The 57,671-nt window shown below is 67.9% G+C and carries 47 protein-coding genes (2 of these 47 only partly in view); 11 read left to right on the top strand and 36 right to left on the bottom strand.

The features are described 5' to 3' along the window. A protein-coding gene (locus tag G7043_RS43885) for an ATP-binding cassette domain-containing protein (protein ID WP_166054997.1) crosses the window boundary here: on the top strand, window positions 1–2,189 show its 3' portion. 190 nt of this gene lie to the left of the window's left edge; only the last 2,189 of its 2,379 coding nucleotides appear in the window; its start codon lies off the left edge, out of view; the stop codon is at window positions 2,187–2,189. Between the two features lie 17 nt (window positions 2,190–2,206). After that, the gene (locus G7043_RS43890) at window positions 2,207–2,764 is read left to right on the top strand and encodes an EF-hand domain-containing protein (RefSeq protein ID WP_166054999.1); all 558 of its coding nucleotides are present in this window, start codon (window positions 2,207–2,209) and stop codon (window positions 2,762–2,764) included. On the opposite strand, the gene G7043_RS43895 is transcribed toward G7043_RS43890, so the two are convergent. Together G7043_RS43895 and G7043_RS43900 are read right to left on the bottom strand one after the other, a co-directional pair. Beyond that, window positions 2,765–3,187 (bottom strand): SRPBCC family protein, encoded by a 423-nt coding sequence (locus G7043_RS43895; protein WP_166055001.1) that lies wholly within the window; start codon window positions 3,185–3,187, stop codon window positions 2,765–2,767. Window positions 3,188–3,196: 9 nt separating this feature from the next. Further along, window positions 3,197–4,327, bottom strand: coding sequence for a Glu/Leu/Phe/Val dehydrogenase dimerization domain-containing protein (locus G7043_RS43900; RefSeq protein WP_207312543.1), 1,131 nt, complete (start codon window positions 4,325–4,327; stop codon window positions 3,197–3,199). 91 nt (window positions 4,328–4,418) lie between these two features. On the opposite strand from G7043_RS43900, the gene G7043_RS43905 reads away from it, so the two are divergent. Beyond that, window positions 4,419–5,903 carry an APC family permease gene (locus G7043_RS43905; protein ID WP_207312544.1) on the top strand — a complete coding sequence of 495 codons (1,485 nt, stop codon included), beginning with the start codon at window positions 4,419–4,421 and terminating at the stop codon, window positions 5,901–5,903. On the opposite strand, the gene rho is transcribed toward G7043_RS43905, so the two are convergent. From rho to G7043_RS43995, 18 genes are all read right to left on the bottom strand, one after another. Continuing rightward, window positions 5,884–6,909 carry a transcription termination factor Rho gene (rho, locus tag G7043_RS43910; protein WP_313888390.1) on the bottom strand — a complete coding sequence of 342 codons (1,026 nt, stop codon included), beginning with the start codon at window positions 6,907–6,909 and terminating at the stop codon, window positions 5,884–5,886. The genes G7043_RS43905 and rho overlap by 20 nt on opposite strands. 257 nt (window positions 6,910–7,166) lie before the next feature. Beyond that, a complete protein-coding gene (locus tag G7043_RS43915) occupies window positions 7,167–7,721 on the bottom strand; it encodes a DUF4360 domain-containing protein (protein ID WP_166055007.1) in 555 nt (184 codons plus the stop codon). A 30-nt stretch (window positions 7,722–7,751) separates the two neighbouring features. Then, window positions 7,752–12,827, bottom strand: coding sequence for an NACHT domain-containing protein (locus G7043_RS43920; protein ID WP_166055009.1), 5,076 nt, complete (start codon window positions 12,825–12,827; stop codon window positions 7,752–7,754). Between the two features lie 52 nt (window positions 12,828–12,879). Continuing rightward, a complete protein-coding gene (locus G7043_RS43925; RefSeq protein ID WP_166055011.1) occupies window positions 12,880–14,481 on the bottom strand; it encodes a thiamine pyrophosphate-binding protein in 1,602 nt (533 codons plus the stop codon). 2 nt (window positions 14,482–14,483) lie between these two features. After that, a complete protein-coding gene (locus tag G7043_RS43930; protein ID WP_166055013.1) occupies window positions 14,484–16,448 on the bottom strand; it encodes an acetate--CoA ligase family protein in 1,965 nt (654 codons plus the stop codon). Beyond that, on the bottom strand, window positions 16,445–17,611 hold the full coding sequence (locus G7043_RS43935) for an acyl-CoA dehydrogenase family protein (protein WP_166055015.1): 1,167 nt from the start codon (window positions 17,609–17,611) through the stop codon (window positions 16,445–16,447). The genes G7043_RS43930 and G7043_RS43935 overlap by 4 nt, the downstream gene beginning before the upstream one ends. 307 nt (window positions 17,612–17,918) lie before the next feature. Beyond that, window positions 17,919–18,245, bottom strand: a complete 327-nt coding sequence (locus G7043_RS43940) for a GntR family transcriptional regulator (protein ID WP_166055224.1) — start codon at window positions 18,243–18,245, stop codon at window positions 17,919–17,921. 99 nt (window positions 18,246–18,344) lie between these two features. Further along, window positions 18,345–18,662, bottom strand: a complete 318-nt coding sequence (locus G7043_RS43945) for a hypothetical protein (RefSeq protein ID WP_166055017.1) — start codon at window positions 18,660–18,662, stop codon at window positions 18,345–18,347. A 15-nt stretch (window positions 18,663–18,677) separates the two neighbouring features. After that, window positions 18,678–20,033 carry a nickel/cobalt transporter gene (locus tag G7043_RS43950; protein ID WP_207312545.1) on the bottom strand — a complete coding sequence of 452 codons (1,356 nt, stop codon included), beginning with the start codon at window positions 20,031–20,033 and terminating at the stop codon, window positions 18,678–18,680. Beyond that, window positions 20,030–21,061, bottom strand: coding sequence for a tetratricopeptide repeat protein (locus tag G7043_RS43955; protein WP_166055019.1), 1,032 nt, complete (start codon window positions 21,059–21,061; stop codon window positions 20,030–20,032). Before G7043_RS43955 ends, G7043_RS43950 begins: the two co-directional genes overlap by 4 nt. Before the next feature lie 15 nt (window positions 21,062–21,076). Next, window positions 21,077–22,492 carry a DUF4331 domain-containing protein gene (locus tag G7043_RS43960; RefSeq protein WP_166055021.1) on the bottom strand — a complete coding sequence of 472 codons (1,416 nt, stop codon included), beginning with the start codon at window positions 22,490–22,492 and terminating at the stop codon, window positions 21,077–21,079. A gap of 69 nt (window positions 22,493–22,561) precedes the next feature. Continuing rightward, window positions 22,562–22,930: a 3-aminobutyryl-CoA ammonia lyase gene (gene kal, locus G7043_RS43965; protein WP_313888391.1), complete on the bottom strand. Its 369-nt coding sequence runs from the start codon at window positions 22,928–22,930 to the stop codon at window positions 22,562–22,564. 26 nt (window positions 22,931–22,956) lie between these two features. Continuing rightward, complete coding sequence (gene kamE / locus G7043_RS43970) at window positions 22,957–23,706, bottom strand: lysine 5,6-aminomutase subunit beta (RefSeq protein WP_166055025.1); 750 nt, start codon at window positions 23,704–23,706, stop codon at window positions 22,957–22,959. Then, the gene (gene kamD / locus G7043_RS43975; RefSeq protein ID WP_166055027.1) at window positions 23,703–25,271 is read right to left on the bottom strand and encodes a lysine 5,6-aminomutase subunit alpha; all 1,569 of its coding nucleotides are present in this window, start codon (window positions 25,269–25,271) and stop codon (window positions 23,703–23,705) included. The genes kamE and kamD overlap by 4 nt, the downstream gene beginning before the upstream one ends. Before the next feature lie 3 nt (window positions 25,272–25,274). Beyond that, window positions 25,275–26,822, bottom strand: a complete 1,548-nt coding sequence (locus G7043_RS43980) for an amidohydrolase (RefSeq protein WP_242643354.1) — start codon at window positions 26,820–26,822, stop codon at window positions 25,275–25,277. After that, entirely contained in the window at window positions 26,815–27,825 is a 1,011-nt protein-coding gene (gene kdd, locus G7043_RS43985; RefSeq protein ID WP_166055031.1) for an L-erythro-3,5-diaminohexanoate dehydrogenase, read from the bottom strand. The genes G7043_RS43980 and kdd overlap by 8 nt, the downstream gene beginning before the upstream one ends. 70 nt (window positions 27,826–27,895) lie before the next feature. Further along, a complete protein-coding gene (locus tag G7043_RS43990) occupies window positions 27,896–29,404 on the bottom strand; it encodes an alpha-amylase family protein (RefSeq protein WP_313888392.1) in 1,509 nt (502 codons plus the stop codon). Beyond that, window positions 29,401–30,360, bottom strand: coding sequence for a TIGR03885 family FMN-dependent LLM class oxidoreductase (locus G7043_RS43995; protein ID WP_166055033.1), 960 nt, complete (start codon window positions 30,358–30,360; stop codon window positions 29,401–29,403). Before G7043_RS43995 ends, G7043_RS43990 begins: the two co-directional genes overlap by 4 nt. A 101-nt stretch (window positions 30,361–30,461) precedes the next feature. On the opposite strand from G7043_RS43995, the gene G7043_RS44000 reads away from it, so the two are divergent. After that, a complete protein-coding gene (locus G7043_RS44000; protein ID WP_166055035.1) occupies window positions 30,462–30,857 on the top strand; it encodes an SsgA family sporulation/cell division regulator in 396 nt (131 codons plus the stop codon). Window positions 30,858–30,860: 3 nt separating this feature from the next. On the opposite strand, the gene G7043_RS50250 is transcribed toward G7043_RS44000, so the two are convergent. After that, entirely contained in the window at window positions 30,861–31,421 is a 561-nt protein-coding gene (locus G7043_RS50250) for a GNAT family N-acetyltransferase (protein WP_166055037.1), read from the bottom strand. Beyond that, complete coding sequence (locus tag G7043_RS44010; RefSeq protein ID WP_166055039.1) at window positions 31,418–31,882, bottom strand: FxsA family protein; 465 nt, start codon at window positions 31,880–31,882, stop codon at window positions 31,418–31,420. The genes G7043_RS50250 and G7043_RS44010 overlap by 4 nt, the downstream gene beginning before the upstream one ends. Window positions 31,883–32,012: 130 nt before the next feature. Between G7043_RS44010 and G7043_RS44015 the strand changes: the two genes are divergently transcribed. Further along, window positions 32,013–33,401: a KamA family radical SAM protein gene (locus G7043_RS44015; protein ID WP_166055041.1), complete on the top strand. Its 1,389-nt coding sequence runs from the start codon at window positions 32,013–32,015 to the stop codon at window positions 33,399–33,401. Between the two features lie 457 nt (window positions 33,402–33,858). Here G7043_RS44015 and G7043_RS44020 read toward each other — a convergent pair whose 3' ends face one another. Together G7043_RS44020 and G7043_RS44025 are read right to left on the bottom strand one after the other, a co-directional pair. Next, window positions 33,859–34,242 (bottom strand): hypothetical protein, encoded by a 384-nt coding sequence (locus tag G7043_RS44020; RefSeq protein ID WP_166055043.1) that lies wholly within the window; start codon window positions 34,240–34,242, stop codon window positions 33,859–33,861. 105 nt (window positions 34,243–34,347) lie between these two features. Beyond that, on the bottom strand, window positions 34,348–34,926 hold the full coding sequence (locus tag G7043_RS44025; RefSeq protein WP_166055045.1) for a peptidoglycan-binding domain-containing protein: 579 nt from the start codon (window positions 34,924–34,926) through the stop codon (window positions 34,348–34,350). A gap of 314 nt (window positions 34,927–35,240) precedes the next feature. Between G7043_RS44025 and G7043_RS44030 the strand changes: the two genes are divergently transcribed. Next, entirely contained in the window at window positions 35,241–35,894 is a 654-nt protein-coding gene (locus tag G7043_RS44030; protein WP_166055047.1) for an AfsR/SARP family transcriptional regulator, read from the top strand. A gap of 987 nt (window positions 35,895–36,881) precedes the next feature. Next, window positions 36,882–37,172: a hypothetical protein gene (locus G7043_RS44035; RefSeq protein WP_166055049.1), complete on the top strand. Its 291-nt coding sequence runs from the start codon at window positions 36,882–36,884 to the stop codon at window positions 37,170–37,172. 460 nt (window positions 37,173–37,632) lie between these two features. Here G7043_RS44035 and G7043_RS44040 read toward each other — a convergent pair whose 3' ends face one another. The 8 genes from G7043_RS44040 to G7043_RS44075 form a co-directional block, all read right to left on the bottom strand. Then, window positions 37,633–38,346, bottom strand: a complete 714-nt coding sequence (locus G7043_RS44040; protein WP_166055051.1) for an NPCBM/NEW2 domain-containing protein — start codon at window positions 38,344–38,346, stop codon at window positions 37,633–37,635. A 145-nt stretch (window positions 38,347–38,491) separates the two neighbouring features. Beyond that, entirely contained in the window at window positions 38,492–40,738 is a 2,247-nt protein-coding gene (locus G7043_RS44045) for an autotransporter-associated beta strand repeat-containing protein (protein WP_313888393.1), read from the bottom strand. Window positions 40,739–40,930: 192 nt separating this feature from the next. Then, window positions 40,931–41,704, bottom strand: a complete 774-nt coding sequence (locus G7043_RS44050) for a maleylpyruvate isomerase family mycothiol-dependent enzyme (RefSeq protein ID WP_166055053.1) — start codon at window positions 41,702–41,704, stop codon at window positions 40,931–40,933. A gap of 138 nt (window positions 41,705–41,842) precedes the next feature. Next, entirely contained in the window at window positions 41,843–45,418 is a 3,576-nt protein-coding gene (locus tag G7043_RS44055) for a hypothetical protein (protein WP_166055055.1), read from the bottom strand. A 69-nt stretch (window positions 45,419–45,487) separates the two neighbouring features. Then, window positions 45,488–46,135 (bottom strand): response regulator, encoded by a 648-nt coding sequence (locus tag G7043_RS44060; protein WP_166055057.1) that lies wholly within the window; start codon window positions 46,133–46,135, stop codon window positions 45,488–45,490. After that, window positions 46,132–47,304, bottom strand: a complete 1,173-nt coding sequence (locus tag G7043_RS44065; protein WP_166055059.1) for a sensor histidine kinase — start codon at window positions 47,302–47,304, stop codon at window positions 46,132–46,134. The genes G7043_RS44060 and G7043_RS44065 overlap by 4 nt, the downstream gene beginning before the upstream one ends. A gap of 165 nt (window positions 47,305–47,469) precedes the next feature. Continuing rightward, window positions 47,470–48,600 carry an ABC transporter substrate-binding protein gene (locus G7043_RS44070; RefSeq protein ID WP_166055061.1) on the bottom strand — a complete coding sequence of 377 codons (1,131 nt, stop codon included), beginning with the start codon at window positions 48,598–48,600 and terminating at the stop codon, window positions 47,470–47,472. Between the two features lie 152 nt (window positions 48,601–48,752). After that, window positions 48,753–49,724: a S1 family peptidase gene (locus tag G7043_RS44075; RefSeq protein WP_207312547.1), complete on the bottom strand. Its 972-nt coding sequence runs from the start codon at window positions 49,722–49,724 to the stop codon at window positions 48,753–48,755. Window positions 49,725–50,011: 287 nt separating this feature from the next. Between G7043_RS44075 and G7043_RS44080 the strand changes: the two genes are divergently transcribed. Then, window positions 50,012–52,534, top strand: a complete 2,523-nt coding sequence (locus G7043_RS44080) for a M12 family metallo-peptidase (protein WP_166055063.1) — start codon at window positions 50,012–50,014, stop codon at window positions 52,532–52,534. Between the two features lie 22 nt (window positions 52,535–52,556). Here the strand turns inward: G7043_RS44080 and G7043_RS44085 are convergent, their stop codons facing one another. From G7043_RS44085 to G7043_RS44100, 4 genes are all read right to left on the bottom strand, one after another. After that, a complete protein-coding gene (locus G7043_RS44085) occupies window positions 52,557–53,414 on the bottom strand; it encodes an alpha/beta fold hydrolase (protein ID WP_166055065.1) in 858 nt (285 codons plus the stop codon). 80 nt (window positions 53,415–53,494) lie between these two features. Next, window positions 53,495–54,004 (bottom strand): winged helix-turn-helix transcriptional regulator, encoded by a 510-nt coding sequence (locus G7043_RS44090; RefSeq protein WP_166055067.1) that lies wholly within the window; start codon window positions 54,002–54,004, stop codon window positions 53,495–53,497. Window positions 54,005–54,154: 150 nt separating this feature from the next. Next, window positions 54,155–55,168, bottom strand: coding sequence for an NADP-dependent oxidoreductase (locus G7043_RS44095; RefSeq protein ID WP_166055069.1), 1,014 nt, complete (start codon window positions 55,166–55,168; stop codon window positions 54,155–54,157). A 102-nt stretch (window positions 55,169–55,270) separates the two neighbouring features. Beyond that, window positions 55,271–55,894 (bottom strand): TetR/AcrR family transcriptional regulator, encoded by a 624-nt coding sequence (locus tag G7043_RS44100; protein ID WP_313888394.1) that lies wholly within the window; start codon window positions 55,892–55,894, stop codon window positions 55,271–55,273. A gap of 167 nt (window positions 55,895–56,061) precedes the next feature. Between G7043_RS44100 and G7043_RS44105 the strand changes: the two genes are divergently transcribed. From G7043_RS44105 to G7043_RS44115, 3 genes are all read left to right on the top strand, one after another. Next, a complete protein-coding gene (locus tag G7043_RS44105) occupies window positions 56,062–56,895 on the top strand; it encodes a toll/interleukin-1 receptor domain-containing protein (protein WP_166055071.1) in 834 nt (277 codons plus the stop codon). A gap of 75 nt (window positions 56,896–56,970) precedes the next feature. Further along, on the top strand, window positions 56,971–57,624 hold the full coding sequence (locus tag G7043_RS44110) for a TetR/AcrR family transcriptional regulator (RefSeq protein WP_166055073.1): 654 nt from the start codon (window positions 56,971–56,973) through the stop codon (window positions 57,622–57,624). Then, window positions 57,621–57,671: the 5' portion of an FAD-binding dehydrogenase gene (locus G7043_RS44115; RefSeq protein ID WP_166055075.1), read on the top strand. Its footprint extends 1,614 nt past the window's final position; 51 of the gene's 1,665 nt are visible here — the first part of the coding sequence; it begins with the start codon at window positions 57,621–57,623; its stop codon lies off the right edge, out of view. The genes G7043_RS44110 and G7043_RS44115 overlap by 4 nt, the downstream gene beginning before the upstream one ends.

Raw genomic sequence — 57,671 nt, forward strand, 5'->3', positions numbered from 1 at the left:
ACAGCGCGTTCGTCCAGGGCTTCATGCCGACGCTGCCGCGCCCCGAGGTGTACCTGCTGGAGGGCATCACCACGGCGATCCTGGTCGACCAGCAGCGGATGGGCGCGGACCCACGTTCGACCGTCGGCACCGCGACCGACGTGAACGCCATGCTGCGCATCCTGTTCAGCCGTCTCGGCGCCCCGCACATCGGCGGCCCGCAGGCGTTCTCGTTCAACGTCGCCTCGATCTCCGGTGCGGGTGCGGTCGTGATCGAGAAGGCCGGCCAGAAGGTCAAGGAGAGACGCGAGTTCTCGATCACGGGCGGCATGTGTCCTCGTTGTGAGGGTCGTGGCAAGGTCTCCGACATCGACATGACCGAGGTCTACGACGAGTCGAAGTCGATCCTCGAGGGCGCGATCAAGGTGCCCGGCTACAACGTCGACAACCAATGGACCGTGCAGACGTTCGCGCAGTCCGGTTTCCTCGACCCGGCCAAGCCGATCCGCAAGTACACCAAGAAGGAACTGCACGACTTCCTGTACAAGGACCCGGTCAAGATCAAGGTCAACGGCATCAACCTGACCTACGAGGGCCTGATCCCCAAGCTGCAGAAGTCCATGCTGTCCAAGGACCGCGAGGCGCTGCAGCCGCACATCCGGGCGTTCGTGGACCGCGCGGCGACGTTCGGCACCTGCCCCGACTGCGGTGGCACGCGGCTCACCGAGGCCGCCCGGTCGTCCAAGATCAAGGGCGTGTCGATCGCGGACCTGTGCGACATGCAGATCACCGATCTCGCCGACTGGATCCGCGGCCTGAAGGACAAGTCCGTCGCGCCGTTGCTGGACAAGCTCGCGCACACCCTGGACTCGTTCGTCGAGATCGGCCTCGGCTACCTGTCGCTGAACCGGCCCGCGGGCACGTTGTCCGGCGGTGAGGCGCAGCGCGTGAAGATGATCCGGCACCTCGGGTCCGCGCTGACCGACGTGACCTACGTGTTCGACGAGCCCACGATCGGGCTGCACCCGCACGACATCGAGCGGATGAACAACCTGCTGCTCCGGTTGCGGGACAAGGGGAACACCGTCCTCGTCGTCGAGCACAAGCCGGAGACGATCGCGATCGCGGACCACGTCGTCGACCTCGGTCCCGGCGCCGGCCGCAACGGCGGCACGATCTGCTTCGAGGGCACTCTGGAGGGGTTGCGCAAGAGCGACACCGTGACCGGGCGGCACCTCGACGACCGCGCGTCGCTGAAGTCCGAGGTCCGCAAGTCCACCGGGGCGCTGGAGATCCGCGGCGCTTCGACGAACAACCTGCGTGACGTCGACGTCGACATCCCGCTCGGCGTGCTGACCGTCGTCACGGGTGTGGCCGGCTCGGGCAAGTCCTCGTTGATCCACCAGTCGATGCCGCGCGACGCCGGCGCGATCGTCGTGGACCAGACGCCGATCAAGGGCTCGCGGCGGTCGAACCCCGCGACCTACACCGGGTTGCTGGAGCCAATCCGCAAGGCGTTCGCCAAGGCCAACGGCGTGAAGCCCGCCCTGTTCAGCGCGAACTCCGAGGGCGCGTGCCCGAACTGCAACGGCGCGGGCGTGGTGTTCACCGACCTCGGCATCATGGCGACGATCGAGTCGCCGTGCGACGTCTGCGAGGGCAAGCGGTTCGACCAGGCCGTGCTGGAGTTCAAGTTCGGCGGGCGTGACATCTCCGAGGTGCTGGCGATGCCGGTGTCCGAGGCCGTCGAGTTCTTCGGTGCTGGCGAGGCGAAGACCCCTGCCGCACACGCGATCCTGGCGCGGCTGGCGGACGTCGGTCTCGGGTACCTGTCGTTGGGACAGCCGCTGACCACGTTGTCCGGTGGCGAGCGGCAGCGGTTGAAGCTGGCGACGCACATGGCAGACAAGGGCGGCATCTACGTCCTGGACGAGCCCACGACCGGTCTGCACCTGGCGGACGTCGAACAGCTGCTCGGCCTGCTGGACCGCCTGGTCGACTCGGGCAAGTCCGTGATCGTGATCGAGCACCACCAGGCCGTGATGGCGCACGCCGACTGGATCATCGACCTCGGTCCCGGCGCCGGTCACGACGGCGGCAAGATCGTGTTCGAGGGCACGCCCGCCGACCTGGTGGCCGACCGGTCGACGCTCACCGGCGAGCACCTGGCGGACTACGTGGGTGCCCCGGCGCGTCGCAAGAAGCGCTGAGCGGGTACCAAGGGGGCATGGAGATCCCGGCGTTCCTGGACCGCAAGCTCACCCGCAGGTTCGAGACCTACGACAGTGACCAGGACGGGTTCATCGAGCGCTCGGACTTCGAACAGGCAGGTTCCCGGACCACCGCCGCGTTCGGCCTGAGCGACGACGATCTTCGCGCGAGGCGGTTCCACGAGCACCTCTTGGGCGTGTGGGACCACCTCTCCGCCGTGACGGACACCAACGACGACGACCGGATCAGCCTCACCGAGTACAAGAGGGCGTTCGCGCTGCGCCTGCTGGGGCGGCCGGAGTCGTTCGACGACAGCTACCTGCCGTTCCTCGACGCGTTGGTGGCCGTCGCCGATCACGACGGCGACGGCCACCTCGGCGTGGACGAGTACGTGCGGTGGAGCGAGGCGTTGATGAACCTGCGCTCCGCCGACGCCCGCGCCGTGCACGCCCGGCTCGACCACGACGGCGACGGTCTGGTGAGCACCGACGACCTGTTGGCCGCGATCAGGGCGTACTACTTCTCGGAGGACCCGGACGGGCCGGGCGCCTGGTTGTTCGGTCCGCTGGACTGATCAGCCGCGCTCGGCGAACTTCCTGATCGTCTCGGCCTCGGTCTCGACGTACTGCTTGGCCAGCTTCTTCGTGAACAGCCAGCCGATCCCGCCCAGCGGACCGGAGATGTCCAGCGCGAGGGTGAGCCGGGTGCCGTCCGGGTGCGGTTCGACGAGGTGCGAGGCGACCCCGGTGACGCCGGGCGACTTCTGCTCCCAGGTGTAGGACTTCCCCTCGGTCAGCTCGGTGACCGTCCACACCGCCTCGGGCAGCTTGGGCTGGCGCAACCGGGTGCGGGAGCCGACCTTCAGCGGTCCGTCGTCGAGACGCTCCACCTCGTCGACCGTCGGGATCCGCTCCGGCCACCGCTCGACGTCGATCAGCACCGCCCAGACTCGTTCGGGCGGGGCCGCGATCGTGATGACGTGCTGCAAACCGGGCATTCCCCGAGTCTAGAACCGTTTCTCGATCTCCTGCACCGCCGCGGCCGCGATCTCGGTGGCGGCTTTGCGCGGCGAGGGTGCGTCGACGATCTTGGCCACGAGGCGGCGCATGTTCGTGCCGATCTGGTCGAACGCCGACTCGGCCGTGGCCTCGATGTCGCCGAACAGCGTCCACCACCACCAGGAGTTCGTCGCCGAGTTCGCGACGACGTCCGGGATGACCAGCGCGTCGATCTGGTCCTCGGCCTCCGGGGTGACCGGCATGTTGGCCGCTTCCACGATCAGCTTGGCCCGGACCGATTTCGCGTTGTCCGCGTTGATCGCGTAACTCGTGGCGGCCGGGACGAGGACGTCCGCCTCGACGTCGAGCCACCTGTCGCGGTCGAGTTGGAGGTCTGTCTCGCGGAGTTTCGTCCTGTTGATACCGCCGTGCGAATCCCGGGACAACAAAAGGGTTTCCACGTCGAGCCCGGCAGGGTTGGCTACCACACCGTGGACATCCGCGAGCCCGACGATCCTGACGCCCGCCTGCGCGAGATAGCGGGCCGTCGCGCCGCCCATCGAGCCGAAGCCCTGCACGAACGCGGTGGGGTTCGGCAGGTTCAGGTGCTCGATGCCGGCCAGCGCGGCCTGCGCGACGCCGTAACCGCCGACCAGTTCGTCGAGGCTGACGCCGTCGACTGTGACCGCGAAGGCGTCCGCGAGACGTTGACGGGCCTTCTGCTCGTCGTCCAGCAACGGGTAGACGGCCTGGATCGACGACTGCAGGCCGATCTTCTCGATGGCCCTGTCGATCGTGGACTGCCGAAGCCCGAGGTCCTCCCCCATCGCCCAGAACCGCTCGATGTAGGGCGACATGGCGAACAGGTAGGCCGTGAGGACCTCTTCGGCCCTCGGGTCGTAGGGGTCGAAGTCGATGCCGCCCTTGGCGCCCCCGAGCGGCACGTAGCGCGCTTGGGGGTCGTAGTTGAGGGCCTCCTTGGCGGTCATCCCCTCGGCCAGCCCGCGCACCTCGTCGAGCGTGCAGCCCGCGCGCATGCGCAGTCCTCCGCTGCTCACCCCGCGCACGAGCCGGTCGATGACGAGGTAGCCGCGCGCCTGCGTGGCCGGGTCGGACCAGGTGACCTGGAGAAAACTCATCGAAAGCACCTCTTGACTTCAGCGTATGACCGCGGTCACATGGTCCGTCCAAATAACTGACTGACGGATCAGTTAACCATCTGGAGGACCCGTGAGCGAGGTACAGCCTCTCAGCGGCAACTGGCTGCGCGAACGCACCCACCTGCGCAAGTCACTGCGCCGGACGGACGTGACGTTCTACCTGCTCTGCACCCTCGTCGGCCTGGACACGATCGGCAGCGTCGCCGCCAACGGACCCCAGGGCCTCGTCTGGATGGTGATCCTGGCGGTGGTGTTCTTCCTGCCGTACGGGTTCCTGACCACCGAGCTCGGCACGGCGTTCCCGGTCGAGGGCGGCCCCTACGTGTGGACCAAGCTCGCGTTCGGACGCCTCGCCGCCGGGGTGAACCAGGTCCTGTACTGGCTGTCCAATCCACTGTGGATGGGCGGCACACTGGCGATCATCGCGGTGACGACGTTCGAGAGGTTCTTCCTGCCGCTGGGTCTCTTCGGCAAGCACGTCGCGGGTCTTCTGTTCATCTGGATCGGCGTTCTGGCGGTCGCCGCCTCGTTGCGAATCGGCAAGTGGGTGCCGATCGCGGGAGCATTCGCCCGGATCGTGCTGCTGGGCTTCTTCACGCTGTCGGTCGTGGTGTACGCGGTGAGAAACGGCGTGCAACCGTTGTCCGGCGGGGATTTCGTGCCCACCTGGGCCGGGTTCGTGGCGCTGGTGCCGGTGCTGATCTTCAACTACGTCGGCTTCGAGCTGCCGTCGGCCGCGACCGAGGAGATGACGGACCCGCAGAAGACCGTGCCGTTCGCGATCCTGCGGGCGGGCATCGCGTCGTTCCTGTTGTACGGCGGGCCCATCCTGGGAATTCTGCTGGTGGTGCCGGCTTCCCAGATCCACGGCCTGGGCGGTTTCATCGACGCCGCCAAACAGGTGCTGACCGTCTACGGCGGTTCGGTGGCTCCCGACGGAACCGTGACGCTGACCGGAGCGGGTGCGATGCTCGGGACCGTCTGCGCGGCCGGTTTGATCATCGGCGTGCTGACCTCCGGCGTCTCGTGGGCGATCGGCGCTCATCGGGCCCAGGCGGTGGCGTGCGCGGACGGCGCCGGACCTGCTTACCTGGGGCGGCTTTCCTCCCGTTACGGCACGCCCCTGCGCGTGAACGTCCTTTCCGGACTGCTGGCTTCCGTCGTGCTGGTGACGGCGTTGAACCTGACGGGCGGCGATTCGGAGAAGTATTTCACCGCCGGGCTCGCGCTGGTGATCTCGACGACGTTCATCAGCTACCTGCTGACGTTCCCGTCGATGCTGGTGCTGCGCCGGCGCCTGCCCTTGGTGGCGCGCCCGTTCCGAGCACCTTTTGCTTTGCTGACAACGATTCTGACCACTGGCCTGGTGGCGTTCACCGTCGTGGTGCTGATCTGGCCGCTGGAGCTGCCCGCGGCGTTCGCCGGAGAGCGTTCCGCTTACACGTTGTCGCAGGTGGTTCCGCTGCTGATCGTGATCGGCATCGGTTTCCTGTTCTACGCGCTGGGTTCCCCTACCCGCGCGCTGGACCGGGACTTCACTTCGACATCTGCATGAGGAACTCCGCGTTGCTCCCGGTCTTGCGCAGCCCTTCGAGCAGCACGTCGATGTCGCGATCGACCATGGCCCGGCGCATCGCGTCCGTGATGGCGAGTTCCTGTTGGGAGACCAACAGTTCCGCCTTGCGGGTGCTGGACTGCTGCAGGTCGACCGCCGGGTAGATCCTCTTCTGCGCGGCCTTGCGATCGAGCTTCAACTCGGCGTTGCCAGTGCTCTTCAACTCTTCGAAGATCGCCGTGTCAGCCAACGATCCCGTCTCGACCAGCGCGGTCGCGAAGATCGTGAGGCTGCCGCCGTCCTCGATGTTGCGCGCAGCACCGAGGAACTGCTTCGGCGGCGTCAACGCCCTGGCGTCGATACCACCGCTGAGAATGCGCCCGCCGTTGGGCTGCGCGAGGTTGTACGCGCGGCCGAGGCGCGTGAGCGAGTCGAGCAGGATCACCACGTCCTGTCCGTCCTCGACCAGCCGCTTGGCCCGCTCGACCGCGAGCTCCGCGACCCGGATGTGCTCGTTGGGATGCTCGTCGAAGGTCGAGGTGAACATCTCGCCGGGGATGGTGCCGCGCATGTCCGTCACCTCTTCGGGCCGTTCGCCGACCAGCGCGACGATCAGGTGAACGTCGGGGTCGTTCTTGGCGATGGCCTGCGCGATCTGCTGCAGCACAATGGTCTTACCTGCCTTGGGTGGCGCCACGATCAGCGCCCGCTGCCCCTTGCCGACCGGCATGACCAGGTCGATCGTGCGGCTGGTCAGCTCGTCCGGGTCGTGCTCCAACCGCAGTCGCTGGTTGGGGTAGAGCGGCGTCAGGTCCGCGAACTTCGGCCGCGGGTGCGGCTTGCGCCCGTTGACCGTGTCCACGCTGATGAGCTTGTCGCTCTCGGCTTCGCCGCTGATCTGGTCGCCGCGGCGCAGGTCGTGTTGCCTCACAAGACTCTGCGGCACCTGCGGCCCGTCAACGAGAAAAGCCTTGTTGTTGCGTATGTCGAGTACACCGATGTGCATCGGGTCTGTCCTTTCAGGAGGGTTGGTTGAGACGCGCTTCATCGACTCCGCGCCTGAGCTCGTGCTCTCGTCGGAGGAGTGCGCTCGCAGATGCGTTCTGACCGCATCTGATGTGGGTCCACCAGCGTGTGAAGCTGGGGGTGTCGGCTGCGGATCGGAGAACGTCCAGCAGCTGGTCGGAACTTACGTGCGCCTCGTGGCGCACCGCCGGTTACAACGGACTGTAGCAGACAACGCTCGACGCGCGCTTGTTATTCCTAGCACTTCTTCCAGGCCAGCCGGAACGTGGTGCTCACGCTGGAGTCGGTCGAGTCCATGGTCATGAAGCTGGTGTTCCCCTTGCCGGTGACCTTGAGCTCGGCCTCGATGGTCAACGGCTTGCGGTCCTTGCACGGCCCGTGCGCGACCCCGCTCGGCGTGTCGGTGACCTGCCAGTTGTCACTCATCGGCCCCTGATACGTGTGCATGCTGTGCCGCGTCGGAAACCCCGGGAAGTGGTAGTCGTTGCGCACGACACCCTTGGTCTTGTCGACCAGATGCGCGAACCCGCGGTAGTCCGTCGCCGCGATGCCGTACGTGTACCCGGCGGCGTGGTTGAGCCGCAGCGCGATCGTGCAACTCTTCTTGGCCTCACTGCCGTTGCCCTGCACCAGGAAGTCGCTGTACGTCACCGTGAACGCCTCGTTGTCCTGCGACATGCCCACACTCACCGTGCCGGCCGGGCACCCCGAGCCGCTGACGCTCACCACGTCGATGGTGACGGGGCCGGGCGGCGGCACGAGGGTCGCCAGCAGTGCCACCACAGCCAACATCGAGGCCTCCTCACGTCACTGCAGGAGAACCTATCGAGCCCCGCAATCACGCAATCGGACCAGCAAGGCCCGCGCATCCTCCCGCATCAGCTCACTCCACCGGGCGAGATCACGCGCCGCACCGCACCGCACATGCCTCGGCACCGTCTCGTCCCACGCCACCGCCCTGGCGATCACCGACGCGGCCTCCCGCTGGTCCCGCCGCATCTCGACCAGCGCCCGCGCACACCGCATCCGCACCACTGGGCTGGGCTCGCTCCTCCCCATCGCCCGCAACGGCGCCACCGCCCGCGCCGAGTCGATCTCACCGACCCAGCTCAGCACCCGCACGCGCCGCAACGGATCCACTTGCTCAATCAGTCCTTTGAGGACGGTCAACGCCTCGCGTCGGGCAGACTGCTCGACCTGGCGGAGGATCATGGCCGCCTCCGCCCGCGCCAGCACCGGAAGTCCCGAATCGGCGATCATCGCGCGAGCCACGTCCGCGGCCCGTTTCCTCCCGGCCACGCCGAAGTCGTCGAGGCACCAAGCCGTCCATACGCGCAACGCGGACCTTTCGCGATCGTCAGCAGCGATCTTCTCGATCACCTCGACCCCGGCGGCACGATCATCGGCCGAGTACGGCGCTAGCTTCCAGGCCGCTCGTACTCGTGCGGCGGTTACTTCGCCGGCGTCGTCGCGGGTTTTGCGGAGCGCTTCCAGGTCCGTGGCCACCAGCTGTCCGTCGATGCGGCGTCGCCGTGACTGCGCGGCGCACAACACGTCCAGCACGGCGGTGCCGAGTTCCGCGCCGAGGTCTTGCAGCAGGAGGGCTGCGGCGTGCCGGACGCGGAACAGCAGTCCTTCGTCCGCGACCTGTCCAAGCGCGTTGTCGTGCACGCGCCACCAGTGCGTCTCGCTGAGACTTGCGAGAGCTGACAAGGCCTTGTGCCCCCGCAGTTGCTCGAGAACCGCAACCGCCTCGGCCTGGAAGGTCGACGACAGCCCGGCGAGGATTGCGGCGGCTTTCGCTCGTTGCCGGGGAGGAGTTTCCGGTGCCGTCAAAACGTCACGAATCTCCGCCACGGTCTCGTCGCGCAACGGCAGGTCATCCCACTGATCCGGGGACGGCACCCGGTCCTCGATCGGAAGCGAGCGGTCGTGCAGCAGCGTTCGTTCCAGATCGGTGCGCACCGGACGAGGCACCGTGGTGATCAGCGACCGCCAGGCCTTCCTGGTCACGTCCGGGTCGCGCAGGATCTCGACCGCCGCCCGCTCGTAGCGCGGCGCTACCGGACGCATCAGCACGTACAGCCACCGCAACGCTCTCGCCCGATCGTCCACGGGAACGCTCGCGTCCTCCGCGAACCGCCACTGGACGGGAATGGACGACGCCGTGGTCGTCCGGTCGAGCTGGGTGAGGGACCACACCGCCAGGCTGCGCTCGTCGACCGGGACGTCGTTGTCGTCGATCACGGACTGCAGGAAGGCGGTTGCCTCCTCCAGCGCGGCCGGCTCCACCGACACCAGGTTCTGCACCGCGAAGCGGCGTGAATTGAGCGGCAACAGCTCGTCCCGGGCGAGCCGGCGCAGTTCGGTGGAGTCCGCGAGCACGGTGGCGGCGGCGATGAGCTCTGCCGACGTCGCCGTGCGGCTGTCGAGCCGGGCGCGGAACCGCTCCGCCACGTCCGCGCCGAACGAACTCAGGTCGGCCGCGAAACCCCTGAGCATCTCGATGGGAAGCCCTTCGGCCGCAGTCACGAGCAGGTCTGCTGCGCGGTCGAGATAAGCCGGCCGCCGGGATGCGAGCAGGACCGCCGCTTCGGCCCGGTCGTCGGCGGCGAGGCCGGGGAAGTTCACCAGACGTTCCAGAGCCGCCAGCGCCTCCTGGCTGTCACCGTGTCCCAGGTCGTCCAGAGCCTGCACCGCGTTCCACGCCCGCCCGGCCGAGGTTCGTTCGCCGGCGAGGATCTCCGCCAGCCCTTCGGCGAGTTCCCGGCGCGGGCCCACCCCGCTGGCTCCGTGATAGGACGCGAGGTAGAGGAAGTTGGTGATCATCGACTCGCCGGTGATGATCCGGCGCAGTTCCACTGCCGACTCGCGGTCGAAGCAATTGCCGAGCACGCTGAGCCCGTTCGCGGCGGCTATCCGGATCCCTGTCGACCGCCGCACGTCACGCGCGGCGGCTCGCAGCACAGTCGCCGCTTCCTTCACACGCACACCGTCTTCGCCCAGGACCGTGTTGGCCAGCATCACCATCACGTTCTCGGAGGCGTCCGGTGAGCGGGCGGAGTCCAGCAGTGCGGCCAGCGCCTCATCCACGCCCCCGGCCTGGGCCAACTGCTGACGGGCGCTTGGCTCGCTGAGCTTCCGCAGCTGCGCCATCACCCGCGGGTGATGGTCAGGGCCTGACCTGATGAGCGTAGTAGCGGCGCGGCATCGGACCTCGACGTGCACACCGGGGTCGGCGACCAGGTCGTGCAGCGCGCGAACAGCCTCTGCGCGATGAGGATCGCCGAGGTTGACCAGCTCGTCGAGAGCCGTGACGTGATCGTGCGAGCCCATCGGTGTGCCGGAGTTCAGCAAAGCGGCAGCGGCCTCATCGCGGTATGCCGGTCCGGCACCACCCAGTGCTGCGGCCGCCCGCGTGATGTTGTTCCAGTTCTGATGAGGTTCGTCGAGCATCTTCCGCAGTTCGGCGAGCGCGACCTCGCGTTGTGGTCCATAGGTGATCAGATGACCGAGCAGGATGCTGCGGTTCAGGTCGCGGACCGCGTTCCTGGCCAAGTCCGCGATGAGCTGGCCGGCCGCCCGCCGATGCTGCGGTCCCAGCTCACTCAGCGCCTTGGCCGCAGCAACGTGTGCGCGGGCATGGTGGCGGCGTTCGGTCAGGTGCGCGGTCAGTTCTTCGGCAGCCTCGTCGAGATGAGCAGAACTGATCGAGGCGAGCCCGAGCGCCGCGTCGTGCCAGACGTAGTAGGTGATCGTCGGGCAGCGCAGCACTGAGAGGAAGTGGCGCGCGCAGGTGTCCGCGAACTCCGGGCCGATCTCCAGCAGACCTGTGGCCGCTTCGACGATGGAACGCGGTGACGAGTCTACATCGGACAGAATCCGGGTGAGCACGTTGATCGAGAAGTCGCGTGCTTCGCCACCGAACGCGGCCAGGATCACTGCGGCGGCCCGCACGGACGTGCCGGTGGCGATGGGATCGGTGAGGACTGCGCGCAGGCCGCGTGCGGCGGCTTCGCGTTCGCTGGTTCCGCACTGTGCCAACGCTTCTGCGGCCACGAGCCGGTCGTGCACCGACGCGTGCGGCTCGTCGACCAGATGGTGCAGGAACCTGACGGCGTCCCGGGTGTGCGGCCCGCGGACGCGCACCGCGAGCGCCGTGGCGGCTTCCGCTCGTGATCGCCAAGGCGCGTTCGAACAGTTCATCAGGCGGATGAGCCACTCCGCCAGGCCGGGGAACAGGGTGGCGCGCGAGGCCTCGGCGAGGATGTCGGCCGCGTTGTAGTGCGTGGTCATGGCCCAGCCCCAGACCGTGGCGAGGAATGCCTCCGTCCTCGCTGCCGACGCCGGTAGGTGGTGGGCGAGCAGGCGGGCCGCGAGGAGGTGCTGGCCCGCGGTGCCCCGGTGCAGCCAGTCGAGAAGCCTGTCGGCCTCGGCGGGATGCAGACGGGCGTGGTGGAGCAGCACGGCACGGGCGAACCGGCCTGACTCGCGGGCGTCGGCGGCGTGCAGGAGGTCGGCGAAGGCGTTGGGGCAGAACTCGTCTGGCAGTTCGCGGGCACGGGAAGTGGCGGCCAGGTGCTCGGCGAAGCTGTGGTGCTGGAACGCGAGATCGTCACCACGCAACACGAACGGGCCGACAGCGAGCAGGTAGGCGGTCAGGTCCTCCTGCCACGACAGGGAGTTCGGTGCGCAACGCTCCTCAACCCAGCGGCGGGCGGCGGCGAGGAGTGACGGGTCCTCTTCGAGACGGAGGCGGGCGAGGTGTTCCAGGAGTTTTTCCCGGTCGAACTCGTCCGGCTTGCCGCGACGGATGTGCGCGAGGTAGGTCTCGTAGAGCGAGTACTGGTCGCCGGGCAACGGTTGTCCGCCGTACTCGCCGAAGATGATCGCGGCGATCGTGGCGAAAAGCGGAGTCTCGACGAGCTCGTCGAGGTGGGCTTCGCGGATCTGATGCAGGAAGCGTTGAGCGTCGTCTCCGGGAAACCAGTTGGCGGCGAAGCGTTCCAACGCCGCAGCGTCGAATGGTTGCAGTTCATAGCGAACGGCACCGATGCGCTGCAGAGGGGCGAGGGCACCACCTTCGGTGGGACGTGTGGTGAGCAGGATCCGGTAGGCGTCGTCCGATGCCCAGGCAGCGAGGCGGTTGAGGAGGCGCAGGCGGAGTTCGGCGTCGGCGACCTCGTCCAGGCCGTCCACCAGGAGGAGCCAGCGGCAGCCGATCGCGCGTTCGGTGAAGAGGTCCTTGTCGACGGGTTCCCGCAGGAGGGAACCGTATTCGACAGCCGTGCTGTCGGCCAGCGCCTGGGCGAAGGGGACATCGAGGCGAGCGGCGAGGGTGTAGGCGGTGACTCGGAGCGGGACAACCGGTTCGGACAGCGGAGCATCGCCGCGCCGCGTCCAATGCTCAGCGATCTCTGCGGCGAGACGCCGGGTCAGGGTGGACTTGCCGAGGCCGGGGCCTCCAGTGACCACCAGGTGTGCGTCGCCGTCCAGTGCCTCGGGCAACGTGAGAGACGGCGGGCGAACGGTGAGGCGCACCATCGGGCGAGCGGCGGGTTCGATCAACCTGCCGTCGTCGTCGAGGACCGGTCCTTGGCGGGGCTGTTCGGGTTCCTCGACGGCGTTGCCGAGGTCCTGGCGTACGTAGACGGTGTCCAACGACGGCTTGCGGGCGCCTGGGAGTCGATAGGAGGAGTCGTTCGCGGCGTGGATCTGCGCCCGCAGCAGGGACTGGATCTCTGGCGGCGGCTGTGGCGCGTCCGCCCACGTCCGCGGTGGGTCGTACGTGGGTCTCGGTGCCTTGCCAGGGTGGAAGTGCACGTCGCGGATGGTGTGGGCCTGCAGCGAGTGACCTCCGACGTCGCCCGTGGAGAAGTTCAGGTCGTCGCGCGCCATCGCGCGATGCTCTCACGGCAAGCTAGTTCATTTGTGGACAAAACAAGGACGGTCAGGCCCCGGCCAGGTCGCCCACCACGTGGATCACGGTCGGACGGTCCGCGGCGAAGGCCTTGCGCAGGGCGGTGGCGAGCCTGTCGGAGTCGTCGACGGTGACGCCGTGGCAGTTGAGGCCCTTGGCGACCTGGACGAAGTCGATGCCGGGCAGGTTCACGCCGTGCACGGGTTCGCTGCGGTCCACCATCTCGCGGCGGATCTCGCCGTAGCCGCCGTTGTCGCAGATGATCACCGGCAGGGCGAGGCGTTCCTGGGCCGCGGTGGCCAGTTCGGGGAGGGTGAACATCATGCCGCCGTCGCCGTGCAGGGCCACGACCTGGCGGTCGGGGGCCGCCATCTTGGCGCCGATGGCGGCCGGCAGGCCGTAGCCGAGGGTGCCGAAGCCGGTGGGGTACAGGAAGCTCGCCGGGCCTTCCAGCGGCAGGTTGGACAAAGTGCCGTAGTAGCAGACCATCGCGCTGTCGCCGGCGATGATGGCGCCTGGGGACAGGACTTCGCGCATGGCCTCCACGAGCGGCAGCCAGGTGGCGCCTTGGGTGCGGGCGTGTTTGCGGAAGAGCTTCTGCCAGCGTTCGGCGCGCTGAACCGAATCCTGGCCGGCGTTGCCCTTGCCGAGGCGTTGGTTCAGGGCTTCTGCGGTGGCGTGAGCGTCGCCGACGAGGCGGTAGTCGGGGTTGGCGTTGGTGATCATCTGCGCCGGGTCGACGTCGATGCGGATGAGGTCGCCGGGGAACTTCAGCGGGCCGTTCCACAGGTCGGTGGAGGCCAGTTCGGTGCCGATGGCCACCACGACGTCGCATTCGGCGACGAAATCGGCGACCGCCTTGTGGTGCAGACCCGCGCCTATGGAGAGCCGGTGGTGTTCGGAGAAGGTGCCTTTGCCGTTGGCGGTGGCGACCACGGGGGCGCCCAGGCGTTCGGCGAGGGTGGTGATCTCTTCGGCGGCGCCCTTGGCACCACCGCCGATGATGAAGCCTGGACGTTCGGCGCTGCTCAGGCGGCGGGCAGCCGCGGCGATGGTGACGGCGTCGGCCGGCGGGTGGGCGAGCGGGACCGGGGCCACGTCGCTGACCTTCTCGACGGCGTCGATCAGGTCCAGCGGGATCTCCAGGTGCGCCGGGCGGGGGCGGCCGGAGGTCATGTGCGCGAAGGCCTGTGCGACGGCCAGCGGGATTTCGGCCACGCTGTGCACGCGGTTCGAGTAGCCGATCACGGCTTCGAGCGCGGCGCTCTGGTGACGGACCTCGTGCAGGGTGCCGTTGCCGCGGCCGGGGTGGCGCAGCGGCATGCCCGGTGAGATGAGCAGCACCGGCACGGAGTCCGAGTACGACTGGGTGATCGCGGTCATGGCGTTGAGCACGGCCGGGCCGCTCGTGGTGAGGCAGATGCCCGGTTTGCCGGTGACGCGGGCGTAGCCGTCGGCGGCGAAACCGGCGCCCTGCTCGTGGCGCGGGGTGACGTGCTTGACGTCGTGCTCGGCCAGGGCGCGGTAGATGCCGAGGTTGTGGGTGCCGGGGATGCCGAACACCAGCTCGGTGCCGTGCGCGACGAGTGCGCGCACCAGCGCGTCACCCCCGCTGAGTCGAGGAGGGGTCATGCTCATGCCACGTGTCGTCCGGCCGTGTCGTTCACCGCGTCGTCCGAAGGGATGACCAGCGCGTCGACGGCCAGCACGCCGCCGGGCCCTACGCGCACGGGGTTCAGCTCGATCTCGGCCAGATCCGGTCTGGCCACGAGCGTCTCGGACACCTTCGCGATGACCTGGGCCAACGCCGCCACGTCCACGGGTTCCGCGCCGCGCCAGCCGGACAGCAGCGGGGCGGAGACGAGGCGGGCCAGCATGTCCCTGGCCGTGGCGGGAGTCACGGGCGCGAGCTCGATCGCGGTGTCCTTGAACAACTCCGCGTGGACGCCGCCCGCGCCGACGAGGATCACAGGGCCGAACGAGTGGTCCCGCTTCGCGCCGACGATCAGCTCGACGGTGTGCTCGCGCGTGTCCATCTCCTCCAGGACGTAGGTGCCGGGGCCCAGCCTGGCCTCCATCTCCTCGAACGCCGTCGCGGGGTCGGTGAGGTTGAGCCGCACGCCGCCGTGCTCGCTCTTGTGGGCCAGCCAGCCGGCTTTGAGGGCGTACGGTCCGTTGAGCGTGGTCGCCTTCACCTCGGCGGCCGACGTGACGGCGTGCGCCCTGGGGAAGTCGACGAAGCTGAGCAGCTCGCGTGCGGCCAGGTAACCGGGCTCGAACGGCACGGCCGTTGTCGCGTCGTGCAGCACAACCCCGTGGGAGGTCGCACCAAGTCGCGTGGCATGTCCGAGCGCGGCCACCGCTCGCTCGATCGTGTGCTGCACCGGCACCCCACCGGCTCGCAACGCACGCACCGCCGCCGACTCCACCCGCATGCTGTGCACGACGACCGACACGCCTGCTTCCCTTGCCAGCGCGCAAATCCGCGAGGCGACAGCCACCTCGGCCGACTCCAGAGAAGGCGTGTCCTCCCCGTAGCTGCCGAAGTAGCCGGACAACACGACGGTGTCGACCTCTCCACCGCGCACGAAAGCCGATACCGCACGCGCGTAGTTCTCCAGGTCCTGCTCCCCCGCCCCCGCGAGGTCCATCGGGTTCGACATTCCGGGAAACGCCGGCACCAGCAGCCCAGCGGCACAAGCGAGGTCCGCGGCGATCGCCCCCTGCCCACCGGAGTCGGAGATGATCCCGACCCGGCGCCCTCGAGGCACTCCGGAGCACAGCACCGCCGCCAGATCGACCAGCGCGGCCGGCGTCGTCACCCGAACCGCGCCGACCCGGCGGCAGGCCGCGTCGACCACGTCCAAAGAGGACGTCAACGCTCCGGTGTGCGACAAAGCGGCCTCCTGCGCCGCCGCGGAGGAACCGACGGTCAGCAACACCACCGGCTTCCCGGCCGCACACAGCTCGGACATGGCCGCCACGATCCCTGGGCCGAAGCTCTCCAGGTAGACCCCGACGACCGTGGTCAGATCGTGGGAAACCAGGTCCAGCAACGCTTCCGCCGCCGTCACGTCCGCCTGGTTGCCCACCGAGACGAACCGCGAGACGCCGATCCCCGACGCGGCCGCGAGCCCGGCGATCTCCAGCCCGACCTGCCCGCTCTGCGACACCACACCCAGCGACCCCGGCTGGAAATGCCCCCACGCGAGGTGGAGCGACGTCGCCGCGTCGAACACGCCCAGGCAGTTCGGCCCCAGCAGGCGCGCCCCCGACTCACGAATCCGGCCGATCACCCCGTCGTCGATACCAGAAGGGATGCCGACGAATCCGCGCACACCGACCGCCAACGCCTCGTCCACCACGGCCGGCACGTGGGCGGCGGGCACGGCCAGCACGACCAGTTCCGGCGCCTCGGACAGTTCCGACAGGGAACGGACGGTCGGGTGCGAGAGAACCGATCCACCGCTGCGGTTCACGAGGTGCACGGCCCGGCGGTCACGCCCGGTCAAGGCTCCGCGCGCGAGCCAGTGGCCCCACTTGGCGGGGTCGTCACTGGCGCCCACGACCGCGACGGACGCGGGATCGGAGAAGATCATCTCGCACCGAGGCCGCGGGAGATGATCAGGCGCTGGATGTCCGAGGTGCCTTCCTCGATCTCCTCGAGCTTGGCGTCGCGCATCCAGCGTTCGACGGGGTACTCACGCGAATAGCCGTAGCCGCCCAACGTCTGCACCGCCGCGTGCGTGCACCACATGGCGTTTTCCGAACCGACGAGTTTCGCCATCGCCGACTCCTGCGCCACGGCCTCACCGGCGTCGTACAACGTCGCCGCGCGCACGGTCAGCAGGTGCGACATGTCGACGCGTGTGGCCATGTCCGCGAGCCGGAACGCCACCGCCTGGTGCTGGATGATCGGCACCCCGAACTGCGTCCGTTCCCGCGCGTACTCCGAAGCGAAGTCCAGGGCCGCCCTCGCCAACCCCGTCGTGGCGGCGCCGATGAGGATGCGCGAGGCGTCGAACGTCCGCATCAGCCCCGAAAAGCCCTGCCCCTCCTCGCCGAGGCGGTTCTCCACCGGCACGCGCACGTCGTCGAGGAACACCTCCGCGTTGACGATCGCCCGCTGCCCCATCTTCTGGAACGGCGGCCCGACCGTCAGCCCGGGAGCGTCCCCCGGCACCACGAACGCGGTCACCCCGCGGGACCGCTTCGAGGGATCCACCGTCGCGAAGATCACGAACTGCGAAGCGTAGGGAGCGTTGGAGATCCAGGTCTTCTGTCCGTTGAGGACGTACGAGTCACCGTCACGCCGAGCCGAGGTCTGGATGCTCGCCGCGTCGGACCCGCTGCCCGGCTCGGTGACCGCGACGGCGGTGAGCGGCGGCGTCCGGGTCGTCAGCGGACTGAGGAACCGCTCCTGCTGCTCAGTCGTGCCGAGGTGCTCTATCGGGGCGCTGAAGAAGCCGTTGGACGTGATCAGGTTGCCGATGCCGATGTCGCCGTGGCACAGCTCCTGCTGGATCAGCACTTGGGTGAGCAGGTCGGTGACACCGCCGCCACCGAACTTCTCGCCGATCATGAACGACGTCAGCCCGAGCTCGGACGCCTTCTCCCACACGTCGAGCGGCGACTCGGTGTCCGCCTCGTCGACAGCGCGCCCTCGCGGCCGGATGTGATCGGCGGCGAACTTCCTGGCCAGTTCGACGAACTGCTCCTGTTCGGCCGTGAGCCGCAGGCCGTCCCGGACGGTCCGCCCCATCTCGCACCCCTAAATTGACTGACGAATCAGTTATTCACGATCCACGGGGCAGCCTAACTGTGTCAAGACGTGTCTGTAGGGTCGCGAACGGGTGACTGATTCGCCTGTTCAGGGCGGGATCGTCACGCGCTGGAGCAGGCCTACCGGGAGTTGTCCACAGATCGCCGAACGGTGGGTTGACAGACGCGTTCGGACACCGGCGTGGACGGCTCAGCCGCTGCCAGCACGGGCACGCGACCGGTCGACGGCGGGTGGAGGCTCAAGACCCGGCACGCCGCCGACCTACCCCTCCGGGCAGAGAAGCCGATCAGGGCCGCAGCGCCGCCCGCACGATTTCCAGGGCTTCCTGCGACGTGAGGCCCAGTTCCGCGGACATCGTCGCGTACTGGGCCGCCGCCGCACGGATGCGCTCGCGGTTGTTGTCGCCGTTCGCGCTCACCACGGTTCCCGCGCGGCCCCGCGTTTCGACGAGACCGGCTTCCTCCAGTTCACGGTAGGCGCGCGCCACCGTGTTGACCGCCAGGCCCAGATCCTTGGCCAGGGCTCGCACGGTGGGCAGCTTGGCTCCCACCGCCAGTTCGCGGTTCGAGATGGCGCTCGCGTAATGCACACGCACCTGCTCGTACGGCGGCATCTCCCCGTGGTGGTCGATCTTCACTGCTCCCCATCCTCCCCGGCCTGTCACTACCTCTGTATTGACCAACGGAGGAATCACGCGGAGGTTGCGGTCGAATCAGCGGAGATTGGTCTGGTCCGCGCCCATCTGGACGTAGAGCTTGCGCCAGCCCTGGTCGGCGGCCGTGGCTTCTTTGCCGTCGCAGTAGGGCTTTGTGCCGTTCGAGGTGTAGTAGCGGAGGATGGACAACGAGACGACGGTGTCCCAATTACCTTCGTCGAAGTACTCCTCCCCCGGTGTCTGGTCCTGATGTTTGAGGCAGGAGATGTCCGACTGCTGTTCGTCGTCGAACCGGGCGGTGGCCGTCTCCGACGTCGTGGAACACGCGGCCAGGGCGGCCAGCGCGAGCACGGCCGGCACGATGAGCTTCTTCATGATCCTTCTTCCTGTTCAACCGGCCAGCGCGCGCGTGGCCAGACCGACTCCGACGAGCATCACCAGCGCCGCGGTGCCGAGCGGCGTGAAGTCCGCGAACCTGCGGAACCGGGCGAAGCGGGCCAGCCGCGGGCCGAACCGGTCCCGCAGTGAGACCAGCAGCAACCCGGCGGCGGTCAGCGTCGCCGCCATGCCCAGGCCGTACGCCAGCACCAGCACCACGCCGAACCACGTGCGGCCCAGCGCGATCGCGCCCAGCAGCACGACCAGCGCGGACGGCGACGGCACCAGGCCGCCCGCGACTCCCATTCCGACGAGCCCCGCCCGGCGGTGCCCATGACCATGACCGTGGCCGTGGGTGTGTCCGTGCCCATGACCGTGTCCGTGACCATGTCCGTGACTGTGCACATGCCCTTCTTGGGCACGCTTACGACCACGGGAACGCACCGCCGAGCGGAGCAGCACTCCTCCGATCACCGCGACCAGCAGACCGCTCGTGAGGCCGAGCCAGCGCAGAACTGACTCGCCGGCGATCACGCTGGACACGCTGAGCAGCAGCCCGAGCACCAGGACACCCGCCGTGTGGGTGATGGTGACCGTGGCCCCGACGAGGAGTGCGTCGCGGCGGGTTCCCCTCGAACCCGCCAGGTAGGCGGCCATCACGGTCTTGCCGTGGCCGGGCAGCGCCGCATGGGACGCGCCCAGCACCAGAGACAGCAGGACCGCACCGATTCCGACCACCGGGGTGAGATCACCCACCAGGCCGACGGCCGCCTTCGTGGCTTCCCCCAACGCTCCAGGAGGGGTGACGACCGTCCCCGCTCCTGGTTGTGCGACGAACCGCACCGCCCGCACGTCCAGCGGACTGGACAGCAGGTCGTCCGGGTAGTTCCGCAGTTCGTCGCTGATCGACTCGGCCGGCGCGCCCGACACCGCGACGTCGACACCGACGACGGTGATCTCGCGCCAGCCGACCTTGTCCTTGAGGTACGAGTCGCTGAACGTCACCTCGACCTCGCCGCGCACCGCCAGCAGGGCGCTGTACTCGCAGGTCAACCGCATCGTGGGCAGACCGGCCTCCCCCGGCGGCCGCACGACGCCGGCGTCGCGCACCTCGAACGACAGCTCGCGTTCGTCGGCCATGGCGTTCAACGACTTCGCGCGTTCCGAACAGCGCTTTCGGGCGTCGACGAACTCGCGGTCCTGCAGGGTCGGGATCTCCGCACTGTCCACAACGGACCGCAGCTCGATCCGGTCGGGGAACACCCGCAGGCCGTCGTAGTGGTTCACGCTGAGGTTGCTCAGCGGGTGCGCCTGCGCGACCCCGCCCATCAGCAGCATTCCGAACAACACCAGCACGAGCACCCTCATCGCAGACTCCCCAGGATCGCCTCGCGGTGCCGCAGGACCTCCGCGTCCCGCCAGCCGAGCGCGACCGCCTTGTCCGAGTACGGCAAGGCCTCGGCGGAACGCTTGTTGACGTGCAGGGCCCAGGCCATCGCGTCCGCCGTGAAGACGCTCTGCCGCTTCGCCCACTCCTTCTCGGCGTACCGCAACGCCTCAGCGGGATCACCGTGATCGGCCGTGATCAACGCGGCGGTGAGATCGTCGCCGCCCAGCGCCCGCACCTGCTGCAGCGCGAGGTCGTACTGCGCCCGCGCCTCCTGCGGCCGACCGGCCTTGTCCAGCGCCTTGCCGTACTTCACCAGGTACTCCGGTGACGGCGCCTTCGCCACGAGCCCGCGGTAAACCTCGAGCGCCTCCTCGTTCGTCCGCCCCTTCAGCTCGTCCAGCTGGAATCGGCAGAACTCCGCCTCCTCCGCCGAAGAAGCCGCCTCCAACGCCCGGTTCAGAGCCTCCCGAGCGTCGTCCAGACGACCGTGCAACTCGAAGTGGTAAGCGGCGCGGGTGAACGACGCAACCCCCGGTCGCAGGTCCAGCATGCGTTGCAGGGCAACAGAAGCACCGGCGTCGTCACCGAGCTGTGTCAGTGCGTCGACCAGCACGCCCTGCGCCTGAGCGGAGTCCGGAAGTGTCGAGACCGCTCGCTGACCCCAGTCACGGGCGGCAGCGAAGTCGTGCTTGGCGTTGGCGAGCGCACCGCGGCCGATGAACGCTTCACCGTTGGCGTCCGGCTTGAGCCGCAACGACTCGGTCAACGCCTTGTCGGCGCGGGAGTGGTGCTGGGGGTCGAACGTGACTCGGGCGAGTTCCACGTGCGTGGCCCCGAGCTGGGCCCACGAGGCCGCGTCGGTCGGAGTTCGGCGGAGCTTGGCCTGCAACGACTCCGCGTTGCGCTGCAGGGAGGAGGTCTGCGTGGCGGCGGGGGTTGCCGCCTGCGGGGAGGCGCAGGCGGCAACGGCGAGCAAAGCTGCCAGCAGCGGAATGGTTTTCCACATCTGAGGCACCTTCGCTTAGCGGGAGTTGACCGCCCTGTTGCTCGGCAGGCCGACGTACGGGAACTTGTCACCGAAGCGAACGTCGTTGGCGTTCACCCGGTCGCCCTTGGCGAGCGCCGGCACGAGCTTGCCGGTCAGCGCCGCGCCGACCACGGCCTGGATCTCGATGTCCACGACGTCGTCGGCCAGCCTGCGGCCGTTCGGGAAGCCCTGCAGGTCGCCGCCGAGCACGCCCAGCCGGTTGGGGTTCTTCGTCACCGGCGTGGACATGTTGAGCCGCAACATCTCCGACGGCGAGAACCTCTTCGGGTCCACGTCGGCGTTGTTCAGCTGCGAGTTGAGGTCGGCCTTGATCGGGCCGCCCGCCTTCGTGGTGATCCCGGTCAGGAAGATCTCCACCAGGTCGGCGCGCGGCGTCTTCGGCGCGGGGATGCCGTAGATCGCCTGGATCAGCCGGGCGAGCTCCGGGTCGTTCACCCGGTCCAGCAACGCCTGCACCTTCGCGTCGTTGACGGGTTGCAGCCCGTTGAACGCGTCCTTGATGGGTGCCGAGGACACGACCTCGTTCACCAGCGGGTTGCCCAGCCGCGACACCTGGACGAAGTCGCCCTGCGGGGTCGCCTTGCCCGGTTCGAGCTTGAGCGAGCGGCGTTCGGTGTCGCTCCACACGCCGATCACCGGGTTGCGCTTCGGGTCGCCCTTCAGCGCGAGCATCGTCTTGGGCACCTGGATGGCGATGGTGTTGACGTTGTAGCCCATCAAGGTGTCCTGGTTGACCTCCTTGAGGTTTCCTCCGTAGAGCAGGTCGAACACCCGCAGGTCCAGGAAGAAGGAGTCCTCCGACGGTCCGACGTAGACCTGGCCGCCACCGGGGAGCTTGGCCGTCGCCTGGTCCCTGATCGCGCCGAAGTCCGGGAACGACGCGGGACCGGTGTTGGACGGCGCCGCCCTGCCGTTGCGCACCAGCGGAGTGGTCTTGGGGCCCTCGATCAGTTCGAGGTTGTAGTTCTGCCGGAACAACAGGTTGTCGTCGTTGATCGACGTGACCGGCCCGTTGTTGTAGAGGAAGGTCGGCGACTTGCCACCGCGCCGGTCGTCGGTCGTGAAGGTGAACCGGAAGGTCTTGTCCGGCACCGCGTCGCCGTCGGCGTCGATGTTGAGGTCGTACCGGGCGTCCGTGGCCCACGGGTAGAAGTTGGGGCCACCGTTGGGTTCCTGCAGCCCGAACCAGTTCGCGACGAGCGTGACCGTGTCGGGTCTGTCCGGGCTGGTGAAGGCGTACACGTCGGTGTTGTCCACCGCCGGGTCCGCGGCGATCAGCGGCGCCTCGCGATGGCTCGACGCCTCCGCCGCCGGTATCGCCGCCGCCGCCGCGACGACGGCCGCGGCGATCGCACCGCGGCGTAATCGCTTCTTGTTGCTAGTTGGCATTGTCCTGCTCCCTTCCAACAGCCAGGGATTCGGAGCAGGACGCCCGCCGGTTCGGTCGTGATTGTGTTGTTACTCAGCGGCTTTCGGAGCGACGACGGTGCCGCGGGCACGCGTTACGACGATCGGCTCAGTCAGTACGTCCGCCGCCGAAGGTCCGCGTTCGGGCGCCGAGCGGCACACCACCCGTGCCTCGAACTCGATCTCACGCGAGCGTTTTCCGATGCGCACCAACGTCGCCGTCGCCTCGACGACGTCGCCGGCCTGGATCGGCGCCGCGAACTCGACGGAGCTGTACCCCGCGAACAGCCCCTCGTCGGAGTCCGTGTGGATCAGCAACTCGGTGGCGACGTCACCGAACATGCCGAGCCCGTAGGCGCCGTCGACCAGGTTGCCGCCGTAGTGAGCGTGCGAGTGCGGCACGTAACGGCGATGCGTCACCGAAAAACCTTCGACCAAAGCCCCGCTCACGCGGCGACCCCCTTCTTCTCCTGCATCGCGTGCACCAAATAGCTCGCGACCTCACCCGGAGTGGTACCCCGGCTGAACACCCGATCGACCCCCAGCTCGCCCGCCATCAGCGGGTCGAACCGCGGCCCGCCCGCGACCAGCAGCGGACGCCGGTCCCCCATCGCCTCGCGGAACGCCGCGGACATCTCCTGCGTGTTCAGGATGTGCGCGTCCCGCTGGGTCACCACCTGGGAGATCAGCACGGCGTCGGCCTTCTCGCTGCGCGCGCGCCGCACGAGCTCCGGCACGGAGACCTGCGCGCCGAGGTTCACGACCTTCAGCTCGCGGTAGTACTCCAGGCCCTTCTCGCCCGCGAAGCCCTTGATGTTGAGGATCGCGTCGATGCCGACCGTGTGCGCGTCCGTGCCGATGCAGCCGCCGACGACGACCAGCTTGCGCCGCAACACCTTCTTCAGCGTGGTGTTCACTTCGGACGGTGACAGCAGCGGGTACTCGCGCTCGACGACCTTGACGTCGTCCATGTCCACGATGTGCTTCACCGAGCCGTAGACGACGAAGAACGTGAAGTCGTCGCCGATCGGGTTCGAGTGGACCACCATCGCGGGGTCCATGCCCATCTTGTTCGCGAGCTGCTGCGCCGCGCCGTCCGCCTTGGGGCCGAAGGGAATCGGCAGCGTGAACGACGTCTGGATCATGCCGTCGCCGGTGGTGTCGCCGTACGGCCTCACGTACCTCTTGTCCGTCACTGCGCTGCCTCCAGCATCTCGCTCGCGGGGTTGAAGTACGCCTCGGCCTTCTCGACCACCCCGTCCGCGCCCTTGCCCAGGTGGGCCGGGCGCTTCATCAGGCCGAACGTGCCGTCCGCGATGGCGTTGAGCAGGCCGTCGTCGACGATGCGGTCGAGGAGGTCCACGGCCTCGCCGAGCACCTGGTGCGCCCGCTTGACGATCAACCCGTCCGGCGCGGGCCGGAAGTCCTCGGCGAGACTGCCCGCCGCGTTGAGCACGTACCGGACGTTCTGCAGGGCGAGGTCGCGGTCGGACAGGAACGGCGTCACGACGGCCTCGGTCATCATGCCGACGAGCAGAATGGACTGTCCTGTCAGGACACCCGCGAGGTTGAAGAACCCGTCCAGCAGATAGCCGTTGAACACGTCACCGGTCATGTGCTTGGTCGGCGGCATCCACTTCAGCGGCGCGTCCGGGAAGAGCTCGCGCGCCAGAAGGGCGTGCGCGAGTTCGAGCCGGAACGAGTCGGGCACCTTCGGGTTGATCTCGAAGGCGTGCCCGAGGCCCAGCAGGTGGTCGGGCAGTCCCGCCTCGTGGGCGAAGTGCTCGTTGAGGAGCTGGGAGACGGTGACGGTGTGCGCGGCGTCAACGGCGTCCGCGGTGGTGAGGTAGTTGTCCTCGCCGGTGTTGATGATGATGCCGGCCCGCGCGTGCACCTGACGGCTGAACCGCTGGTCGACGAACGTGCGGATCGGGTTGATGTCGCGGAACAGGATGCCGTACATCGAGTCGTTCAACATCATGTCGAGCCGCTGCAGCCCCGCCAGCACCGCGATCTCCGGCATGCACAGCCCGGACGCGTAGTTGGTGAGCCGGACGTACCGGCCGACCTCTTTGGAGACGTCGTCGAGCGCTGCCCGCATGATCCGGAAGTTCTCCTGCGTGGCGTACGTGCCCGCGAACCCGTGGTGCGTGGCGCCTTCCGGCACGTAGTCGAGCAGCGACTGCCCGGTCGAGCGGATCACCGCGATGATGTCCGCACCCGCGCGCGCCGCGTTCTGGGCCTGGACGACGTCCTCGTCGATGTCACCGGTGGCGACGATCAGGTAGATCCACGGCCGCTGCGCCGGGTCGCCCAGCTTGTGGATCAACTTGTCGCGCTGCGCTCGGTTGCGGTCGACCGTCTTGAGCCCCTTGGCGACGGCACTCGTCGCCGCTTTCTTGGCGGCCGTCAGGTCTTTGCCGGCCGGGATCTTGAACTGGATCTGGCCGGCCGCCGTGGCTTCCGCGAGTTCGGTGAGGGTCGCGAGGTTGTGTTCCTTCAGCGCGTGGAAGGCCGGGAGCACCACGCCGTGCTCCAGCCCGCACTGCTCGCGGACCGTGTCGATCACGCGGTTGACCCACGGCACGTCACCGGCGCGGTGGGTGGAGTCCGCGCCGGTGATGCCGGCCAGGCGAAGCGTGGCGCGCTCGACCGCAACGGTGGTGTGCGCCTTCGCGATGGACACCACCGGTTCGGCCGCCCGCGCCGCGAGTTTCCGCGCGGTGGCGACGACCTTGGGGTCGAGGTCGAGCAACGCCATGAGTCACTTCCTTTCGTAGATAGTCCGGCCGTTCAGCACGGTCCGCACGCAGACGGGCGCGGGACCGGTGAGGTCAGGCAGTCCGGGCACGCCGGAACGCGGGTCGGTCGACCACCGCTGGACTCGCGCGTCGGATCCGGCCACCACGAGGTCGCCCGTCTCCCACACCGCGTAAGTCGCGGGGGCACCAGGCTGCAGCGTCCCGGTCAAGCCGTCGTCCACGCCCGCGGCACGCCAGCCACCACGGGTGTGCGCGGTGAACGCGGCTCGCGGTGAAATGCCGTGGCCCTCGGTCTTGTGGTGCACCGCGGCCTTGATCGCCGCCCACGGGTCGATGGCGGTCACCGGCGTGTCCGAGCCGAACGCCAGAACCACACCGGCGGCGGCAAGGCGCGAGAAGTGGTTGAGCCCCACTCCGCGTTCGCTGCCGAGCCGCTGGGCGTACATCCCGGACGGCCCGCCCCACTCGGCGTCGAAAAGCGGCTGGACCGAGGCGATGACGCCCCACCCGGCGAGCTTCTGCGCCTGCTCGGCGGAGATCATCTCGACGTGTTCGAGGCGGTGGCGCGCCGAAGCCAGCTCAGGAGCGCCGAGGGCCTTCTCGGCGAGCTCGAAACCCTCGATCACGGCGGCCATGGCGGCGTCGCCGATGACGTGGAACCCCGCCTGCACACCGAGCTCGGTGCACTTGATCAGGTGATCGGCGATCTGCTGACCGTTCAGGTAGAGCGCGCCGGACGTGTCAGCGTCCGCGTAGGGCTCGACCAGCGCGGCCGTGCGGGAGCCGAGCGCGCCGTCGACGAAGTGGTCGCCGGCCAGGCCGCGCACCGCGACGCCGGGCAGTTCGTGGGCGCCCCAGTAGGCGACGACCTCGGGGCCCTCGCCCAGCGCGACCAGTTCGCGCAGGTCGTCCTCGCCCGAGATGTCCGGACCGGCGCACTCGTGCACCGATGCGATGCCCATTGACGCAGCGTGCGCCAAGAACGTGCGTTGAGCAGCCTCACGCAGTGCAGGCGTGATAGCGGCTTTGGCGATGCCCCGCACGAGGTGGTGGGCGGCGCGAGAGAGAGGACCGTCCTCCGAGTAGCCGTCCGCCGCACGCGCGTCGTCGTTGATCAGGTCGGACGACACGATGGCCGAGTGCACGTCGATGCGCGACAAGTAGACCGTCTTGCCGTCCGAGGCCTCGTCGATCTCCGCGCGCGTGGGCGGCCGGTTCTCCGCCCAGCGCGTCTCGTCCCAGCCGTGTCCCCACACCAGCGGGCCGTCCGCGTCACGCACTCGTTGGAGGAGTTCGTCCACAGAGGACGTCTTCGTCAAGTCCAGGCCGGTCAGCAGCAGTCCCGCGGACGTCGCGTGGACGTGGGCGTCGACGAACGCGGGCGCGACGAAGGCACCGCCGAGCTCGACGACCTCGGCGTCGGGGTGCAGCGCGCGGCCGACCGAGTCCTGTCCGATCCACACGACGACGCCGTCCGTGACGGCCATGGCCGTCGCATCCGGTGCGTAGATGCGGCCACCGACCAAAAGTTGCGTACTCACGTCACGCAGTCTGCCGTTGTTCGAACAGCGCCCGCACACCCGGCTGGGTCCGGACCAGGTCCAACGCGAACTCGGCGTGACCAGGCACATAGCCGTTGCCGACGATCATCTCCACGTCGGCGGCCAGGCCCTCGGCGCCGAGGGCGGCGGCGCTGAACGAGGTCGCCATCGAGAAGAAGATCACGGTGCCGCCGTCGGCGGTCGCGAGAATGGCGCCGTGCTCGCACCCCGGCACGTCCACACACACGACCGTGACATCGACCTGCTTGCCCACGGCTTCAGCAACAGCCACCGGGTTGCGCGCGTCGGCGATAACGACCTCGTCCGCAAGACCTGCCGCACGGACCTGTGCCGCCTCACGCTCGGTCGGCACCAACGCCACGAGGCGCGACGCACCGGCCTGACGTGCGGCCGCGAGAGAGAGCGAGCCCGACTTACCGCCACCGCCGAGCACCAGCACTGACCCACCAGGGTGCCGCCGCACCACACGGTCAGTCAGTGCCGGTGCACCACACACGTCAAGTACGGACAGCGCCAGCTCGTTGGACATGTCGGACGGCAGCACCGCCGCGATCGACCGCCCGAACAGCACCGCGGTCCCCCGGCACGGCACCTGCTCGTCCTCGCCGCTCCAGTCCTGCAGCCCGTCGTTGATCTTCAACGGCGTCAGCGTGAGGCTGACCAGCGTCGCGATCCGGTCACCCGCCTTCAGGCCGAGCGGCGACGACGGCCCGACCTCCAGGACCGTGCCGAGCAGCATGCCGCCCGAGCCGGTGACGGGGTTCTGCATCTTGCCGCGCTCGGCGACGATGTCCAGCACGGCCTGCCGGACCGCCGCACCGCTGCCGTGCTGCTCCCTGAGCTGCCGAAACGACGCCGCGTCCAGGTTGAGCCGCTCGACCGCGACGATCACCTCGTCGGCCGCGGGGACCGGCTCCGCGTCGAGCCGCCACGCCTGCTGGGGCAGCACACCAGCGGGCTCGAGGACGCGGTGCAGTCCGTACGCGCTCACCTGAAAATCCTTCGGTCGACGACGCTGTCTCGACAATATCTTCACGTGAGACGTCAAGATCCCGCAAGCATCACTCGACAATCAGGCGAAACCAGCGGCAGTCGTAGGGTGCGAGGTCGACCTTGGCGCCGCTCTTCGCCGGCTTCACCGTCCCGCCCGTCAGCAGGTCTTCGAGCACTCCGTCGGCCGGGATGCGCACGGTGATCTCCTCGTCGGCGAAGTTGTGCACGGCGATCACCGAGCCGCCGTCGCAGTCGGCGCGATGGGCGAACACGCGCGGCTCGCCCGTGTCGAGCACCTGGACGGTGCCCCAGGCCAGCTCAGGACACTCCCGGTAGCGCTCGATCATGATCCGCATCCACGCCAGCAGCGAGTCCGGTGCATGCCGCTGCTCCTTCGCGGCCTCCCAGTCCATCGGCACGCGCACCGCCAGCCGGCCCTCCAGCGACAGGTCCTCCACCAGGCCGATCTCCTCGCCGTAGAACAGCACCGGCGTGCCGGGGAGCGTGAACAGCAGGCTGTAGACCATCCGGATGCGGCGCTGGTCGCCGCCCAGCATCGACGGCAGCCGCCGGCGCAGGCCGCGGCCGTAGAGCTGCATCGACGGGTCCGGGCCGAAGGCGTCGAAGACCTCCTGCCGTTCGTCGGTGGGCAGCTTGTCCAGGGTCAGCTCGTCGTGGTTGCGCACGAACGTCGCCCAGTGGCCGTCGCGCGGTGGCTGGGGGCGTTCCTGCAGCGCCTTGACCAGCGGGCCGCTCGACTTCCGGGCCAGTGCCAGGTACATCGCCTGCATGCCGACGAAGTCGAAGCACATCGTCAGCTCGTCGCCGACGCCCTGGCCGTAGAACGCCATCGTGTCCTTGTACGGCAGGTTGACCTCGCCCAACAACACGCCTTCGCCGTTGCGTCGGTTGAGGAACGCGCGGAGGTCGGTGAGGTAGTCGTGCGGGTTCGGCAGCGAGAGGGCGTCCATCGAGTCGTTGTGCTCCAGCAGGAACGGCACGGCGTCGACGCGGAAGCCGCTCAGCCCCAGTTCCATCCAGAAGCCCATGATCCGCGCGATCTCGTCGCGCACGTCGGGGTTGGACACGTTGAGGTCGGGCTGGTGCTTGTAGAAGCGGTGCAGGTAGTACTTGCCGACCTCCTCCGAGTACTCCCAGAGGCTCTTCTCCTTGTCCGGGAACGTGATCCCCTGCGGGCCGTCGGCGGGCGGCTCGTCGGCCCAGACGTACCAGTCGCGCTTCGCCGGGTCGTGGAACCACGGGTGCTGGTCGGAGGTGTGGTTGACGACGAGGTCGGCGATGACGCGCATGCCCCGGTCACGGGCCGCGCGCACGAACTCCACGAAGTCGCCCAGCGAGCCCAGGCGCGAGTCGACGGAGTAGAAGTCGGTGATGTCGTAGCCGTCGTCGCGTTCGGGTGTCGGGTAGAACGGCATCAGCCACACACACGTGACGCCGAGCGTGTGCAGGTGGTCGATGCGTTCGGTGGCACCGCGGAAGCCGTCGGAGGAGAAGGTCTCCACGTCGAGGCAGTAGAGAACGGCGTTCTTCCACCACACGTCAGATGTGCGAATCACCTCGTCACCTCCGGCAGGACGTGCTCGCCAAACGCGTCGATGAACGGCATCAGGTCTTGGCCCACGTGGTGCAGGTAGATCTCGTCGAAGCCCATCGACGCGTAGGAGTGCAACTGCTCCGTGTGCCACTTGAGGTCCGCTGACACGTCGACGACTTCGGCAACTTGGGCCGGCGTGACGTGCTCGGCGACCACGTCGAAGTGCTCGGCCAGTTCCAGGTCCCAGCACACGGGCGGACGGAACACGTTGGTGCGCCACTGCTCGTGCGCGATCGCCAGCGCGGTGTCGTCGTCTGCGGCCCAACTCAGGTGCACCTGCAGATGGAGCTTGCCGCGGCCGCCCGCGTCGCGATACGCGTCCGCGACCTCACGCAGCCGGTCAGGTGGCGCGTTGACGGTGATCAGCCCGTCAGCCCACTCCGCACACCAACGAGCGGTCGCGGGCGACACAGCAGCACCGATTAGCAACGGCACTTCGTCCGGCAACGTCCACAGCCGGGCCCGATCGACCCGCACCAGGCCGTCGTGACTGACCTCCTCGCCCGCGAGCAACGCGCGGATCACGTCGACGCACTCGCGCAGCCGGGCGTTGCGGACGTCCTTGCGCGGCCATCCGTCGCCGGTGATGTGCTCGTTGCTCGCCTCGCCGGTGCCGAGCGCGGCCCAGAACCGGCCGGGGAACATCGCGGCGAGCGTGCCGATCGCCTGGGCGGTGATCGCCGGGTGATAGCGCTGGCCAGGGGCCGTGACCACGCCGAACGGCAGGCTCGTGGCCTGCAGCGCCGCGCCCAGCCAGGACCAGGCGAACCCTGACTCGCCTTGGCGCGAACTCCAGGGTGAGAAGTGGTCGGAGCTCATCGCCGCCCCGAACCCGGCTTCCTCGGCTCTGCGTATCGAGCTGAGCAGGGCGGTGGGGTGGATCTGCTCATGTGACGCATGGACGCCGTAAACGGTCATGCGACTTCAGGTACCCAAAGAGCAGTTCGAAAAAGCGTTGAACCGATCCCGAACGGGGGCCGTGTGTACTGCGACACCCTCGACGCTGAGGAGGAACGGCGATGTTCAACGAGACGCGGATCGGAACCGTCACCGTCGTTGAGTTCATTCGGCCGGACGGCACAGTCGAGTCGATGAACGTCGACCTCCAGTACCGCTCAGACGATCCGCACGCCGTCACGCTGCGGTTTCAGACCAGGGACCAGGAGTCGACCTGGGTGGTCGGGCGGGAGCTGCTCTCCGACGGCCTGCTCTCGCCGGCGGGCATCGGGGACGTGCGACTGCGGCCGCACGACGGGGACGTGCTCGTGCTGGAGCTGTTCACCGAGGACTCGCACGCGGTCTTCCACCTGTCGCACGACGAGCTGAGCCGGTTCCTGGACTCCACCTACGCGGTGGTGCCGGCCGGGCGTGAGGTCCTCGACTTCGAGCTGCTGCTGAAGGACCTGCTCGCCTGAGGTTCAGAGGCGCAACCCGAGGACGAGCTTGTCCGCGGAGTCGATCACGCGAAAGCCGAGGTGTTCCCAGAAGCCGATCGCGTGTGTGTTGTGGTGCCGCACGTGCACATGGACGCCCTTCTCCAGACGTTCGAGCACGGTACGAACCAACGCACCGCCGAACCCCTTGCCCTTCGCGCGTGGCAACAGGTTCGCGTGCATGTGCGCGGGGAAGTCCAGAACCAGGAACGGGTCGACCCGCGCCGGTTCGTGGATGTGTTGCACGACCCGGTTGACGTTCTTCGCCAACGGATACCGCAAGCGCAGGTCAGGCCACCAGTCGCGCTCGCAGCGATCTTCGAAGGCCTCGCTGTCGGACGCCGCGACCGCGTACCCGCAGACCCCCAGGTCGTCCTCCACCACGAACGCCAGGTCAGGCTCGAACGCCACGTACGGACCAACGTAGGCGTGGCCGAGCAGCCGCGGATCGTCGAACAGATGGCGCGCGCCGAGGCCGCCATTGCCCGTGTCGAGGCAGATGTCGTAAAGCGCGTCCAGGTCAGAAGGCTGGTACGCGCGGATCACGTCAGCTCGCGCCGTTCCGTGATGATCACCGGCTCGGCCTCGACGTCGATCACTTCCCCCTCGACGACCTGACCGGCCCCGAAGCGCCGTTCGTGCTCGAACTTCAGCGCGGCCGCCTCCGCCTTGCGCGCGATCCGGCGACTCACGAGCCTGCGCGTGGGCGGGAACAGCAGGAACAGCGCCGCGACATCACTGATGAAGCCCGGCACCATGATCAATGCGCCGGCCGCCGCGATCAGCACGCCGTCGGCCATCTCCTGGTGCGGCTGCCGACGCCGGAAGACGGCCTCGGAGACGGCGGCCATCGTCTGCGCCCCCTGCCGGCGCACCAGCGACAGCCCCACGAGAGTGCCGACCAGCAGCAACGCGATCATCCAGAGCCCGCCGATGGCGTTGCCGACGGCGACCATGACCGCGATCTCGGCGAACATCCCGAGCAGCAGCAGCGCGAAAACAGGCATACCCGCACAACGCGCGAGGGTCCCCAATTGCTCCCGATCAGCCCGCGACCAGGCCTTGATCTGAAATATTTACGGCAAGCTAGCGGTGTGACAGGATATCTTTACGCGACCTCGACGCTGAGGAGTACGGATGACTGCGCTGCACGACGCCCCCACGGCGTTGGAACGGCTGGACCGCCAGCCGTACACGTACGTGCGCCGTGAGCTGGTCGAACCCGACTGGCGGCGCTTCCCGGGCTGGTCCCACGTCACCGAGGCGCAGTGGCGCGACGCCCAGTGGCAGCGGGTGAACTGCGTGAAGAACGTCAAGCAGCTCCGCAAGGTCACCGGCGACCTGCTGACCGAGAAGTTCTACGACGACCTGGCCGCCGACCAGGAGAACTTCGCGACGATGTCGATGCTGATCCCGCCGCAGATGCTCAACACGATGGCGGTCGACGCAGGCTTGACCCCCGCGGAGTTCACCGAGGCCTTCCTGGCCGACCCGGTCCGCCGCTACATGCTGCCGGTGCGCTCCGACCGCGACCCCCGCTGGCCGTCGCACCCGCACTCCCAGCGCGACTCGCTGCACGAGGCCGAGATGTGGGTCGTCGAGGGCCTCACCCACCGCTACCCGACCAAGGTCCTGGCCGAGATGGTGTCGACCTGCCCGCAGTACTGCGGCCACTGCACCCGTATGGACCTGGTCGGCAACTCCACGCCGCTGATCGACAAGCACAAGCTCTCGCTGAAGCCGGTCGACCGCCAAGACCAAATGATCGACTACCTGAAGAAGACCCCCGGCGTGCGCGACGTCGTCGTCTCCGGCGGTGACGTGGCAAACGTGCCGTGGCCGCAACTCGAGTCGTTCCTGATGCGCCTGCTGGACATCGAAACCGTCCGCGACGTCCGCCTGGCCACCAAGGCCCTGGCCGGACTTCCCCAGCACTGGCTCCAGCCGCGCGTGGTCGAAGGCCTGGAACGAGTCGCCCGCACCGCCTCCCGCCGCGGCGTGAACCTGGCGATCCACACCCACGTCAACCACGCCCAGTCCGTGACGCCTCTCGTAGCCGAGGCCGCCCGCACCGCACTGGAAGTAGGCGTGCGCGACGTGCGCAACCAAGGCGTGCTGATGAAGGGCGTCAACGCCACCTCGGACGACCTGCTGGACCTTTGCTTTGCGCTGCAAGGGGAAGCGAACATCCTGCCGTACTACTTCTACATGTGCGACATGATCCCCAACGCGGAGCACTGGAGGGTGTCCGTCTGGGAAGCCCAAGAGCTGCAGCACGCGATCATGGGCTACCTGCCCGGGTATGCGACGCCGCGGATCGTGTGCGACGTGCCGTACGTGGGGAAGCGGTGGGTGCATCAGCTCGCGGAGTACGACCGGGAGCTGGGGATTTCCTACTGGACGAAGAACTACCGGACCGGGATCGAGCTCGAAGACCCGGAGGCGCTCGACCGTCGCTACCCCTACTACGACCCGATCTCCACCCTCGGTGCGGCTGGCCAGAAGTGGTGGTCGGACCAGACCTGACAGGTCACGATGGGGCCGTTCTCGGAGTAACTTCCGAAGGCGGCCCCATCGGCATGTTTTGCCTGTTCAGACCCATCTCGACTCGTTGGGTCTCGACGAGAAGGGGCCCAGAAGGGGCCCAGGAAGTCCATAGTGGACAGCTACCAGAGTCCGCAGTGGACACATTTAGTCAGTCAATGGTCTAGTACGCGGTGACGCTCTCTCCCCTGCCGTCAGACAGGCGCCGTTCCCCTGCGACAGCGATTCCTCCAGGCGGAGCTGGCCAAGTTGCCGAAGTCCGGCGACATCCGACTCGTGGTTGTGGCTGCTGTCCGCGCACCCACCGGCAACGCCCACCCAGCGCCGCCGGCATCACCTTCCTCAACCTCGAAGACGTGCGGCGTGCGACATTCTCGTATCACAGCCTGAACCGCCCACCTGATCTGATGCCCGGCTACGTCATCGATTAACTGACGCATTAGCCACAGTTAAAGTTGCTGCCTTGGCCGGAGAGGTGATAGTCGGAAATCCAGCCGAAATGCTGCGCAAAGCGCACAGCGGACCAGGTGGTGACGCCGTTAACACTGTCGCCGCGCCGGAAGCAGTTGAGGTCAACCCAAGCCTCCCAGGGTACTCGAACAATGGGATCACAGTTGAGGCCAGGGCCGGTCCGCATCTGAACTCCGAGAGGGAATCTCGGATCCTTGTTGACCGTTTGCGCAATGCGCGTGTCCTTGTCAGGTGCACTTGGTCCGCATGGAACTGCCGCGACAGCGGGCGAGGCAGTAAAAATCGATGCGCCAGTCGTGGCCAGCATGAAAGCAGCAAGTCCGGCACCGAACTTGCGCAGGCGCGTACCCATAAATCCTCCCATGGTCGTACATTTCTACGCACGACACATTGCGTAGACTATGCAAATTTCACGTGTTCCGCTTCCTCGCAGAGCTTCGATTCATGTCGATTCCACTCAGCAGAGCGATGATTTCACGCGGTAATAGGCCGGTACGCTCGGGTAGATGTAGTACACGCCCTGTTCGCGACGGAAGTACACCGACGCGTACGACCCGTCGTACTCGACGATCAACGGATCCGCAGTGATCCTCAGGTTGTTGTCGGCCCTACTGAACGTGTTCACTCCGACCCGTCCGTCCGCTCTGAGCTGCCGATCGCCCTGCCAGCGCTTGGTGGCTGCCTCAGTTCGCGGGCCGAACTCACAGTCCACCTCGCCGGCTCCGAGGTAGCCGTCCGCGTAGAGAACCAACTGCCACAGACCGCTCGCGTTGCTGTTCGGGAAAGTGTTGCGAGCGAGCTCCCCCTCGTCGCCCCAGTCATCGGTGACGGTGTCGAAACCCGAGATGTAGCCCTGGTTCACCGATGCGTTCGCGGGCACGGCACCGGCCGCCAGGACCAAGCTCGCCGCCAGCACCGCCGCACGCCCTGCCCCTGAACCGGAAATACGATCTTTCCTTCGCACTTCATCCCCCTCCTGAGTAACGGCGGCGGCAACTCCTCCTGCCGTCCGTCCAGTCGGCGCAACCGGATCCATCGCCCTTGCGGGAACCGCGGGTTGATCATTCGAATCGTTCCCGTCTCCTTGGAATTCCGGAGCGTGGACCGCGTTTGCACTCTTCCTGCCGTGAGCATGGGGGCGCGGCGTCAAGAGAACACCTCAGGAACGTGGAATTTGCTGATAGGAGCGCTTGTGCCGAATCGGTGCCGATCTTGTGGAAATTCCGGCAGGGTGTAGTCACCGGGGCGTCGGCGACGGGGGGCGTGATGGTGGAGCTTCGGTTGCTGGGGGATGTCGGAGCTTGGAGCGGAGATCGGCGTGTGGAGGTGGGGCACGCGCGGCAGCGGTGTGTGTTCGCGGTGCTGGCGGTGGAGGCTAACCGGGTCGTCGCGGTGGAGCAGTTGCTCGAGCGTGTGTGGACAGAGGATCTGCCGCACCGGGGTCGGCAGGTCCTGCGGAACTATCTCTCCCGGCTGAGACTATTGCTCTCACCGGAAGGCATCGGGATCGAGCGCCGACCCAACGGCTACGTGCTGCTCGCCGACCCGGATGTCGTTGACCTGCACCGGTTCCGCCGTCTGGTCATCCGTGCACGTCGAGCAGATGACGTGCAGGCTCTCAGCTTGTTCGACCAGGCCATGGTGCTGTGGCAGGGTGAGCCGTTCACCGGTCTGGACACCCCTTGGCTGGCTGCGGTGCGGACCGGACTCGAACGGGAACGCATCGCCGCCCAGCTCGACCGCGTCGATGTCGCGTTGCGCTGCGGCCAGCACACCGAGATCCTGCCCGAACTGTTCGCACTGGCGGAACTGGAAGATGTGAACGAACGCGTCGCCGCCCAGTTCATGCTGGCCCTGCACCGCGCCGGACGCACCACCGACGCGCTGGCCCACTACCGGCAACTGCACGCCCGGTACGCGCCTGCCCGAACTGGCGGTTGCCCCGAGCCTCTGAGCGCTCCGGACCAGAACATGACGCCACACCCGTGGTCCGACCAGACCTGACAGGCGAACTCCTCGCGCGGGGATCGTGTTGAGCGGTGTCGACGCAAACCGGCACTGCTCAACACGACCGGTCGATCAGGACCGTGGACGGTGAACAACACCCTCTGAACACTGTTCGCCGGGATCAATCCGAGGGATCACTGATGCCACGCGAAGCCGTGCCGCGTCAGCGGGTGAGGACCGGCGACCCCAGCGCGGCGTTCGGCAGCACGCGCTTCTCGCCACTCGTGGCGTCCACTCCCGCCTGCAACGGCCCGACCAAATGGCGCCGGCGCATAGATCCGGATCTTCAACCGTTGCACGTCGGTGACGTCGATGGACACTGCAGGCGCGGCTCTTCTCCGCCGCCTCACCCGCGGCAGCCCCGACAACCGCGGGGTGAGCACATCGCTGTTGATCAGCCATCCGGCGCAGTCACCGACCCAGACCCACCCCCAGGCGACACCTTTCCCGTGGACCGGGCGGCTGATTACCAACACCACGACGGTGTCGCCGTCACCGTTGACCGGTACCGCCGAGAGCAGTCCGCCCGTCCCGTCCGATCCTCGGCGAGCAACCGGGGCCGCCGCTTGGGCCACGCCGGATTGACCCGAATGTTGAACAGTTGATTATTTACACGGGAAGAAGAAGGCCGTGAACAATAGCCCAAATAATATCTTTCGAAAGATGACGACCTCACTTCTCGACCTCTGCTAAAACAGAAGAAAGGCCACGAACAAGAAGTACCTTGGATCACATCCTCCAGAAGCGGGAGAGATCATGGGCGACACCATCAGGCGAAGCGCTGCTATCACACTGGGCGCGACCTCTGCCATATCCGGAATCGTCTTCCAAAATTCAGTGGTGGTTCTTCAGTGATCCTGTCCGGCGTCAGGATGTTCCGGGTCACCTGAGTCAGCAATAGCGATGACGCGGTCCACCTGCGGCGCGTCCGCCGCTTGCGTCCTTTATCAGATCCCATCAAACACAGCACAAGGTGAATATCACATGAAATCTCTCACAGTGTTCTTCTCCGCCGTGGCGGTCGCGATCTGTCTGGCAGGGTTCGGTGCGACGGCAGCCTCCGCCGCGCCATCCGGTCCCGACGCCCCGGCTTCCATCAGCGCCGTGTCCCCTGACCAGTGGGTCTTCACCGGATTCTACGAATCCTGGCTCGCCTGTCAGGAGGACGGCATCGAAGGCACGATCTTCACCGCTGCGGACGACTACCGCTGCGACACCGTGCACAACCCCAACGGCAGCACCAAGGGGTGGAACCTTTTCCTGCATTTCCCCTGATCGACGACATGGCTCGCCGGAACGAGCGGTCACGTGAAGGCCATCGCGTTCACTCGTGTTCGCCGGACTGAACCGGGCTGAGAACAGACATAAAGGGAAGCCCTCGCTGAACCGCTCCCTGACAGTTGGACTGAGAATCCAGGTCCGACTGTCGGGGAGCGGTGTGGTGCAGTCAGGACCAGTTGGACGGGACGTCCGAACTGCTCTTCGATTCGGTTCACCAGGTCGAGATGCCGTCGTGGCACACCGATCGTGTCGTGCTGTTGGGAGACGCCGCATGGTGTCTCACCCTCTATTCGGGCATGGGCGCCTCAGCGGGGCTCGTCGGCGCCGAGCAACCAGGGCATCGCGTGGATCCGCCGCTGGGTCATGCGGTGGAGCGGGAAGCGCATCACCAACCGTCAAGCAGTCGCTGCCCCTCGTCGGGAAATGAGAGCGTGTCGCGGAGCAAGGTGCCGCGTCAGCGGGTGACGACCGGTGAACCCAGCGCGGCGTTCGGGAGCACGCGCTTCTCGCCACTCGTGGCGTCCACTCCCGCCTGCAACGGCCCGACCAGTGGCGCCGGCGCGTACATCCGGATCTTCAACCGTTGCACGCCGGTGACGTCGATCGACACGTCCTGCGATTTACCCACGCGCGCCACGACCGTCGTCACCTTGCCGTCCGCCTCGATCTCGAACTTCGTCGGCTCGTCGGCCCCGGTGCTCACGATGCCCGCCCTCGCGTGGAACCGGGTGTAGTTGCCACCGAGCGGCACCTCGTACGTGGCGGGCGACTTTCCGTCGCAGTAGAGGGAACAGTGGTAATGCAGGCTGTTGTGATAGGGCGTGCCGTCGATGTCGACGTCGGCGAACGAGAGGTCAATGTTGTTGCTGCCGTTGACGAGCGGCAGCTCGGACAGAAGTGTCCGTTGCGGCGCGGGCGGCAGCGTGGCCGAGCGCGTTGTTGTCGTCGTAGGTTCAGCCCGCGTCGGATCCTGAGGCGTAGCAACCGTCGTCGCGATGGTTGTGGTCGTGGTGGGTGCCGACCGGTCGTCGTTCTCGCCGGAGGACGACGAGGCGAGCCAGATGATCACACCGATGACCGTTGGCACGCCGAGGAACCCCAGTATCTGCAGCACGTCGGCGGTGCGGCCGATACGGGTCCACAACGACTCGTCGCGGTCATCCGTCATACGACTGATTTTCCCTTAGCGCAGCGCATGCTCGCGAACTCTTCTGACTGCAAGTGGTGCGCCGCCACAGAACAGCACGTCGGCGCGTGGATCGACATCAGGCCACGTTCTGAGACCCTGGTTCGCCACACGTCGGCCAGACTTGTCAAGCGTTCCGGTTCCGTGACCGTCTGCGCACCAGGAACACGAGTGCGATCAGCAGCGCGAGCGCGCCGGCCGCGGAGAACCACCACAACGGCCCAAAACTCGACGCGGCCTGCCGTGTCGTGGCATCAGGCCCGGTCGTGTCGGACTGGCCTGTCAGGACGACGTCGTTGCCGTCGCCGCCGTGGTAGGTGAGCCTGAGCGCGCCGACTGCCGCTCCCTCGGGCAGGCCGTCGAAGGTGCCACTGACCTGGGCGGTGCCCTGGTTGTCGATGATCACGCCGGAGCCGTGTGCGGGGTCTGGTGTGAAGGTGCCCGCGAGCGTCACCTCGCCGGTGACGCTCATCCGGGTCGCGGTCAGACGTGCGCCGGGCCGCTGGGTGTAGGCGCCGCGCACGGTCAGGCCGGTGGCGTCAACCATCCCAGCGTTGTCCACCGCGCCCTCCACCGTGCCGGTTGCCCGCAAGGTGCCGGCGGGCTCCACGGTGAGCTGCCGCGCCTGTACGGGCCCGGCCAGCGCGAGCGTTCCCTCCCGGACCGTCCAGGCGGCGTTCGGGGTCGCGTGCGCGCCGGTCAACGTGAGCGACTCGGGACCGGTCTTGGTGATGCCTTCAGCGGCGGTCATGGCGCCGCCGAACGTCGTCGCGACCGTGGTGTGGACGGTCAGGATGCGGCCGGCCGCCACCGTGCTGCCCTCGGCGCCGGAGAGGTTGTTGATCGTCTGGTCGCCGGCCTGGGTGAGGTCCAGCTTCGTCCCCGACGCGGGCAGGTCGACCGCAGTGCTCGTGGCGAGGGTGCCGCCGGTGACCGCTAGCGTGCCCGCCTTCACCGTGGTCCTGCCCGTGTAGGTGAGGTCGCCGGTCAGAGTGGTGGTGGCGGGGCCGGCCTGGGTCACCGAACCCTTGCCGCTGATCCGGGCGAGTTCGACGCCCTTGGTGGCGTTCTGCACGATCAGCTCACCGTTGTCGACGATCTTGCCGGTCCGCAGCAGCGAACTGTCGCCCTGCGGGCTGCCGTCGCCCAGCCGCAGCGACGCGCCGTCGCCGATCGTCGTGTTGCCGTCGTAGTTCTGCGGCGCGGTGAAGGTGACCGCGTTGCCTCGGGTCGGTGCGATGACGACGTCGCCGCGGCCGACCTCCGCCATCGTGTCGTGGTACTTGCCGCCGGAGATTGGTGCGTCCAGGGTGACCGGGCCGTTGTAGTCGAACGTCAGCACGCTGCGGGTGCCGTTGCGCTCCGCGTGCATGTTGATGTAGACGGTGTTTTCGTTGCCCGGCAGGAAGAAGCGGTTGTGTTTGCCGTCGCCCCAGGTCACCGTGGCGCCCTCGATGTTGATGCCGCGCTTGTTGTCGCGGTGTGGCACGGTGGCGAAGTTCCTGGACGGGTCGCTCAGCGCGGGATCGGTGTCCGAGCCGTTGTCGGACCAGCTGTACACACCCGACATGCGCACCACGCCGGAGCCCCAGGTGTGGAAGTTGATGTCGTTGCCGTAGAACTGCGAGTAGATGTCGGCGGCGTCGCTGACCACCTCGCCGTCCGGTGCGTTGTGGATGAACGAACCCTGGTTGACCACCTTGCGCACATGCGGCATGGCGGTGAGGTAGTGCAGGCTGCCGTAGTCCGCGCCGGTGCCGACGTAGAGCGTGCCCGAGAACGGGTGCGTGCCCGGCAGGTCGATGCCCGGCCAGGTGCTCCTTCGTTGCTTGACGAGGCCGGATCCGCTGATGACGCCCAGGTTCAGCCGCCGATGCACAGCCAGGTCCAGGGTGCCGTCGATCTGGTGGTTGAGCGTGTTCAGCGACACCTCGGGCGCCTGGGTGACATGCCCGATGACGCCGTCGCCGCCCGATCCGTCGCCGTACTGGAGGGTCGCGCCGCGCTGCACGATCACGGCGGGCGGGTCGGGGTTCTCGATCGTGGTCACCGGATGGTTGCCACCCACGGTGACGATCTTCTGCTGACGGCGGTCCCGCGGCAGGGCGAAGTCGCTGTTCTTCACCAGTACCAAGGTGCCCGTTCCGCCGACGGTGAAGACGCCTTCGCCGGTGATCACGCCCGTGTAGGTGGTGACGCCACCGGTGAGCCGCACGACCGCGTCCCCGCTCAGCGTGACGTTCCGGTTCGCGCGGATGTCGGCGGTGACGTCCTTGCTGCCCGGTTGTGCGATCGCCCCCGGCGAGCTGAGGATCGCGAGGAGGATCGCGGTCAGCGCGGCCGAAATCCGGCCACCATCACGCCGTGCGCGCACGAGTTCGACTCCACGATGTTAGCGTTCACATTCTTGGACGCGCTAAGTGTTCGTGGCGGTCGCGGCCATGTCAATCGCGGACAGGACGTTCCCGTGTCCAGCCAACACGCAGGACGCCTGTCTCTGCCGCAGGACGTCGTCGGCGAACTCTGCCGACGAAGTCGGTCACGTCGCGGGCACCTGTTGATTCCGTCAGAAGCCGGGGAAAACGCGGCGCAGGTCGTCGAGCGTGACGCTGCCCTCGACGGTGACGCCGTTGTCGTACGGTGCCTTGAGACGGCCGCTGACCAGACGGACGAACGCTTCCTGCGGCCCGTCGAACGTCGCGGACGGTGACTCGAGGTGGTCCACCACGGTGACCGCGTCGTCGATCACCAGGCCGGCGCCGGGAATCGCGACGGACACGGGGGCCGCGAGCTCGGCCGGCTTCGCGAGGAAGCCCAGCATGAAACCCAGGGGCCCGGCCAGGAGGTCGACGAGCACTGCGGCCGAGTCGGCGTTCACTCCGGCGTGCGGGTCGAGCGCTACGCGCACGTCCCACGAGTGGTTGGCCACCTCGTTGAGCCGCATGCCCAGCGCGGTCAGCAGCGGGACCGGCTCCGGCAGGAAGCCCAGGTCGACGGTCAGCGACGAGCGCTGCTCGGGCGTGAGCGCCTCGACCGTGTCGAGCCAGCGGCCGTCGTGCTCCAGGAAGCCCTCGGCCTGCGCGCGCGGCGCGGACGCGTCCCAGCGGGCCCAGATCGTCTGGTTGTCCTCAGCCGCCACGGTCTCTCCGGCGGCCCGGGCGACCGGGGCACGGCCGATCTCCGCGCCGCTGCCGAGGTGGGACAGAGCTTGGGCGACGGTCCACTCCGCGGCGCCGCTGGTGAAGGCCAGCTGATGATCGGTGAGGGTGCGGACGAGACCGGCGAGCGTGTCATGCTCGGCACGGAGGACGGCGATCGTGCGGTCCACGAGTTGACTCATGCCATCCCCAACCCCCGAACCCACGCATGTGTTCCGAGTGCGGCGACAACACCTCGCCCACGTCAAGGTCAGACACCGCCGCAAAAGCGCATTTGTGGAGGCTCTGGCGAACGCCGGGCTGTGAACCACCGGATGACGTCAGCTCAACAGCTCAACCTCGTCGATCAGGCTCAGCACCACCTCGGGAGACACACGAGCCAGCTCGTCAAGGCAGTCCAGCCAGTCGTCGCTCAGCACAACGGCTTCCCCCAGAAGGCTCCGAGCCTGAACGGGTTCGACCGCCCGCGCCACCAGCAGCAGCGCACTGGCTCGCCCACCGCGATCGTCAACTGAACGGGCAATGGCCTCCGCCTTCACCAGGTCTCCGGTGTCGACCGCTACCCGCACGAGCGCATTCAACTCATTGGAGCGACTGTAGGTGCTGAGATTCTGCCTTGCCGCGTCCTCGGCTCGGTCGAGCAGTTCGGCGGCACCAGCCGCGTCACCCATCACGAACTTCGCCTCGACCAGACAAGCGCTTTCGAACGCCGGCAGTTCATCCGTCTCCAGAGTTCGCTCAACGATTTTCGCCACCAGATCATGATCGGCCTGGCGGGCCAGGAGCGGTGTGATCCACGCCAACGCGTGTGTCCGTTCCGGCGATTCGCCGATGTCGTCGATCAACGCCAGAGCTCGCTCGATGTTGCCCACAGCCGCCATCGCACGAGCGACGTCCTTCCGGGAATATCGGTACCGGATCGGCTGTCTGTCAGCTTGCGCAACCAGTTCCAGGGCAAGCGCACGATCACCGACTTCCACTGCGACCTCGGCGAGCTCGGCGAGATGGGTTGCCGCTGTCTCAGGCTGTGGATCAGATCGAGCTTCCTCTACCGCACGCCTGAGCAGGACCTCGATCCCGTTCGCGGCAGACGTGCGTCGCAGGCCCTGCACCGCGGCGATCAACGTCCGGAAGCGCGACGACCTGTCCGAATCCCGATCGATCCGTGCGAGCACCCTGTCGTACCTGCCCACCACCCCGGCCGCCGTGGCAAAGGCGGGCAAGGCCATCAGACGTCGCTGAGTGCGTTCCACCACCTGCAACAGCTTGTCGGCATGGTCGAAAAGTTCGTTTGCCACGAGGTGTGCGCCGCTCAAAGCCGCCGCTCTGGCCAGCGAGGCCCGCACTTCCACTTGACGGTCGACGTCCGCGGATCCTCGCGCGGTCACCTCCGCCAGCCTGAGCAGCTCAACCGCACGAGGATGGTTGCCGGCTTTGGCGACGACACGCGCCAGCCACGTGAAGCCCTCCGACCGGCCACCCGCGCTGCCAAGCGACTGCATGGCAGCGGCGGCTCGATCGAAGCGGCCGTGACCGGCCGCGGCGTCCGCGATGGCGCGCCACGCCGCATCTCGCTCGTCCAGATCGGCGATGGCCTCGGCAAGCTGCTCGGCGCGAGCGAAATCGGTGCTGTGCGCCAGTAGGTGTTCGATTCGCAGTCTCGCTACTTGACTCGCCCTGAACAAGGTCGGATACGACGCGACCAGGTCGTCGAGCAGGTCGAAGAAGCCGGCTCTGCCGGCCATGTCCACCACCGAAGTGAACGCATGTGCGTGCGGCCGCATTGTGCTGACAGCGGCCAAGTCGAGGACGCGACGTACTCCGGGGCGGTCGCCCAGCTCGATCATGCCCTCGGCGACGTAGGTAGGCACTCGGTGCCAGCTCAGCCCTGGACCTACCCGAATCGCATGTCTTTCGGCCTCACCGAGCAGCTCGGCAGCATGCTCGCGATCACCACAGGCGATGAGCCCTCTCGCCACCCGAGCGAGCAGGTATGCCCGATTGTCGGCGTTCTCGACGTCGCGCACCTGTTCCTCAACAGCAGCCAACATGCCGCTGACGTAGTCCCTGCCGAACAACGAGGGGTGCTGAGCCACGGCGGAGCTGATCAGATCGACCTTCTCCTCCAAGTCCCCCACGTCCTCCCAAGCAGCGAATGTGACTGCCACGAAATCCAGCAGCTGCGCGTCCTCACCGCGCACTCCTGCCACAGCCGCCGTCTCGATCACCTTTTGCACCAGTGCACCTCGTGCTCCGCCGAGCAGGGTCAGCGAAGCCAACTGCGGCACTTCCGCGAAACGACCGAGGTGGACGGCGGCGCACGCAACCTGGGTCAGAGCCCTGCTGGCGTGGTAGGGCTCAGGCATGGCGCCGACCGTGGCGATGGCCTCGTCCAAGAGCTCGTTCGCCCGATCCGGATCACCCGTCTCCGCCACCGCCATCGCCAGCAGTGCCACCGCCTCGCACTGCTCACTCAGGTACGTGAAGGAGTGGGCGAGCGCGACTCCCCTGTTCGGCTTGCCCACCAGGCCCCAGACGGCGGGAAGGCCGACCGGAATGTTGCTGTTGCGGCGGGTCAGGCAGTCCCGATGTACGGCGAGACGGGCGAGGGCCAGCAGGTCGACAGGGGCACGACCGAGCAACACGGCCTGGGCGGTGCTGATTTCGGCGAGTGCCGCGGTGTCGCCTCCGGACAGGTCGAGCATCCTGTTCTGACGTGCCTTGTCGGTGGTCAGCTCAACGACCCGGTCGAGGTCGTCGTTCGCCACCAGCATCCTGTGGTAGCCGCGCAACAGGTACTCCGGCGTGTCCTCCGGCCAGGCCCGGTCACGGTAACCGTCCGCCCAGGCGTGCAGCCTTTCCAGATAGCCACCGAGGTGGCGTTCGAGCATCTCCGTCGCGGTGACCTGCAGTTCCTCGTGAGCGAGCAGGAACACGTCGACCGACTCGCCTGGCCGGTAGTGGCTGTCGCGCCGGGTGAAACTTCGTCCGGTGACCGTCACGAAGTGATCGTCGACCTCCCATGCCGCCAAGCCGGTCAGCTCGGCGATGTCCTGAGCGGTCAGGCCACCGCCCGCCGCGGTCAGCAGTCCCAGCAGGTCGCGGCCAGTCTCAGGACCGTGCAGCAGCTGCTTCAGTTCCGCCTTCATGTCGTCACGGAAAGCGCGCGCCGCAGACGACACGGCCAGCCGCCGAGTGGTGGCGGGGAATCGCAGCGGATGGTGGCGCGGCACGTCTGAAGGAATCGGTGGATCGGGACGCCCCGCCACGACCACCCGCATCCCAGCCGGCAGGGAGACCGGCAGGGTGGCGGCGATGCTGTGCGCCTGCGGTCCCACGGTGACGCTGCGGTCTTCGTCCAGTCCGTCGATCACCAGCACCAACGTCTCGCCGCGTGCCGCGCAGGCCTCGGCAGCCTCTTCGAGCAACCCCAGCAGGTGGGCCTCGCGGTTGGACTCGGTGAGGTACCCCGGCATCTGCTGACCGAGCAGAGTGACGAGCTGCTCGAGCACGTTCTCGACGTACGCGACCCGGTCGCTCTGCCCCGCCAGTCGCGCGGTGATGAAGAACGACACGATGCGCACACCGGGAGGAGGGTTCAGCACGAACCACGACATCAACGCCGACTTGCCGGACCACGCCGGTGCCCGCCACCACCGGTACCGACCCGCGGCCTCCGGCGAGGAGCAGAACGCCGCGAGCTCGGCCAGTTCCGCCTCCCGCCCCACCAGGTGCGCAGGAGCGAGGCGGCGGATCTGCTGGCTGTAACGGGTGCGCACCGGAGCCCCGGTGTGCAGGTTGACGTCACCGATGTGCACACCGGTGTTGGCGTAGCCCTGGGAAGCGCTGGCGTTGCCGCTGCGGGAAACGCGGGCGCTGTCAGTCGAACCCCACACCACAGGTCACCACCAACACCACACGAGCCATGGCACACATGATGACCCATTCCGCGGCGGAGCAGACGCCTACGTGAGCTCCAGCAGCCCCCGCCGCACCGCCTCGGAGACAGCCGCCGCCCGGTTGTCGGCGCCCAATTTCCGGTAGATGCGCACCAGATGTGTCTTGATGGTCGCCTCGCTGAGGAACAGCGACTGCGCGATGGAACGGTTGCTGTGGCCGTCGGCCATCAACCGGATGACTTCCTTCTCGCGCTCGCTCAACTCCGCCGGCGGGGTGACCACTCGGCCGACGAGGTGTCCGACGACCTCCGACGCGAGGCCGATGCCGCCGGCCGCTGCCTCGCGCACCGCTTGGAAGAGTTCCTCGGGTGGTCCCGCCTTCAGCACGTAGCCGCGTGCGCCCGCCTGCAGCGCGCGCACGACGTCCGCGTGTCCGGAGTAGCTGGTCAGCATCACCACGGCGGTGCCGGGCAGGTCGGCGGTCAGCGCGCGGACCGCCTCCACTCCGTCGATGCCGTGGTCCGGGCTTCCGAACCGCAGGTCCATCAGCACGACGTCGGGGGTGAGGTCCTTGGCGACGCGGACGGCTTCCTCGCCGCTGCCCGCCTCGGCGACCACGTCGAAGCCGGGTTCGCCGTCCAGCAGCGCGCGCAGGCCGGCCCGCACGACCACGTGGTCGTCGGCGATCAGCAGGCGCAACGGGTCGGCGGTCATGAGACGGCTGCCGCGAGGCGCACGGGGACGGCGGCCACGATTCGGGTGCCTCGGCCCGGTGCGCTGTCGACGTCGAGGGCTCCCCCGCACTCGAGCAGCCTGGTCTGGGCCGAGCGCAGGCCGAAGCCCCGGCCCGAACGCGTCACTTCGCTGGTGCGGTCGAAGCCCACGCCGTTGTCGCGCACTTCCAGTTCGACGCGTTCCTGGCGTTCGCGCAGGGTCATGGTCACGGTGGTGGCGTGCGCATGTTCGCGGATGTTGGCCAGCGCGCTCTGGGCCACGCGGAACAACGTCGTCGCGACCTGCTCGTCGAGGTCGGTGTGGTGGGGCTCCACGGCGCGGAACTCCACGCGCTCGGCCGTCTCGTGCTGCTGCGCGCGGTCGCACAGCAGCCGCAACGCGCCCGCGAGGCCGGTCTCGGTGATCACGGACGGGGTGAGGTCCGTGATGATGCGCCTGGTCTCGGCGAGGCTCGCGCTCAGGCCGTCCGCGACCATCCGGACACGGGTGCGGGCGACGTCCGGCTGCCGTTCCCAGTTGCGCTCGGCCGCCTGCAACAGCATCACGCCGCCGGAGAGGTCCTGGGCGAGCGTGTCGTGCAGGTCTCTGGCGATGCGGGCGCGTTCCTCCAGCACACCCGCGCGGCGCTGCTCCTGGGCCAGCACGTCGCGCGTGCCGCGCAGCTCCTCCACGAGGCGCTGCCGTTCCTCGGCGTCCCGCTGCTGCGCCCGGTACAGGCCCACGACGCCCCAGACGGCCGCCACGGGGATCAGCACGACCTCGAAGTCGAACCGGCCGGTGGCCCAGATCAGCTGACCGACCAGCACGGCGGTGATCGCGCTCACCGCGACCACAGCTCCACGGCGGCCGAGCACCCGCAGGACCGCGCACGCCAGCGGCACGGCGCACCAGACATAGGCGACGGTCAGGAACGACGGGTTGCGAGCGAGAAGTGCGGCCCACAGCAGGATCAGTGCCGCGGCCCAGCCGTGCCTCGCCACCGCGCCCAGCCTGGATCGCAGCGCCAGGCCCGCGGCGTACACCGTGGCGAGCGCCGAGCTGATGGCCACTATCTGCCAGCACAGCGCGATGTTGAGCCTGGCGAGCCGTACCGTCGCCGCGCACACGACGACGAAGAACAGGAGGTGCGGGAGGTGTGTCAGCACCATCCGGCCTCGGGGTGCCGACAGGACGTACCGGACAAACCCGCGGTCGGACAAGGCAAACCCCCGGGAATTGACACTCCACTTAGGACGGCAGCGTCCCAGTGTATCGACCCGCGGTATGACCGACGTGAAGAGCGAGGGCCGCGCACGCGGCCCTCGCTCGTTCGTCTAGGCGCCCGGCCTCAGTCCGGGCCATCCGGGCGTGGGGTCGCCCTTCACCTCACCGAAGTACAGCGCGAAGGTCTGCTTCCAGCGCTCCACCTCTGCGCGGTCGGCCATGAACCGCGGGAAGCCGTCGACGTGGGCGTTCGGGTACTTCCAGACCGGCTTCAGACCCGTCGGCGGAGTCACGTCCGTGCGCACCGACCAACCGTTGAAGGCCGCTTGCTGCCGTTCGAGGGACAACTGCCAGTTGAGATACAACTTGGCGGCGGTGGGGTTCTTTGCCTGCTTGAGGATCGCGGCCCGCTGACCCCAGGCCATGAACGGGTGGCCGTCGGCGGCCACGAACCTCACCGGTGACGTCGCCGGCGCCACCAGTGAGCCGGCGCCACCGATGCCGATCGCCTTCTGCCCACCGTTCACCGCCAGGCCCGGCGTGTGGCTGCCGCGGGCGAACTGCACGTCCTGGGCCGCCAGCTTGGCCACCCAGTCCCAGCCGTAGGTCTGCGCGTAGAGCGCGTAGAGGTAGAGGACGGCGTCGTCGTCGTGCGGGTACGACGAGGCGATCTTCCCCTTCCACTTCGGGTCCACGAGGTCGAGCGGCGTGCGCGGCACGTCCGCACCGACGGCCGCGACCCCGTACATGAAGCTGAAGGCGATCACCCCGATGGCCATCCAGGCGCCCTCGCGGTCCTTGAAACCGTCGTAGACCTTCGAGAACCCGGCCGGCCGGTAGTTCAGCAGGCGACCCTGTTCCTTCCACCGCACGAAGTCCTGCACGGTCTGCAGCTGCACGACGTCGGGAACGACCGTACCGGTGGCGAACTGGTTGTCCAGGCGGACGTCGTGGTACTTGCTGTAGTCCACGATCAGCGTGAGGTCGATGTCGGGGAAACGGGCCTTGAACGCGGCCTTCGTGCCGTCCTGCTGCGTCGCCGTGTCACCGCCCGCGTAGATGGTGAGCTTGCCACCTTCCTCGAGCGCGGCCTGGTAGAGCGCGTCGAGCGTCCTGGCCTCTTCGGGCCCGGCGCCCTGCGGTGCTCCTGCTGTGGCCGCGGTGGTGCCGAAAGCGCCGAAACCGATCGCGGCCCCGGCACCGGCGGCAAGGACACGTCGTCTGCTGAGCGAGCTCGACACGATAGGACCTCTCTTCAAAGCCGGACACTCTTCGACCACGCAATCCTGTTGCGGCCGAAGGATCTCCACATCAACCGGGCGGAGCGTCCACACGCGCGGAAGATTGGATCCGCGTTCAACCGAACGGTTGAACGCGGACCGAGCACGTTGTCCTAGTAGACCCAGACGCCGTAGTTGTGCATCGCCTCGACGACGGGCTGGAAGAACGTCTGACCGCCGCTCCGGCAGTCCCCGCTGCCGCCGGAAGTGAGGCCCAGCGCGGTGTTGCCCGCGAACAACGAACCACCGCTGTCGCCGGGCTCGGCGCAGACGTTGGTCCCGATCATGCCGTGAACCGAGCCTTCCTCGTAGTTCACGGTCACGTTCAAGCCCGTCACCACACCGCCGTGCCTGCCGGTGGTGCTGCCACTGCGTTCGACGCTCTGGCCCACGTAGGGATCCGCCGCCGCGTTGATGTCCCGCACGGTGCCGTCGTACATGTACACGCCACCCGGCCGGTCCCAGCCGTCGATGTAGCGGATGATGCCGTAGTCGTTGCCGGGGAACGAAGTTCCGGTCCGCCAGCCGAGGAACCGACCGCCCGATCCGGTCCAGTCCACGCCGGTGTTGGTGCAGTGACCGGCGGTCAGCGCGTACGCGGTGCCGTCGGCCGACGCCACGTTGAACCCGAGCGAACAGCGCCACGGGCCGTTGTGGATGGGGTTGCCACCCGCGATGAACGGCCGCATGACGCCGGGCGCCGACTCGAGTCGCGCCTTGTCCCCCAGTCCGGCGACGGCCGCTCGAAGCCGGTCGAGCCGCTCGCCCGTCACGGTGCTGTCGGCCGTGACGCGCACCTGGTTGGTCACCGGGTCCACGCCCCAGGAGGTGCCGGGGATGGTGGCCGAGCGACGCAGTTCGTCTGTCGCGGCTCGCAGGGTGGCGCCGCTGTGCTTGACGATCTTGGCTGTGCTGCCGCCGGCCCGGACCCGCTGTGCTTCTGCTCGCGTGGTCACGTTGACCACCATGGTGCCGGTCGCTTGGTCCAAATAGGACCCCGCGTCCGACGGCGCCGCCTGTGCGGCCGGTGCCACCAGCGCGGCTCCGACGACGACTGCCACGACCATTGCGCGTTGGATCTTCACAGTGCCTCCCGATGCAGGGAATCGGTACAGGGCACCTCGATGGTTGTGCGCGCTCTCACGGGCTGTCAATGAATCGTTTCAATTCGGCATGAACCTGTCTTGTCTTGTCAATCGACGACAAGACGGCGCTGAAAATTGAACGTTTCAATCCCATTGCGACTTTTCGGTCGCCGGAGGCCGCGAGACCCGCGCACACCCGACCATCGGCCCTCGCGGCAGGAGACTTCCAGGCGGTAGAAGGTTGTCGTGGGCCTCGAGCGCACACCACGCCCCAGTACCAAGGAGTCATGAGCGTGCCAAGAAAATCCTCACCGAACCGGCTCAGGGCGGTGGCCGCGGCGGTGATCGCGGTGACCGCGCTGGCAGGACTGCCGGTCGTGAGCACCGCAGCACCGGACAACCCGTGGACTCCCGCTCCCGCGGCCACCGCGCTCTCCGCCGGACAACCCGAGATCCGGGCCGCCCGATTCGCGAGCTTCACGCTCGACCGCGCCACCATCTTGTCTCAACTGGACAGTCCGGCTGAGTCGCGTGAGGTCGTACTGCCCGCACCCGACGGCTCGTTCCAGCGCTTCCGGCTGGAAGACGCACCGGTGATGGAGGCCGGTCTGGCCGCGGCGCACCCCGAGATCAGGACGTTCGCGGGCCGGGGCGTCGACGACCCTGCCGCCACCGTGCGAGCGGACTTCACCCCGCTGGGATTCCACGCCTCGGTCCGGTCGCCGCGCGGTCAGTGGTACGTCGATCCCCACCACCGCGCCGATCAACGGTTGTACGCGAGCTACTACGGCCGTGACCTGGCAAAGCCTGCCCCGCTGGTGGAACGGGCGGCGGTCCGCGACTCGATGCCCGACGTGCAGCCGAGCGCGAGTGGTGGCGGCGTGGTGCGGCTGCGCACCTACCGGCTCGCGCTCGTCACCGATCCGACGTACGCCGAGTATTTCGGCGCCTCGAACGTGACCGCCGCGAAGGTCACGCTCGTCAACCGGGTCAACCAGGTCTACGAGGACGAGACCTCGATCCGGCTGGTGCTCGTCAACGATACCGACAAGACGAACCTCAACACCACGGCGATGGCCTCCGAGCCGAACGGGCCCTGTGGCGCGGAACCCTGCTTCCGGCCCGGCGACCTCGACGCGTGCGACATCCCCGGCCTCTACCGCAACCCGGCCGTGCTCGGTCAGCTCGTCGGCGCGGGCAACTACGACGTCGGGCACATCGGCCTCGGCCGCGCCGGAGGCGGACTGGCCGGACTCGGCGTGGTCGGCCGGGAGGACAAAGCGCTGGGGTGCACCGGGTTGCCGACGCCGGTCGGCGACTTCTACGCGGTCGACTACGTGGCGCACGAGATCGGGCACCAGTTCGGCGCCAACCACACGTTCAACGGAACGCAGCACGCCTGTTCCGGGGGCAACCGGAACGAGGCCACCTCCGTCGAACCCGGCAGCGGGTCGTCGATCATGGCCTATGCCGGGATCTGCCGCCAGGACAACCTGCAGCCGCACTCCGACCCGTACTGGTCGCACCGCAGCTACACCGAGATCACCTCGTACGTCACGACCAGCCTGCCCGCGATCGACGAGCAGCAGAACGTGGCGCTGCGCGACTTCGACGGCACGGACTCCTTCCGGATCAGCTACCGCGGCCGGGAGTCGGCGCCGATCGTGCGCGGCACGAACTTCACGGACACCGGCATCAAAGCCGCGATCGAGGCGATCCGCGGCTGGCCCGCCGGCGCGACGGTCGACGTGCTCGGGTTCGACGGCCACGAGATGACCGACGCCGGGTTCCGGGTCAGCTTCACCGGTGGCCCGGTGGCGGGCAAGAACGTCGACCCGCTCGTCATCACCGACGCGCACGGCACGTCCAGCCTCGTGGGCGAGACGGTCAAGGGCGGCAAGCCGGACAACGGCGGGCGGCACATCACCAACACCGCCAACCACGCGCCCATCGTGACCGTCGCGCCGAAGTACGCCATCCCGGTTCGCACGCCGTTCGCGTTGACCGGACGTGCGATCGATGTCAACGGCGACACCGTGACCTACCTGTGGGAGCAGAACGACCGTGGCGGCGCCACGGGCACTGGCCTGGTGGACAACAAGAAAACGGACGGCCCGCTGTTCCGGCAGTTCGGCACCGCCGCCGTCGTCAGCGACGAGGACGCGCTCAAGTACCACTCGCCGGGCCTGAACACCGCGACCACCAATCCCACCAGGGTCTTCCCGGACCTCGCGCAGGTCGCGGCGAACAACACCAACGCCCGCAACGGCGAATGCCCGGCCGCACCGCCGCCACCGACCACCGGCAGCGGGACGAACGTGCCGCCCGCCCTCGTCGACTGCTACTCGGAGTTCCTGCCGACCGCGGACTGGGTGGGCGTCGACAACGACCGGACCCTGCACTTCCGGCTCACCGCCCGGGACGGCCGCGGTGGCATCAGCAGTGCCGACACCGCACTCGTCCTCGCCTCGTCGGCAGGTCCGTTCCTCGTGACCTCGCAGGCGACCACGACCACGCTGACCGGCGGCACCACGCAGTCGATCACCTGGGACGTGGCGCGCACCGACGTGGCACCGGTCGGTGTGCGCGAGGTGAAGATCTCCCTGTCGCTCGACGGAGGTCTGACGTTCCCGCACGTGCTCGCGAACCGCACGCCGAACGACGGCAGCGAGACCGTCCGGCTGCCGAGGGTGGCCACGTCCAAGGCCCGGATCAAGATCGAGGCGCTCGGGAACGTCTTCTTCGACCTCAACGACGCCGACTTCATCGTGCAGGCACCGTCCGGTCGGGCCATCGCCATGCAGCGCTGATCCCGGCAGCGCCGCCGCCTGCCTACCGTGCGAGGAACTCGAGAGCCTTGGTGACGAACTCCTCGTGGAACTGGAAGATGCCGCCGTGGCCGGCGTCGGGGTAGATCACCAGTTCGCTGTTGGGCAGGCGGCGGGCGAGGTCGTGCGTGTTGCTCGTCGGCACCATTCGATCGTGGTCGCCGTTGGCGACGAGCACTGGTGCAGTGATGACGGAGAGGTCGGCGGGCTTGGCAAGTCCCCAGCGGTGGATGGCCTTGAGCTGTGCGCCGTACGCCCGGAGGGAGATCGCCTTGTCGCGGTTCCGGGTGCGTTCTTTGAGGCGACCGAGGAACTGCTTGCCGGCCCGGCGTCCGTTGGGCGTCCTGGTGAAGAAGAGGAACTGCTTCGGGTCCTGAAGCGTGAGCAGTGCCCGGACCGTGTCGAGGTGGGAAATCCTGGTGACGTTCTTGATGCCCTCACCGCCGGCGGGGCCGGTGCCCGCGAGGATCAGCTTGCGGACGAGCCGCGGTTCGGCCGCGGCGATCACCTGGGCGACCATGCCGCCCATGGAGAACCCGAGGAGGTCGACCTTGGTCAGCCCCAACGCCCGGATGAAGGTGACGGCGTCCTTCGCCATCGCCTCGATGGTGTCCGGCGTCCTGCCGGTGGAGGCGCCGACACCGCGGTTGTCGAAGGTGATGACCCGGTGTCGCGCGGCGATGCCGTCGACGACCCGAGGATCCCAGTTGTCCAGGACCGCGGCCAGGTGGGTGATGAAGACGACCGGGACGCCGGACTTCGGGCCGAGCTCGCGGTATGCGAAGTCCACGCCGCCTGCCGACACGGTCCGGGTCTGTGCGTCCTGATAGGACGCCACCAGTGCTTCTTGCTGGTCACTCATCACGACTCTCCTTCGGTGAGAGTTGAAGTATGACCATAATACTATCGGACTGGCAAGCGGTCAGGTCTCGGCGCGCACGTTCAGCTCGCGGGTGACTTCAGCCGAAACGCTGGTCCGGGGACGGATTCGAGGTCGGCCACGTCGACGGGATGGTCTCGGTCACAGCGCATCCGGACGTCGACGGGTGCGCCGCAGCCGCGGTGACGCACCTCCACCGCAGGACCTTCCGGGTCGGCTTGGTAGCGGTCACCCCAGCGCATGAGACCGAGCACGGCGGGCACGAGATCGGCGCCCTTGGGGGTGATCACGTACTTGGGCCGGGCACGTGAGCCGGGTTCCCGGTAGGTCTCGGTCGCCAGGATCCCTTCCCGCACCAGCATGCGCAGCCGTGCCGCGAGCAGGTTGCGCGGGCAGCCCAGAACCTGCTCGAACTCGCCGAAGCGCGACGAGCCGTACCAGACCTCGCGCAGGATCAGGATCGTCCACTTCTCGCCCACGATCTCCAGCGTTCGCGCGATCGAGCAGTTCGACGTGTCGCGATCAAGCCGAAGGTCGACGAGGTCCCCACTCGTATCTGTCGATGCGTCCACAGGGCGAGTTTACTTTCTTGTACTCAGCTGCTGGTGCCGCGCCCGCAACGCGGCTTTGTCGATCTTGCCCACGGCGTTGCGCGCGATGGCATCAAGCACCACCAGCCGCTGTCCTGCCAGGTCTCGTCCCAGGTCGGCAATGTAACTTCGTCATCCCTGGGAGGAAACAGAGACGACGACCTTCCCAGCCTTGGTGCGTCCCTGCTCGACGTACTCCATCGCCTCGATGGTCTGATCGAACGGGAAGGTCCGGTCGATGACCGGGCGGAGCTTTCCGCTGTCGTACAGAGCACCGAGCTCGCGCAGCTGAGAACCGTTGGCCTGCATGAAGAAGAACTCGTAGCGCACGCCCAAGGCCTTGGCCCGCTTGCGAATCTTGCGACTGAGCACCTTCAGCACCACGCCCATGACCGACGGCGCACCGAGCTGCTGGGCGAACCCGGCGTCCGGCGGGCCGGCGACACCGATGGCCAAGCCGCCCGGCTTGAGGACCGTCAGCGACTTCTCGAGGTTCGTCCCACCCAAGGAGTCCACCACCAGGTCGTAGCCGGCGGACAGCACCGTCGAAAAGTCGTCCTTCTTGTAGTCGACGACGATGTCCGCGCCGAGACTCCTGACCAACTCCTCGGTGGAGGCGCTCGCAGTCGTCGCCACCGTGGCGCCGAGATGCTTGGCGAGCTGGATGACCGTCGAACCGAGACCACCCGCACCGGCGTGGACGAGCACCTTCTGCCCCGGCTGCACGCGAGCGCGGTCGACGAGAATCTGCCAGGCGGCCAGGGCCACCAGCGGCACCGCGGCGGCCTCTTCCAGCGTGAGCGAGGCCGGCTTGGGCGCGACGTCGTCCTGGTCGATCGCGATGAGCTCGGCGAACCCGCCGATCCGCAGGTCGCGCGGACGGGCGTAGACCTCGTCGCCGACCTTGAAGTCGCGGACCGCGGACCCGACACGCGTCACGACGCCGGCCACGTCATGGCCGAGGACGAACGGACGCTTGTACTTCAGGAGCTGCTTGAACTCCCCGTTGCGGACCATCTTGTCCAGGGGGTTGATGGCGGTGGCACTCACCCGGACCAGGACGTCGCGGTCCCCGACGGTGGGCTCCGGCACGGTCGCGGCACGAAGACCGTCCTTGCCGTACTTCTCGACGACGAATGCCTTCATGTCAGCCAGCCTTCTGCGCGCTCTTGTCGGGATGGAGCAACATTACCAGCTGAGTACAGAAACTAAACTCAGCTTGAAGGTGCGACGTCCAGCACAGCCAGGTCAGCCGCGCGGCTGTTCGCCCATCAGCGCGAGGGCGTTCCGGAGCCCCTGCGCGAGGATCTCGTCGGAGAGCTCCCGGTCGGCCACAGCCCTGGCGAGCTGCATGGTCCCGACCAACATCGTGTACAGGCCGATCGTCGTCGCGCGCGCCGACCGCGGGTCTTCGGGCGCCAGACGCGTGGCCATCTCTTGGATGATGGCTTCCGCGCCGTCGGTGTAAGCCCGTTTGGTCCCCTCCGCGCAACGGCCGACCTCGTCGAGCAGCGCGGCTGACGGACAACCGACGTTCGGGTTGTCGCGGTGTTGCGGAGAGAGGTACTCGTACACGACGTCCACGAGCCCGGTCCGGCCTGGCGCCGCGGCCGCGATGTTCTCGGCCTGCGTGTGCAGTTCGGCCGCCACGACGGCGGCGACGAGATCCTCTTTGGATCCGAAGTGCGCGTAGAAGGCGCCGTTGGTCAGCCCGGCGTCCTTCATCAGCGTGGCGACACCCGAGCCGTCGATCCCGTCCTGCTTGAACCGGCGGCCGGCGGTCTCGATGATCCGCCGCCGGGTCTCCTCTTTGTGCTCAGTGCCGTACCTCGCCACCAGTTCCTCCACGAACCACGTGAACCTGACACTCACCCTACTTCATGGTAGGACGAACATAATATTATGATCACACCTGGTGCGATCAGTCGTCACGAGCAGGAATTGCTTTGCGCGGCAATGGATCGCGCGAGATCAGGGCGTCCGTAACACACTTTCTCCCAGCGTGGATACCAAAAGTGTCACCGCGCAGGGGAGGCACCGTGCGGGTATTCATTTCGTACGCCCAGGAAGACCGCGTCCAGGCCGACCACCTGAAGCAACGGCTGCTGGACCTGGGGCACACGCCGTGGTCCGACTCCGGTCTGCACGGCGGCCAGGCCTGGTGGGACGAGATCCTCGACCGCATCCGCGGCAGCGACGCCCTGCTGCTGCTGATCTCGCCGGCGTTCCTGGCGTCGCAGGCGTGCCTGCTCGAACGCCGCTACGCGAGCCTGCTCGGCAAACACCTGGTACCCGTCATGGTCGCGCCGGTACCCCACCACGTCCTGCCGACCGAGCTCGCGCCGCTGCAGATCGTCGACTACGTGCACCCCGGCGAGGCCGCCGCCTACGCCTTCGCCAGAGCCGCCGCGACCATCCAGCCGTCCCGCGGCCTGCCCCACCCGCTGCCCCCTCCGCCACCCGTTCCGCTGTCCTATCTGAACGGCGTGCGCGACCGCATGGGCCGGCCGTCGCTGACGATGGACGAACAGCTCGAGATCATCGAACTCCTGGGCCGTGGCGCGCGAGCGGAGGACTCCGAGGAACGCCGCGCCGCCCACGACCTGCTCCAGATGCTCAGCCGCCGCACGGACCTCTACGAGTCGGCTTCGCGTCGCCTGCACGAACACCTGATGAGCGGCCAGTACGTCGCACCCGCGCCCCGGCCAGCGCACGTCCCGACGTCGCCGCCCGCCAAGGGAACGCCCACGGCGGTCAAGGTGCTCGCGTGGATCGGTGCGATCTTCGTCGCGCTCATCCTGCTGATCTGGTTGCTGGCGCCGTCCGAGTCGCAATGCTTCTCCGACTCGCTCGGCTACATCTGGTGCAGCTGACGCCCGCGCCACCAGCCCGCCATTCGGATACACTGACGTATCGGATACATTCGTGTATCGAACGGAGGTGGGCTGGTGGCGGACAGGGCGAACGCGCCGGCCGAGCCCGGACCACGGCGGGTGACCAAGCGACGGGCCGAGACGCGGCAGCGATTGCTGCAGGCGGCGCTGGCGGTGTTCGCTGAGGAAGGTTTCGGTCGCACGACCGTTGACCAGGTGTGCGCACGTGCCGGGTACACGCGCGGAGCGTTCTACTCGAACTTCGAGACCCTGGACGAGCTGTTCCTCGCTGTGTGGGAGCACCGGTCGACCGAGCTGATCACCCGGACGCGGGAAGCGTTCGAAGCCTTCGAGCAGGCCGCGGTCAAAGACGTCGACGGCGTCGTCACGCACCTGTTGCGGGCGGTGCCGCTGGACGAGGACTGGTACCGGGTGAGCGCCGAGTTCACCGCCCACGCGCTGCGCACTCCCGAGCTGCGGCGGGTGATCGTCGAGCGGGAGCAGGCCATCGCGGCGTCCGCGATGCCGTTCCTGTTTGCGGCGCTGGCCGAGATCGGGCGCACGGTGCCGGACCCCGAGGCACTCGGCCAGGCGCTGGTCGCGGTGCACGACGGGACCGCCCTGCAGTGCTTCAGCGAACCGGGCAACACCACCGTCCAGCAGCGCCGAACCTCCCTGTTCGCCCACGTCATCACCGCGTACAGCAGCGAAAGCAGGCAGCAGTCATGAGCGACGAAGCAGACGTGATCGTGGTCGGAGCCGGGCTCGCCGGTCTC

The sequence above is a fragment of the Lentzea alba genome, assembly GCF_011067745.1.
Taxonomy (GTDB): Bacteria; Actinomycetota; Actinomycetes; order Mycobacteriales; family Pseudonocardiaceae; genus Lentzea; species Lentzea alba.

Bases quoted from the DNA above. Each gene is read 5' to 3' on its own strand.
- G7043_RS43890 (WP_166054999.1), top strand. From the start codon at position 2,207: ATGGAGATCCCGGCGTTCCTGGACCGCAAGCTCACCCGCAGGTTCGAG.
- G7043_RS43895 (WP_166055001.1), bottom strand. From the start codon at position 3,187: ATGCCCGGTTTGCAGCACGTCATCACGATCGCGGCCCCGCCCGAACGA.
- G7043_RS43900 (WP_207312543.1), bottom strand. From the start codon at position 4,327: ATGAGTTTTCTCCAGGTCACCTGGTCCGACCCGGCCACGCAGGCGCGC.
- rho (WP_313888390.1), bottom strand. From the start codon at position 6,909: ATGCACATCGGTGTACTCGACATACGCAACAACAAGGCTTTTCTCGTT.
- G7043_RS43915 (WP_166055007.1), bottom strand. From the start codon at position 7,721: ATGTTGGCTGTGGTGGCACTGCTGGCGACCCTCGTGCCGCCGCCCGGC.
- G7043_RS43920 (WP_166055009.1), bottom strand. From the start codon at position 12,827: ATGGCGCGCGACGACCTGAACTTCTCCACGGGCGACGTCGGAGGTCAC.
- G7043_RS43925 (WP_166055011.1), bottom strand. From the start codon at position 14,481: ATGACCCCTCCTCGACTCAGCGGGGGTGACGCGCTGGTGCGCGCACTC.
- G7043_RS43930 (WP_166055013.1), bottom strand. From the start codon at position 16,448: ATGATCTTCTCCGATCCCGCGTCCGTCGCGGTCGTGGGCGCCAGTGAC.
- G7043_RS43935 (WP_166055015.1), bottom strand. From the start codon at position 17,611: ATGGGGCGGACCGTCCGGGACGGCCTGCGGCTCACGGCCGAACAGGAG.
- G7043_RS43940 (WP_166055224.1), bottom strand. From the start codon at position 18,245: ATGCCGCCGTACGAGCAGGTGCGTGTGCATTACGCGAGCGCCATCTCG.
- G7043_RS43945 (WP_166055017.1), bottom strand. From the start codon at position 18,662: ATGAAGAAGCTCATCGTGCCGGCCGTGCTCGCGCTGGCCGCCCTGGCC.
- G7043_RS43950 (WP_207312545.1), bottom strand. From the start codon at position 20,033: ATGAGGGTGCTCGTGCTGGTGTTGTTCGGAATGCTGCTGATGGGCGGG.
- G7043_RS43955 (WP_166055019.1), bottom strand. From the start codon at position 21,061: ATGTGGAAAACCATTCCGCTGCTGGCAGCTTTGCTCGCCGTTGCCGCC.
- G7043_RS43960 (WP_166055021.1), bottom strand. From the start codon at position 22,492: ATGCCAACTAGCAACAAGAAGCGATTACGCCGCGGTGCGATCGCCGCG.
- kamD (WP_166055027.1), bottom strand. From the start codon at position 25,271: ATGGCGTTGCTCGACCTCGACCCCAAGGTCGTCGCCACCGCGCGGAAA.
- G7043_RS43995 (WP_166055033.1), bottom strand. From the start codon at position 30,360: ATGACCGTTTACGGCGTCCATGCGTCACATGAGCAGATCCACCCCACC.
- G7043_RS44000 (WP_166055035.1), top strand. From the start codon at position 30,462: ATGTTCAACGAGACGCGGATCGGAACCGTCACCGTCGTTGAGTTCATT.
- G7043_RS44010 (WP_166055039.1), bottom strand. From the start codon at position 31,882: ATGCCTGTTTTCGCGCTGCTGCTGCTCGGGATGTTCGCCGAGATCGCG.
- G7043_RS44015 (WP_166055041.1), top strand. From the start codon at position 32,013: ATGACTGCGCTGCACGACGCCCCCACGGCGTTGGAACGGCTGGACCGC.
- G7043_RS44020 (WP_166055043.1), bottom strand. From the start codon at position 34,242: ATGGGTACGCGCCTGCGCAAGTTCGGTGCCGGACTTGCTGCTTTCATG.
- G7043_RS44025 (WP_166055045.1), bottom strand. From the start codon at position 34,926: ATGGATCCGGTTGCGCCGACTGGACGGACGGCAGGAGGAGTTGCCGCC.
- G7043_RS44035 (WP_166055049.1), top strand. From the start codon at position 36,882: ATGAAATCTCTCACAGTGTTCTTCTCCGCCGTGGCGGTCGCGATCTGT.
- G7043_RS44040 (WP_166055051.1), bottom strand. From the start codon at position 38,346: ATGACGGATGACCGCGACGAGTCGTTGTGGACCCGTATCGGCCGCACC.
- G7043_RS44050 (WP_166055053.1), bottom strand. From the start codon at position 41,704: ATGAGTCAACTCGTGGACCGCACGATCGCCGTCCTCCGTGCCGAGCAT.
- G7043_RS44060 (WP_166055057.1), bottom strand. From the start codon at position 46,135: ATGACCGCCGACCCGTTGCGCCTGCTGATCGCCGACGACCACGTGGTC.
- G7043_RS44065 (WP_166055059.1), bottom strand. From the start codon at position 47,304: ATGGTGCTGACACACCTCCCGCACCTCCTGTTCTTCGTCGTCGTGTGC.
- G7043_RS44080 (WP_166055063.1), top strand. From the start codon at position 50,012: ATGAGCGTGCCAAGAAAATCCTCACCGAACCGGCTCAGGGCGGTGGCC.
- G7043_RS44085 (WP_166055065.1), bottom strand. From the start codon at position 53,414: ATGAGTGACCAGCAAGAAGCACTGGTGGCGTCCTATCAGGACGCACAG.
- G7043_RS44095 (WP_166055069.1), bottom strand. From the start codon at position 55,168: ATGAAGGCATTCGTCGTCGAGAAGTACGGCAAGGACGGTCTTCGTGCC.